Consider the following 56,297-nt stretch of genomic DNA (forward strand, 5'->3'; position numbering starts at 1 on the left):
GCACCGTGTTGGCGACCGCCGGCAAGCAGACCGTCAACGGCGCCACCGCACTGAACTACGTCCGCGCCCGCAAGGTCGAGGCCGAGGGCAACGGCGACTACGGCCGCATCAAGCGCCAGCAGATGTTCCTGTCCTCGTTGCTGCGGTCGGCCCTGTCGAACAAGGTGCTCTTCGACCCGGGCAAGCTCAACGGGTTCATCAACGCCTTCACCCGGGACACCTTCGTCCAGAACGTCGACACGAAGTCGCTGGTGACCCTCGGTCGCTCGCTGCAGAAGGTCGACGCGGGGGCCGTCACCTTCCTCACCGTCCCCACCGCAGGCACCAACGAGCTCGGCAACGAGATCCCCCGCCTCGAGGACATCCACTCGATCTTCCAGGCGATCATCGACGACGAGCCGCTGCCCGGCGAGTCCCGCAAGGCCGACGCCGCGAAGGCGTCGACGACGAGCACTCCCCCCACCGCGGTCACACCCGCGCCGGCGCCGAGCCTGCTCGCACTGTCCCCCGCGAGGGTGTCGATACAGGTCTCGAACGCATCCGGAGTGACCGGTGTGGCGGCCCAGGCGGCCAGTTCGCTCGGTGCGCACGGCTTCCAGATCTACAGCGTCGGCAACTACACCGGCATCAGCGGCGCCACCCTGGTTCGCTACGGACCAGGTCAGGAGGCGGAGGCCGCGACCGTGGCCGCCGCGATTCCCGGCGCACTGCTACAGGAGACCTCGGACCTCGGCGCCATCGTCGACGTCGTCCTCGGGTCGGGCTTCTCCGGGAAGGTCAGCACGCCGCCGACGGTCGGCAGTGCGCTGCACCCGACCGTCGCGCCGAAGTCCACGGTCGTCTCGGGCACCACGATCGAGGAGCTCCCGCCGGACCTGTCGTTCACGAACGCGGCCGACGATTCTTGCGCATAGCGCCCTGACGTGCAGTGTCATTCATTCGATGTTCACCTCGTGATCGTGACTTGGTTCCTGGCAGGAACTAGGCTGTGACCTCATGCGCGTGGCTTACAACGAACAGATGACCGAACTCGCCGACATGCTCGGCGAGATGGCGGGCCTCGCGGGAACGGCAATGGAGCGGGCGACCCAGTCGCTGCTGCAGGCAGACCTCCCGCTGGCCGAGCAGGTCATCAGCGATCACGACCAGATCACCGAACTCAGCGTCTCCTGCGAGGAGCGGGCCTTCGCCCTGCTCGCGCTGCAGGCCCCTGTCGCCGGTGACCTGCGGTCGGTGGTCAGCGGCATCCAGATCGTCTCCGACATCGACCGGATGGGCGCCCTGGCGCTGCACGTCGCCAAGATTGCGCGCCGGCGACATCCGAACCACGTACTGCCGGAGGAGGTCAACGGTTACTTCGCGGAGATGGGACGGCTGGCGGTCGCGCTCGGCGCCGGCGCCAAGGAGGTGCTCGAGACCCGCGACCCCGAGCGCGCCGCCAAGCTCCGCGAAGAAGACGACGCGATGGACGACCTGCACCGTCACCTGTTCACGGTGCTGATGGACCGCGAGTGGAAGCACGGCGTCGCCGCGGCCGTCGACGTGACGTTGCTGGGACGGTTCTACGAGCGCTTCGCCGACCACGCCGTCGAGGTGGCCCGCCGGGTCATCTTCCTGGTCACCGGCAAGATGCCGGTCGATCCGGACGAGACCACCGAACCGCAGGCCTGACCCTTCCGACCAGCGACGCCCCGACCGGAATCCGGTCGGGGCGTCTTCGTCACCGGGGCGCTTCCGCGACGTCGAACGGGCGGTTGCCGGAGCATCGCCCGAGAGCGAGACCCGACAACCGCCCGTTCGGCGATGTCAGCGTTGCGGGGTTACCCGAAGCGGCCGGAGATGTAGTCCTCGGTGGCCTTCTGCGTCGGGTTGGAGAAGATCTTCTCGGTGTCGTCGATCTCGACGAGCCGGCCCGGCTTGCCGGTGGCCTCGAGGTTGAAGAAGGCGGTCTGGTCGCTCACGCGGGCCGCCTGCTGCATGTTGTGGGTGACGATCACGATGGTGAAGTCCTTCTTCAGCTCCGTGATCAGGTCCTCGATCGCCAGCGTGGAGATCGGGTCCAGGGCCGAGCACGGCTCGTCCATCAGCAGCACGTCGGGCGAGACCGCGATCGCGCGGGCGATGCACAGTCGCTGCTGCTGGCCGCCGGACAGTCCGCCGCCGGGCTTGTCGAGACGGTCCTTGACCTCGTTCCACAGGTTCGCGCCGCGCAACGACCGCTCGGCGATCTCGTCGAGCTCCTTCTTGTTGCGCACCCCCTGCAACTTCAGGCCGGCCACGACGTTGTCGCGAATGGACATGGTGGGGAACGGGTTCGGGCGCTGGAAAACCATGCCGATGGTGCGGCGCACGCCGACCGGGTCCACCTGCGAGCCGTAGATGTCCTCGCCGTCGAGCAGGATCGCGCCCTCGACGCGGGCACCGGGGGTCACCTCGTGCATGCGATTGAGTGAGCGCAGCACCGTGGACTTGCCGCAACCGGACGGGCCGATGAAGGCGGTCACGTTGCGAGGGGGAACGGACAGGCCGACGTCCGCGACGGCGTGGAACTTGCCGTAGAAGATGTTGACGTCCTTGAGGTCAAGACGCTTGGCCATGGTGGCTCCCTCGAGATTGGGTGAAAACTGACACGGTCATCGGGTCACTTGCTCCGGACCCGGGACAGGTGGCCGATAGCCTTCGCGGCGATGTTGAGCACCGCGATCAACAGGATCAGGGTCAGCGCCGCGCCCCAGATCCGGTCGGTGCCGGCCTGGGTGGGGTTGTTCATCTCGGCGACCATCACGCCGGGCAGAGAACCCATCTCCCCGCCGAACATGTCGAAGTTGATGAACGACGCGTAGCCGACCAGGATCAGCAGCGGCGCGGTCTCGCCGAGCACGCGGGCCAGCGCCAGCATGACTCCGGTGATGATGCCGGGCAGCGCAGTGGGGACCACGATCCGCATGATCGTCTTCCACTTCGGCACGCCCAGCGCGTACGACGCCTCGCGCAGGTCCTGCGGCACGATCCGCAGCATCTCCTCGGTGCTGCGGATGACGACCGGCACCATCAGCAGCACGAGCGCCAACGACACCGCGAACGCGGACTTCGGGAACCCGAACGTCGCGATCCAGAGCGCGTAGATGAACAGCGCCGCCACGATCGACGGGACGCCGCTGAGGATGTCGACCATGAAGGTGGTCAGCTTGCCGAGCCGCGAGCCCTGCGCGTACTCGACCAGGTACACCGCGACGAAAAGGCCGAGCGGGATGGACAGGGCGGCGCACACCAGTCCCTGGAGCAGGGTGCCGATCAACGCGTGATAGATGCCGCCGCCGGACGCGGACGCCGACAGCCCGTTCATCGAGTTGGTGAACCAGGTCGGGCTGGTCAGTGCGGGAAGACCCTTGCGGATCACCGTGAAGAGCACCCACACCAGCGGGATCAGTGCAATGACCACCGACGCGGTGACGAGCACCCGGGCGACGATGTCGCTGACCCGGCGTCGGCCGCTCACCGACTGGAAGGTGGGCTTCTTGACCGGGCGGTCGAGAGTCGCCGTCATGTCAGTCCTTCTTTCCGGCGATGGCGGCGCGAGCGCCGGCGTTGACCACGAAGGTCAGCACGAACAGCACCAGTCCGGCCGCGATGTAGGCGCCGGCCTGAATGTCGTTGTTGAACTCGGCGTAACCCAGGGCAATCTTCGAGGCGAGGGTGGAGCCGGTGTCGAACAGCGATCCCGAGAAGTCCTTCGTCGTGGTGCGCAGGATCATGTACAGGGCCATCGTCTCGCCGAGCGCGCGGCCGAGGCCGAGCATCGAGCCGCTGACGTAGCCGGACTTGCCGAACGGGATGACGGTGGTCTTCACGACCTCCCACTTGGTGGCGCCGAGCGCCAGCGCCGCCTCGATGTGCGCGGTCGGGGTCTGGGTGAACACCTCGCGGGTCACCGCGGTGATCACCGGAAGGATCATCACCGCGAGCACGATGCCCGCGGTGAAGATGGTGCCGCCGCCCCGCACCGAGCCGGAACCCGTCGCGAACAGCGGAATCCAGGCCAGGTTCTCGTTGAGCCACACGGCCAGCGGCCGAATCGCGGGAGCAAAGATCAGCATCCCCCACAGGCCGTAGACGATGGACGGCACCGCGGCGAGCAGGTCGATCACGTAGGCCAGCGGTTTGGCGAGCCGCTTCGGCGAGTACTGGGTGAGGAAGATCGCGATGCCCAGCGCCACCGGCATGGCCAGCACCAGCGCGAACACCGACACCATCACGGTCACCAGGAACAGGTCCAGGACGCCGAACGCCATGTGGTTGATGTCGGTGGTGACCCACTTGGTACTGGTGAGGAAGTTGACCTCATTGCGTGAGAGCGCAGGGACGGCCCGCCAGATCAGGAAGGCCCCGATCGCCCCGATCAGCACCGTGACGAACACCGCGGACCCGGTCGTCAGCGTCGTGAAGATCCGGTCGGCCGGTCGGGTGACCGTCCTCGCGGGGGCTGCGGGTGAGGAAGTGATCGGTGCCTCCGGTGCTCCGAGCGGCCCGCCCGCCCCGACCCCGGGGTCACCGGGGCCGGGTGCGGGAGGCGCCGATTGGGTGGGCGCGTCGCTCATCTGCGCTCGCAATCTTGTAGGTCTGAATATAGAGCGGTTGGTTCGAGCGGGGACACTCAGCCGATCGCGGAGATCGACGCGTTCAGCTTGTCCTTGACGGTGCCGGGCAGCGGGACGTAGCCCTGCGCGGCGAGATCGGCCTGTCCCTCGTTGGCAGCACTGGTCAGGAACGACTTCACGGCCGCCGTGGTGTCGGCGTCGTAGCCCTTCGAGCAGACGATCTCGTAGGTGGCCAGGACCAGCGGGTACGCGCCGGCCTCGGTGCTCCCGAAGATCGAGTTGAGGTCCAGCGCCAGATCGCCCGAGTTCTCGTTCTTGAACTTGGCGCCCGCGATCGCCTTGCTCGCCGCGTCGCCGGTCAGCGCGACCGCACCGGAACCGTTGTCGATCTTCGCGGCCTTGAGCTTGTTCTGGTCCGCGAACGACTTCTCCACGTAAGTGATCGACCCGGGTGCGCCGGCGACGGCCTGCGAGACACCGGCCGAACCCTTGGCACCCTCACCGACGCCGCCGACGAAGTCGGAGCCCGCGCCCTGGGTCCACGCGCCCTTCGAGGCGGTGGTCAGGTACTGCTGGAAGTTGTCGGTGGTGCCCGAGGAGTCCGAGCGCACGATCGGGACGATGGCCTCGTCTGGCAGGCTGACGCCGCTGTTCAGCGCGGCGATGGCCGGGTCGTTCCACTTCTTGATGCCGCCGTTGAAGATCTTCGCGAGGGTCTCGCCGCCCAGCGTCAGGTTGTCGACGCCGTCGAGGTTGTACGCGATCGCGATCGGCCCGAAGACGAGCGGCAGGTTCCACGCGTCGTTTCCGGCGCAGCGCGCCTTGGCGGCCGCGGCCTGGTCGCCCTTGATGGCGGAGTCCGAGCCGGCGAAGTCGATCTGCTTGGCGATGAACTGGGTGCGACCGTCACCCGAACCGCTGGGGTTGTAGGCGAGCTTGACGCTGTGGCCCTTGTCCTTGCAGACCGCGATGTACGTGGACGTGAAGGCGTCCATCGCGTTCTTCTGTGCGGAGGAACCAGCGGCCGACAGCGCTTCCTTGCCCTCGCAGGTGGCGGTGGATGCCGCACTGTTGACGGTGGTGCCGCCGGACGCCGAGTTGTTGTCGCTACCACACGCTGCCAGGGTCATGGCACCGATGGCCACCACACCGAGCACCGCAGCATTGCGCTTGAAGTTCACGCTGTTTCCTCCGGGAGGCTCAACTTATCCAGGCAGCACCGCGCCGCCCTGCCGTGAAAGGTAAGCGGGAGGGGTAGCCAGACGGTCCCAGGAGGGTGAACGGAGAATGAACACCTGCACAGATGAGCCGCAGATCACGCGGCTCCGCCGCCCGTGCGCGCGGTTCACCCCTACCGGGGTGCGCAGCGCGCACAGTTCCCGACCTCAGCCTGCCTTGGTTTCGGGGATCCGGAAGTCGGCAGCGGCGACCACGGTCGCGGCCTGCGGGTTCTTCAGCGAGGCCGCGTAGGTGTCGACGTACTCCTGGCCGGTCATCCGCATCAGCTCGTACATGATCTCGTCGGTGACCGCCCGTTCGACCCAACGGTTGCCACCCATGCCCTCGAACCGGGAGAAGTCGATCGGCTCGCCGAACTTGACCTGCACCCGCCGGCGGCGCCACCGGAACGGTCCGGGCGGGCAGACCTCGTCGGTGCCGATCACCGCGACCGGGATCACCGGCAGCCCGGTGGCCAGGGCCAGCCGGGCGATGCCGGTCTTGCCCTTGAACAGCCGGCCGTCGGGCGAGCGGGTGCCCTCCGGGAACAGGCCCACCAGCTTGCCCTGGTCGAGCAGTCGGCGGGCGGTCTCCAGCGCGGCACTCGCGGCGTCCGCGCCGCTGCGGTCGATCGGCACCTGGCCGGCGCCGGCGTAGAACGCCTTCTGCAGCGCACCCTTGAACCCGGGCGTGGTGAAGTACTCGCTCTTGGCGAGATAGGTGATGCGGCGCGGCGACGACAGGGGCGCGAAGAGCCAGTCCGCGATGGACAGGTGATTGCCGGCCAGGATCGCCGGACCGTCGGCCGGGATGTTCTCGAGTCCCTCGACCTTCGGGCGGTTGTAGAAACGGATGAAGGGTCCGACGAACACGAACTTCAACAGCCAGTAGAACATGACTACCCTTGTGCCCCTTCGTATGCGACGTCGACGTGATACCGCTCGAAGGCGAGCCGGTCGTATGTGTGCAGTGCCGCGACGTTGTCCGCCTCGGTGTAGAGGAGCACCGCGTCGAGTCCCCGATCCCGCAGGTATCGCAGGCCCGCGACAGTGAGAAGTCTACCCAGTCCACGACCCTGCGCCTCGGGTGCGATCGCGACCACGTACACCTCCCCGATCGCCGGGGAATCCGCGGTCGCGGCGTGCACCTTGGTCCAGTGGAAGCCGAGCATCGCGCCGGTCGCCGTATCGGTCGCGACGAACAAACCCTGCGGATCGAACCAGGATTCGGCCACCCGCTCGTCGATCTCGCGCTGCGTCCACGCCCCCTGCTCGGGGTGCCAGTCGAAAGCCGCGGCGTTGACCCGCAACAACTCCGCGTCGTCGGACGGACCGGCGTAGGTCCGCAGCGTCACGCCGCCCGGAACGGCGACCTCGGGCAGTGCTGGCTCCGCCAGCGGCCTTCGCAGTTGGAGCAACTCGCGGGCCGCGTGCAGACCCAGGTGGCCGGCGACCGCGCGGGCGGCAGGCAGGTCACCGTGTGCCCAGACGCGGGTGCCCGGACCGCCACGCTGCAGCGCCTCGCGAATCAGCACTCGCCCGATGCCACGACCGCGACGTGCGGGCTCCACGACCGCCTCGGCCATTGCGGGGTGCTCGCCCTGTGCCTGCTCGACGCCGGCGTAGCCGACGATCGTGTCGTCGAGGGTCCACAGCAGGTGCTCGGCACCCGACTGCCCGGTCAGCCGGTGTACGGCCTGCTCCGAGATCGGCGCGACGCCGTCGGTCGCAGCGGCGCGCTCGACCAGCCCACGGATCTGCTGCTCCTGTTCGGCGTCGAGCAGGAAGAACCAGCTCATCCCGGGCTCGGTCATCTACAGGGCCGTGCCGTTCGCGGCGGTGAGCGCCGACCCGTCCGACTCGCCCTCGTCGCGGGCAGTCGCGTCCAGTTCGTCGTTGTCGGGGGCCTCCGCCACCGGTCCCGCCTTGCGGCTGGGCCGCACGGCCTTGTAGCCGACGTTGCGAACGGTACCGATCAGCGCCTCGTACTCGGGTCCGAGCTTGGCGCGCAGTCGTCGGACGTGCACGTCGACTGTGCGGGTGCCGCCGAAGAAGTCGTAGCCCCAGACCTCCTGCAGCAGCTGAGCCCGGGTGAACACCCGCCCGGCGTGCTGCGCGAGGTACTTGAGCAGCTCGAACTCCTTGTAGGTGAGGTCGAGCGGGCGTCCACGCAGCCGCGCGGTGTAGGTGCCCTCGTCGATCACCAACTCCCCCAGGGTGATCTTGCCCGCGTTCTCCGGGGTGGCGGTACCGCCGCTGCGTCCGACCAGGAGGCGCAACCGGGCGTCCAGCTCGGCGGGCCCGGTGCCGGGCAGCAGGATGTCGTCGAGACCCCAGTCCGAATTGACCGCGACCAGCCCACCCTCGGTCAGGACCGCGACGACGGGGATGGCGGATCCGGTGCTCCCGAGCAGTCGGCACAGCCCGCGCGCAGCGGCGAGGTCGGTTCGCGCGTCGACCAGGGCGAGGTCCGCGGAGCCCGCCTCGAGCAGCGACGAGACCTCGGTCGGCGCCGGGCGCACCGTGTGCGCCAGCAGCGACAGGGAGGGCAGTACGGAGTCCGGATTCGGGTCAGAGGTCAGCAGGAGTAGCTCCACGCAGCCTTCCCCTCTCGTCGTTCATGTGCCTGAGCACGTCGATGTGCCTGAGCACGCGGCGACGGTGACGCGATACTTCGAGAACAGACTAGCGTGCCCCTGCTGGCAGCCAGTCAACCCTCGTGCGATTCGCGTCCGTCACAATGGAGACCGTGCGGAAACTGATACTCGCCCTGGCCTGCCTGTTGGCACTCGTCGTGGTCGTCGACTTCGGCGCGGCCGCCTACTCCGAGTACCGCGTTTCCCGGAGCCTGCGCGAGGGCGGCGCACTCACCTCGGACCCGGAGGTCACCGTCACGGGGTTCCCGTTCCTCACTCAGGCCGCCGCGGGCACCTACAAGCACGTCGAGATCCGCGCCCGCGGGGTGGACAGCACCGTCGTCGGCGACGTGACGGTCGAGGCCAACCTGCACGGGGCGCACGTGCCCGCCTCCGAACTCGTCAACGGCAGCGTCCGCACAATCCCCGTCGACCATCTCGACGGCCGGGTCCTGATCGAGGCCACCAACCTGGGCAAGTTCCTCGGCATTCCGGACCTGGAGGTTTCTGCTCCCCCGGCCGACAAGTCCGACGGGACCGGCGGCTCCGGCGGCTCCGGAATGACCACCGCGGGCGGCATCGTGCTCACCGGGACGGTGCCGGTGGGGCCGCTCAAGGCGACCGTCAGCGTGCAGGCAAACCTGGTGCTCGACGGCGACAACGTCAAGATCGTGGCCACCAACCTCTACTTCGGCCCCGAGGGGCATGCGGACTTCACCGTCCCCGCGGTACTCGAGCCGACCGTGCTCGGACTGTTCACCAAGAACATCGACGCCCAGCAGTTGCCGTTCGGACTGCGCCCGACCAAGGTGTACGCGCAGGGCTCACAGGTCGTCATCGAGGGCTCGGGCGACAACGTGGTGATCAACCTCGACGAAATGGTGCGGTCGTGACCGCGCTGATCGTGCTCGCCGCGGTCCTGGTGGCCGCGGCGGCAGTCGGCCTGTTCCTGCGGTCACGGGCGGGGAAGGTCCGCGCGACCGAACCCGAGGCACAGACCACCGACGTCCGGCTGCGCCTGCTCACGGAGGCCGGAGTTGCCGGCGCCGGACCGACGGTCCTGCACTTTTCCGCCGACTGGTGCGGCCCCTGCGCAGCCGTGCGCCGAGTGGTCGGGCAGACGCTGGAGAACCTGGATGCCCGCCTCGGCGTCGACGCTGTGCACGCGGTCGAGGTGGAGGTCGACATCGACGAGAACCCCGCGCTGGCACGCGAACTCGGCGTGCTGTCGCTGCCGACGACCTTCATCTTCGACGCCGCCCAGCAGCAGCGCTATCGCGTGTCGGGGGTTCCGTCGGCCGCGGACCTCGAGGCCGCCCTGGTCCCGCTGTGCGGACCCGAGGGTTCGAATCCCCCGAAAAACGGGTAGGCTCGCCCCGTGCAAACCAGCCAAGAGCTCCTGCTCACCCGACGCCGCGCAGTCGATCTGTGCCGCCTCGGCGGTTGTTGCTGTACCTGCTTCTGATCCTCACGGCCGCGCTTCGGCGCCCGCGCCCCGGCACCGAGTGCCCGAGCCCCACGCCGTGACCGATCCGGACACCGCGCCCTGTCTTTCGCATCTCACGGCATCCGTTCACACGCAGGAGCACACTCCAATGCCTACCACCGTCCCCACCACCGCGGCCCCGCACACCGCCGCCGCGGATCAGGTCGACGTTCGCGGACCCCGGTTCGCGGCGTGGATCACCACCGCAGTACTCGTCGTCGTGCTCGCGGTGTCCACCTTCTCCCCCATCGCGGCGGGCCTGCTGCTCGCCGTCCAGGCCGTCGTGTTCGCCGTCGGTGCCGCCCTCGGCCCGCGTCGCAGCCCCTACGGCCGGCTGTTCGCCCAGTTCGTGGCCCCTCGGGTGGGCCCGGCCAGCGAGCGCGAGCCGGTCGCACCGCTGAAGTTCGCCCAGCTCGTCGGCGGCGTGTTCGCCGTTGTGGGCGTCGTCGGGTTCCTGACCGGGCTGGCCCTTCTCGGTACGATCGCGACCGGCTTCGCGCTCTTCGCGGCCCTCCTCAACGCGGCATTCGGCATCTGCCTCGGATGCCAGATCTACCCGCTCGTGGCCCGCGTCCGCAGGTCGACTCCGATCCCCGCGGCGTAGCCGCACAACCCCACCGGCCTCGGCCGCACCACCACCGAAGTACCGACACAAGTCACGTACCGAAAGGACAACCATGGCTCGCTCCGACGTCCTGGTCTCAGCCGACTGGGCCGAGCAGAACCTCAACGCACCGAAGACGGTGTTCGTCGAGGTCGACGAAGACACCTCGGCCTACGAAGGCGGCCACATCGAGGGTGCAGTCCGGCTGGACTGGCGCAAGGACCTGCAGGACGGCGTCCGTCGTGACTTCCTGAACCGCGAGCAGTTCTCCGCACTGCTGTCCGCCAAGGGCATCGCGAACGACGACACCGTCGTTCTGTACGGCGGCAACAACAACTGGTTCGCGGCGTACGCGTACTGGTACTTCAAGCTGTACGGGCACCAGGACATCAAGCTGATCGACGGCGGCCGCAAGAAGTGGGAGCTCGACGGGCGTCCGCTGTCCACCGCCGAGGTCACCCGCCCGGCCACCGAGTACACGGCCGCCGAGCCGGACACCTCGATCCGCGCCTTCCGCGACGAGGTCATCAACGCGATCGGCAACAAGAACCTGGTCGACGTCCGCTCGCCCGACGAGTTCTCCGGCAAGATCCTCGCGCCGGCGCACCTGCCGCAGGAGCAGGCGCAGCAGCGTGGACACGTCCCCGGCGCCATCAACATCCCGTGGAGCACCACGGCCAACGAGGACGGCACCTTCAAGTCGGACGACGACCTGACCGCGCTGTACGCGGCCAAGGGCTTCGACGACAGCAAGGAGACCATCGCCTACTGCCGCATCGGTGAGCGCTCGAGCCACACCTGGTTCGTGCTGCAGGAGATCCTCGGCAAGTCCAACGTCAAGAACTACGACGGCAGCTGGGTCGAGTACGGCTCTCTCGTCGGCGCCCCGATCGAGCTGGAGGTTCGATAACCATGTGTGGAGCACCTGTTCAGGGTCAGACCCTGCCCGCCGGCGTTGACGTCGAGAAGGAGACCGTGATCACCGGTCGCGTGCTGGCCGCCGACGGCCAGCCGGTCGGCGGCGCGTTCGTGCGTCTGCTCGACGGCACCGGCGAGTTCACCGCCGAGGTCGTGGCCTCCGGCACCGGCGACTTCCGGTTCTTCGCCGCACCCGGCACGTGGACCGTGCGAGCGCTGTCCAGCACCGGCAACGGCGATTCCACGATCAGCCCGGAGGCCAACGGCCTCCACAGCGTGGACATCACCGTCAGCAAGTAGCGCCTCCGGCGCCTGTGCGCGCAGTGCACCCCGACCGGGGTGAACCGCGCGCACAGTTGAGGCCCCGCACCGTCACCGGTGTGGGGCCTTTCTGCGTCCCGGCCCGGCTCGGCGCACCCCGGGCGCGACCGCCCCGGACCCCGGTTTAGACTGTCCCCGTGGTCATCTTCTTCGAGGTGCTGCTGGTTCTCGCAGCGATCCTGATTACTTGGTTCTCGCTCTACGTCGTGTACCGCTTGGTCACCGACAAGCCGTGAGCCAGTCCGGCGACGGGGACACCGTCGGCTCCAAGGACGACGCGTCCGCGACCGCGGGTGACGCCGGCGTTTCCGCCGAGCAGTCCGTCCGTCGCGGCAGCGGCGACCAGGCGGTAGCCGACGCGGTCGAGCGTGCCAAGGACACCGCCGCACGCAACATTCCCGTGCTGCCGGACCTGCCGCTACCCGAGGAAACCGCGAACCTGCGACTCGGACCGGACCTGAACCCCGGAATGCTCGCCCTGCTGCCGCTGGTCGGCGTCTGGCGCGGCGAGGGTGAGGCCAGTCATCCCGAGTCCGGCGACTACCGCTTCGGCCAGCAGATCGTGGTCTCGCACGACGGCGGCAACTTCCTCGCGTGGGAATCCCGGTCGTGGCGACTGGACACCGACGGCGAGTACGTCGGCCCGGACCTGCGCGAGAGCGGCTTCTGGCGGGTCGCCGGCGACGGCATCCCCGGCAGCGTCGACGAGGAGGTCGTCGAGTTGCTGCTCACGCACAGCTCCGGCGTCGTCGAGCTGTACTACGGGCAGGCACTGACCCAGTCGAGCTGGGAACTGGCCACCGACGTCGTCATCCGCAGCAAGCAGGGTGCGCTGGTCGGCGGCGCCAAGCGTCTGTACGGCATCGTCGAGGGCGGCGACCTCGCGTACGTCGAGGAACGCATCCTCGCCGACGGCCCACTGAAGCCGCACCTGTCCGCGCGCCTGTCCCGCTACATCGGATAGCAGCGCCTCCGGCGCCCGTGCGCGCGGTTCACCCCGACTGGGGTACTCCGCGCGCACAGTTCATGGATATCCACAGCCTTCGATTCATCCACAGGGGCCGTCTCCCGCGTCCCGCCGGGCACGCATCGTGTCGGTCGTGGCCGTCATCGTCCCGACATGACCACACCCGACCTCCAGCAGTTGCTCGACACCCAGCACGGACTGATTTCCGCGCCCCAGGCCGCGGCGCACGGCTACACCCGCAAACACGTGCAGTACCTCCTCGAGTCCGGGCAGTGGCAGAGGCCGCTGTTCGCCGTCTACGCCGCGACCACCGGACCGTTGACCCGGCCGATGATTCTGCGTGCCGCACTGCTCTACGGCGGAGGCGCCGCAGTCCTGAGCCACGACACCGCTGCCGAGGAATGGGGCATGGTTCCCGTCGCCCCTGACGCACCCGTCCACCTCACGGTGCCGTACGGTCGCTCGGCGCACAGCCAGCCTCCGACGACCATCCGAGTCCCGATCCGTCCGCACGAGCCAGTCCCTCGGATCGGCGAGGTACTGCATCCAGGCGTCGTGATACACCGGTCGCGCGCCTTCGACCACATCGCCGTCCCCACCGATCCGCCACGAACATCGCTCGCCGACACCGCCCTCGACCTCGCCGTCGCGATGCCCAGCGCGCGGCAGGCCTACGGGTCGATCGTCGCGAGCGTGACGAATGGGCGAATCGGCCTGTCCCAGATGCGAACCCGCATCGAGAAGCGCAAGCCGCGACGCTACAACAGGGCGATCGAGGATGCCTGTTCGATGGTCGCCGGCGGCATCCAGTCGGTGCTCGAACTCCACTACGCACTGGACGTCGAGCAGGCCCACGGACTTCCCGCGGGCGATCGACAGGGGCCGGTGAACGTCGACGGGGCGACCCTCTACGAGGACGTCCGGTACGCCGTGCTCGGCGCCGACCTCATCGTCCGACTCGACGGCCACAGGTGGCATTCGTCGCGAAAGGTGAAGCGGCGCGACCGTCGACGCACGAACGCGGCAACCCTGGTCGGTGTCGACCAGTTCGTGTACGGCTGGGAAGAGGTTCACGACGAGGCCTGCATGGTGGCCGGCGAAGTGCGGACCATCCTCGAACGCGGCGGGTGGCGTGGCCTCAACCCGTGCCCGAACTGTGCGCGCGAAATACCCCGGGTGGGGTGAACGGCGCGCACAGGCGCGGAGCGCCGAACGACCCCCGAGCCATACCGCGCGACGGACGCTTGTCGTCGTGCGGTCCCGGTCGGAATTACCGGGGGCTCGGGGGCCGGGTGACTGCCTGAGATTCGCCAGCCGCAGACGCGCACGGAGCACCCTTCTGCTCCGCAGGCTCCGCTCTCGCGAATTCCACTCAGCGGTAGCGGCTAGCGGACAGCCACCTCACGCGTCCTGTAGTTCTTCAACTTCAGACCACCTCCTTCCTCGTGTACCGACGAAAGTACGCCCGCCGTCGGCACCGCGCAATCGATTAAATTCGGCGCCCTGCCAGCGGGGATACGCTTCTACACCGGTGCGGAACCTGCTTCGCCGAAGGTGTGCCAGTAGTCCGCGAACCGGCTGCGCACGGTGGGGTCGCTGACGGTCCCGCCCGGCCCGACCGCCTCCCGGGGCACCGGCAACTCGATACACGCACGTTCACGAAGGTCGACGTCGACGTAACCGAGCACCGTGCGGAGCGCGTCGGCGGCCCCTCGTCCGCGACCGGTCGCGGCGACGTTGATCCACGCCGCGGGCCTGCCCGTCATCTCGGTGCCCCCGACCGTCCAGTCGAGCAGGTTCTTGAGACTGCCTGGCAGGGTGCCCGCGTACTCCGGGGTGCAGAAGACGACGCCGTCCGTCGACGCGATGGCCCGGCGGAGGTCCGCCACCGCGGGCGGGAGCGGATCGGTGTCGTCGTCGGGGTTGAACATCGGCAGCGTCGCCAGGCCCTCGTACACCACGGCGCTCGACCCTGCCGGCGCCTCCTCGCGCAGCGTCGCGAGGGCGGCACCGTTAGTGGATCCCGCCCGGGTACTGCCCGAGATCAACAACAGTCGCATCGGCGTCCTCCGAATCGGCGCCCGCGCACCGGGTCACGAGGGTCGACGTTACCGCCCGACCGACGGGCCACCGGAACCGGAATGAACTGTGCGCGTTCGGTACCCCGACCGGGGTGAACGGCGCGCACGGGCGGCGGAGCCGCGATCAGCAGGTGGACGGGGCGGGATCGCCGCGGAAGCGGCCCTCCATCCAATCGATGGCCTGCGGCAGACCGAGGACCGCCGCGGACAGGTGATCCGGAGTCGGCGTGAGCAGCGACTGCACTGGTGTCCCCGCAGCGCAGTAGCGGTGCAGGGTGTTGTCGATGGCGTCGACCGGGATCAGGCCGTCGATCGGGCTGTGCCACTCGAAGATCGGCGCTTTCGGGATGCCCGGGTACAGCTCGAGGCTGTTCTCGTCCATCACTTTCCACGCCGCCGGATCGTCCATGAAGTTCTGCTTGTCGGTCATCTGCGCCGCGCTGCGGCCGATGCCCCAGAACATGATCTCGTTGGTGCAGCCGTTGCCGATCCGCTCCTGGAGCTCACGACCCTGGTCGTTGAGCAGGGCCGTGACGTTCATCCGGTCGGGGTACTCGCGCTCGAGGCCCAGCGCGGCCGCCATCGCGAGACCGAACGCCGGGTGCGGATTGGTGCCCAGCGCCGAGGCCATCTTCCCCAGGTTCATCGGCACACCGCCCTCGGCCGCACCGACGATGTTCAGTTCGGGTGCGTAGGTCGGCGCCAGCGCGGCCGCCCACGCGGTCGCCATTCCGCCGCCGGAGTATCCGCCGAGGCCGACCTTGCTGTGCGTCACCTGCAGTTCCGGCACCCGCTGTACCGCGCGGATGCCGTCGAGGGTGATCTGGCCGCCGAGCTTGGCTGCGCCGTAGGCCATCCGCGGGCCGAGGTGGTCCGGAAGCGCGACCGCCCAGCCACGGGCCAGTGCGATGTTCAGGCCGGGTGCCTCCCGGATCTGGGTGAACCAGTCCGTCGTGTAGAGCTCGGTGGCGATCTTGCACTTGTTGCCGAGCGCATTGATGATGTGCTGGTACGACATCAGCGGAGCGTCGGGAACGTGGTTCGGGGGCATCAGGAAGGTCGTGTTCGCCGCCATCGGCCTGCCCTCGGAATCCGTTGTCCGGAACAGCAGTTCCCACACCGCACTGCCGGGGAAGTACAGATTCGGAGGCATCTGCCGGATCTTGAGTACATCGCCGGGGGCGTGCGCGGCGAGATCGGGCGGTGCACTGAAGAACGGGTCCGGGTCCGCGACCGGATAGATCGGCAGAGCGGCAGCGCTGCCCACCCCCACCGTCGCGACTGCCAGCGTCGACGCCAATCCGACCACGATGCCGCCGACCAGCCTGCGAATCAACGTTCCCATGGACCACTCCCCAGTCATCAGGACGTTCGATCGAGCATGTCGCGAGAACTATGCCAGGGCGCCCGGACCGCTCACCGGTTTTTCTGTCACTGCTTGGTCTCGACGACGCCAGGTTCGGTCTCGATTCGGTCACGCCCGCCGGGCGTCGCCGACCCGCCGACGCCGACCTCGAACACCCGGTCGGCGCCGCTCTCGCTCGGCAACTGATGGGTCACCACGACCACCGACCGGCCCGGGCCGACGAGAGTCCCGCCGCGATCGAGCAGGGCCCGCAGGATCGCGTCGCCGTCCTCCGCGTCGAGGTGCTCGGTCGGCTCGTCCAGCAGCAGCACGCTCGCCGGCGAGACCAGCGCCCGCGCCAGCAGCAGTCGTCGGCGCTGGCCACCCGACACCGATCGTCCGCCCGCGGCCAGCGTGGTGTGCACGCCGTCGGGCAGCTCTTCGACCCACGTACCGAGCCCGACCGCCGTCAGCGCGGCGAGTGCCGCGGCTTCGTCCAGGTCGCCGCGCGCCACCCGCAGGTTCTCGAGCAGGGACGTGTCGAACAGGTGCGCGTCCTCCGCGAAGAACCCGACCTCCCGCCGCAGCGACACCGGGTCGATCCGGCCGACGGCGTCCCCGTTGACCGTCACGGTGCCACCGCGCGGGGCGAGCAGTCCCGCCAGCGTCATCAGCAGCGTGGTCTTGCCCGCCCCGCTGGGCCCGACGATCGCGACGCGCGCGCCGGGCGGCAGGTCCAGGTCCAGCGGCGCGGTCTCCGATCCGCGCATCCGTTCGGCCGTGGGCCAGCCGCACCGCACCGACTCCGCACGCAGGTGGACCGGCGCGCTCAGCTCGACACCGCCTGCGGGACCGGCATTTTCGCCCGACCGGTCGAGCAGGTCCAGTATCCGCACCGCGGCCAGGCGGGCCCGCGTCAATGCGACCGCCGCCGCGGGCAACGCGGAGGTCGCCTCGAATGAGGCGAGCGGGACGAGGACCAGGATCGCCAGCGACATCGGCGTCATCGCGCCCGGCGAACCACCCTCCGTTCCGTACAGGGTGATGCCGATCAGCAGCGAACCGAGCACACTGGCCCCGATCGCGAGCGGGGTCGCGGCCCCGGCGAACGCGGACGGTGTCGCCGCCCGGTCGGTGGCCCGGACCACCTCGCCGTCCCAGCCGCGGGCCCGCAGGACGGTCTCGTCCAGCCGGCCCGCCACCCGTAGTTCCGCGGCGTGGTCGAGGGCGAGGACCGCGGTCTCGGCGAACCGCGCCGACGCCAGCGCGCCGTCCGCCTCGGCCATCCGGGCGGCCCGCGCGGACAGCATCGGCGCCAGCACGCCGGACACGGCGAGCGCGATCGCGAGCACCAGGGCGGCCGCGGGTGAGATCAGCGCCAGCCCGACGACGGCCGCGACCGCCAGCACGACCGACACCGCCATCGGGATCAGCGCCCGCACCACCACGTCACCGAGCGCGTCGACGTCCGCACCGGTGCGCGCGAGCAGGTCACCGCGGCGAAGCCCGGCGACCGCGGCCGGGTCCCCGGCGGCGAGCCTGCGGTAGATCCCCGCCCGGGCCGCGACGGTGCCGCGCAGCGCGGCGTCGTGGGTGGCGAGGCGTTCGAGGTACCGGAACAGGCCGCGCGAGATGCCGAGCGCACGCACTGCCACCACCGCGACCGACAGGTCGAGCACCGGCGGCATCTGCCATGCCCGGGTGATCAGCCACGCGGACAGTGCGGCCAGTGCGAGGGCGCTGCCCAGGGTCGCCACGCCCGCCGCGACGGCAGCCAGGACGCGTCGTGGGTTCAGCTCGAGCAGCCGCAGGGCGCGCAACAACGGGTCGCGGGTCATGCGGGCACTCCCGAGTCGGAGGCGACGGTCACCACGGTGTCGCCCGCGGCGAGGACGGTCGGGCGGTGCCCGACCATCACCACGGTGGCCCCGCGAGCCGCCAGTGCGCGCACCGAGGCGAGCACCCGCGCCTCCGTCTCCGGATCGAGGTGGGCGGTCGGTTCGTCGAGCAGCACCAGGCGTGAGTCGGAGAGCAACAGCCGGGTCAGCGCCAGGCGCTGCCGCTGACCGAGCGACAGGCCGAGTCCGCCCACACCGACGCGGGTGTCCCAACCGTCGGGCAGCTCTGCCAGCACCTGATCGAACCCCGTTGCCGCGCACGCCTTGTCCACCAGTTCGGGGTGCGCGTCGAGCGGTCCGGTGAGGTCGAGGTTCTCGCGCAGGGTCCCGGGGATCAGCACCGGATGCTGCGGCAGCCAGGTCAGTTCGCGCCACCACCTCACACGGTCGAGATCGCGCACCGGGGTTCCGCCGACCGTCACCTCACCCTCGTCGGGTTCGGCCAGTCCGAGGATCAGTTGCAGCGCGGTGGATTTCCCGGCCCCGTTCGCGCCGGTGAATACGGTGACCCGAGCGGCCTCGAGCGTCGCGTCGAGACCGCGCGGCGCCGAACCCGCACGGGTACGGACGCCGACCCCGCGCAGCACGACCGGCCCGGCCGGTACCGCCGACATCGCGGCGCGACCGGATTCGCTGTGCTCGTCGAGGACCCCGAACGCCTTGTCCGCCGCGGCCATTCCGTCGTCGGCGGCGTGGAACTGGGCACCGACCATCCGCAGCGGCAGGTACACCTCGGGCGCGAGGACCAGTGCGATCACACCGGCACGCAGGCCCATGTCACCGAACACCAGCCGCAGCCCGATGCTCACCGCCACGAGCGCGACCGACAGGGTCGCGAGCAGTTCGAGCACCATCGAGGACAGGAAGGCCACCCGCAGCGAGGCCATCGTCGTACGCCGATGTGCGTCGCCGAGTTCGCGCACGCGCCTCTCGGGACCCCGCTCGCGTCCCAGTGCCCGCAGCGTCGGCAGCCCGGCCAGCAGGTCCAGCAGCTGCGCCGACAGCGCCGTCATCGTCTTCAGCGAGGCCGCGGCCCGGCCCTTGGTGAGCAGTCCGACGAGGATCATGAAGATCGGGATCAACGGCAGTGTGATCACGACGACGACCGCGGACGTGGTGTCCACGAACAGGATCACCAGCAGTGTCAGCGGGGTGACGGTGACCGCGAGCAGCAGCGCGGGCAGGTACCCGGTGAGGTAGGCGCGCAGCCCCTCGATGCCACGGGTCAGGACGGTGGCAACTTCGTCGCGCCGCGGGTCGAGTTCGCGTGAAGGCAGCGCGGTCGCCGCGGTGAGCACCTCGGCGCGCAGTTCGCCGATCACCCTCGACGCCGACCGGTGCGCGTACCGGGTGTGTGCCCACGTCGCCACCGTCCGCACCGCGATCGCGCAGGCCAGCACGATCAGTTCTGCGCTCCAGGCGCCGACCGAACGTGCGGTCGGGTCGGTGATCACACCGGCCAGCACGGTCCCGATCATCAACGCCGAGACCACGACGGTGGCCGTGACGACCAGCGAGAGAACGACGGTGAGAACGAGGTACCCGCGAGCCGAACGCGAGTACTGCCACAACCGGGGGTCCACCGGGCCGCGCCTGCGGGTCTGCGGTGCGGGCGCGGCCGGTGCGTCGAGCGACATCTAGCGCGACTTCAGGGGCAGACCGATCGACGGCGGGATGTGCGCGGTCGAAATACGCTGGCGGAACACCCAGTACGTCCAGCCCTGGTAGATGATCACCACGGGCGTCATGAACGCGGCGGCCCAGGTCATCACCTTCAGCGTGTACGGGCTCGACGAGGCGTTGTAGATGGTCAGGCTGTAGGCGTCGTCGGTGGTCGAGGGCATCAGGTACGGGTACAGCGAACCGAACAGCAGTGCCACCGCGGCGATCACCGCGACGGTGGTGAGCGCGAACGCCCAGCCCTCGCGCGCCTTCGCGGTGAGCGCGACCACCCCGACCAGTGCGGCCGCCGCGACGGCGACCAGGATCCAGGTCCAGCCCTTGCCGTGCGCGAGCTGCGTCCACAGCGCGAACGCACCGGCCACCACGACTGCCGGGATGGACAGTCGCGCAGCAACTTTCACCGCGTCCTCACGCACCTCCCCGGATGTCTTCAGGGCGAGGAACACCGCCCCGTGCAGCGCGAACACGATGGCCGTGGTCGCCCCGCCGAGCAGAGCGTACGGATTGAGCAGCTCGAAGAACGAGGACGTGACCTTCTTGTTCTCGTCGATTCCCACGCCCCGGACGATGTTCGCGAACGCCACGCCCCACAGGACGGCAGGCACCCAGGAGCCGATCATGATGCCGAGGTCGGCGCGGGCCCGCCACGTCGGGTCGTCGATCTTGCCGCGCCACTCGATCGCGCAGATCCGCAGGATCAGCGCCACCAGGATCAGCAGCAGCGGTAGGTAGAAGCCGGAGAACAGCGTCGCGTACCACTCCGGGAACGCCGCGAACAGTGCGCCGCCCGCGGTGATCAGCCACACCTCGTTGCCGTCCCACACCGGACCGATCGTGTTGAGCAGCACCCGCCGTCGGGTGTCGGTCCGCCCGAGCACCGGGAACAACATGCCGACACCGAAGTCGAAGCCCTCCAGCACGAAGTAGCCGATGAAGAGCACCGCGATGGCAATGAACCAGAATTCCTGCAGTCCCATGGCCGGCTCCTAGTAGGCGAACGAGAGTTGCTTGGGGGTGCCCGAGTCGTCGGGTTCGGGTGGGCCCTCGCCCGGCGGGTGCGCATCGTGCGGCAGTGGGCCCTCGATGGCGTAGCGGCGGATCAGCCAGAACCAGACCACGCCCAGCGCCGCGTACAGGACGGTGAACACGATCAGCGAGGTCCAGACCAGCGCGGTCGGGTGGTCGGACACGCCCTGGTTCACCATCAGCCGGATCTGGTCCACGCCGGTGGGATTCGGCGCCACCACCCAGGGCTGGCGACCCATCTCGGTGAACACCCAGCCGGCGCTGTTGCCGAGGAACGGCGTCGGGATCATCAGGATCGACAGCCAGCCGAACCACTTCTTGTCGGGTACGCGGCCACCGCGGGTCATCCACAGCCCGACCACCGCGAGCAGCGCCGAGCCGGCCGCCCAGCCGATCATCGCGCGGAAGGTCCAGTAGGTGACGAACAGGTTGGGCTTGTAGTTACCCGGGCCGTACTGCGCTTCCATCCGGGCCTGGATCTCGGTGACGCCCTCGACGGTGGCGTTGAAGTCGTTCTTCGCCAGGAAGGAGGTCAGACCGGGGACCGTGATGAGGTGGGTGATGTTGTCGCAGTTGTTGTGAGTGCCGACGGTGAGGATCGAGAATCCGGCGCCGGTCTCGGTGTGGCACAGCGACTCCGCGGAGGCCATCTTCATCGGCTGCTGCTCGAACATGAGCTTGCCCTGGATGTCGCCGGTGATCGCGAGGGCGACTCCCGAGGCGACCATCACCCACAGCGCGAAGATCGTGACGGGCCGGAACATGGTGCGCGCGGCGGACTCCCGCTCGGCGGCGACCGCGGTGTCCGTGGTCTCCTTCGCCTTTCGCATGTTGCGCACCATCCACCATCCACCGATGCCCGCGACGAAGGTGCCCGCGGTCAGGAACGCTCCGGCCACGACGTGCGGGAAGGCCGCCAGCGCAGTGTTGTTGGTCAGCAGGGTCCAGATACTCGTGAGCTCCGCGCGCCCCTTCTCCGGGTTGTAGACCGCCCCGACCGGGTGCTGCATGAACGAGTTGGCCGCGATGATGAAGAATGCCGACGCGTTGACGCCGATCGCGACGAGCCAAATGGTCGCCAGGTGAACGAGTTTCGGAAGCCGGCCCCAGCCGAAGATCCAGAGCCCGATGAAGGTGGACTCGAGGAAGAACGCGACCAGACCCTCGAGCGCGAGGGGCGCGCCGAACACGTCGCCGACGAACCGGGAGTATTCGCTCCAGTTCATCCCGAACTGGAACTCCTGCACGATCCCGGTGGCGACGCCGAGCGCGAAGTTGATGAGGAACAGCTTGCCGAAGAACTTGGTCAGTCGGTACCAGTGGTCCTTCTTGGTGACCACCCACATCGTCTGCATGACGGCGATCAGCGGCGCGAGACCGATGGTCAGGGGCACCAGAATGAAGTGGTAGACCGTCGTGATTCCGAACTGCCAGCGTGAGACATCCAGTGCGTCCATGGCTACTCCCAGACAGGGCCCGTTGGACAGGCTTGCCGGCACTGAGTCGTGGGCTGACGCCTCAGTCCCGTTTCACAAGGTAACGCCCGCGGCGCGGTGCCGCAGAGCTTTATCTACTACGTAATGTAGTAGTCATGTCAACTCGAGAAGGAGGCCACGCGGAGGGCGTCAGGCGGCGTCCTGCTCGGCGCCCACGGTCTCCGCGGCCAGGTCAACGAGGGTGGACAACTCCTCGGCGATCTCCGGAGCAGGCAACGACAACCCGTTGAGCGTGTGCACCCGTGCGGCGAGAGTCACACTCGACAGCAGCCAGAGTCCGTCCGCGAGAATGAGATCCGCGGGCCGCAACGGCTCCACCCGACAGCTGAACCGGTGCGCGCTCGCGGTCTCGTAGAGCGCCTGCTGCGTGGTCCCGGGCAGGATTCCGTGTTCGACGGGCGGGGTGATCAGGGTGCGTCCACGCGAAATCAGCACGGTCGACCTCGGCCCCTCGAGGACGAGACCCTCGCTGCTGGTGAAGATCACGTCGTCCACCCCGAGCGAATGGGCGTGTCGCAGCGCCGCCATGTTCGTCGCGTAGGACAACGTCTTGGCGCCCAGCAACTGCCACGGCGCCGTCGCCGCGACGTCCACCGAGTAGCCGCGGGCCAGGGTGCACACCGAGATTCCGTCCCGTCGGGCGCCGGCGACCCGCTCGGCGACCGGGCCGACGGTGAGATAGCCGGTCGGACCGCCGCCGCTCTCGCGGCCGCGACTGAGCACCAGGCGCATGACGCCCTCGCGGTCGCTGCCCCATTCCTCGAGCGCCAACCCGACCGCGATCCGCCAGTCGTCGAGGTCCGGCACCGGCAGGTCCAACGCCGCCGCCGACGTACGCAGCCGCGCCAGGTGGAGTTCGATCGTGCACGGGGAGCCGTCGCGAACCAGGACGGTCTCGAAGACCCCGTCGCCGCGCACCGCGGCCAGGTCGTCTGCGTACAGCAGTGGGACGTCGGGGTCGTGCACGGTGCCGTCCAGGGTCACCAGAACCTGATCAACCATGACTCCAGCCTATCGACGCCCGGCTTCGGGGAGTGCGTCGCCGCGCGGGCGCCCCGGCGCGGCCCCCTCCTACTATGGGAGTGTGTCCGATTCGCCGAGCCTCACCCCGAGTCCACTGCTCACCCTCCCCGGCGCCGTCCCCGCCCCGGACGACTCCCCCGACGCGGGCGTCGCCTGGCATTACGGCGACCCGCTCCGCGAACAACGCAGCGCCCAGACCACCGCGGCCGTCGTCGACCGCTCGCACCGCTTCGTGCTGTCCATCTCCGGTCCGGAGCGGCTGACCTGGCTGCACACCATCTCCAGTCAGCACGTCGCCGACCTCCCCGACCGCGCCTCCGCCGAGAACCTCAGCCTCGACGTCAACGGCCGCATCGAACACCACTTCGTGCTCACCGACCTCGACGGCGTCACCTGGATCGACACCGAGGCGAGCTACGGACCGGGGCTGCTCGGCTTCCTGCAGAAGATGGTGTTCTGGGCGAAGGCCGAACCGAAGCCCGCCCCCGACATGGCCGTCCTCAGCCTGCTCGGACCCGACATGCGGCGCCCGAAACTGCTTGCCGCACTTGGCCTGAGCGGACTGCCCGATGTCTACGGCGCGGTCCCGCTCGACGGCGGCGGATTCCTGCGCACCATGCCCTGGCCGGACGGCGACGCCTGGGACCTGGTGGTGCCGCGGGACCGGCTCACCCACTGGTTCACCGCGCTCACCGACGCCGGCGCCGCACCGGCGGGCAGTTGGGCATTCGAGGCGCTGCGCGTCGCGGCCCTGCGCCCACGCATCGGCATCGACACCGACGAGCGCACCATCCCGCACGAGGTGCACTGGATCGGCGGGGTCGCCGAACACGGGGCCGTGCACCTGGACAAGGGCTGCTACCGCGGCCAGGAGACCGTCGCCCGGGTGCACAACCTCGGCAAGCCACCCCGGCACCTGGTATTGCTGCACCTGGACGGTTCGGCCGACACCCGACCCGAGCCGGGCGACCCCGTCACCGCCGACGGTCGGGCGGTCGGGCACCTGGGTACCGTCGTGGATCACCACGAGCTCGGCCCGATCGCGCTCGCCCTGGTCAAACGCACGGTGCCGACCGACACCGCACTGGTGGTCGGCGGCGCGGCCGCGGCCATCGACCCGGACTCGGTGCCGAGCTACGACGCGGTCCAGCCGGGCCGCGCCGCCGTCGACCGGCTGCGCGGGCGGTGACCGCCATCGGGCGGGTCGACGCGGTGTGTGTCGTGCACGCCGAACGCGACAGCGGGACTCGGCGTGTGCGCCGCACCGCCATCGACAAGCGCCCCGCCGACGGACCGGTTCGGGTCGGACCGCTCGGCCTCGCCGGCGACCACGTGTGCGACACCGAGCACCACGGCGGCCCGTTCAAGGCCGTGTACGCGTACCAGCAGGACGAGGCGGAGCGCTGGGCGGCCGATCTCGGCCGCGAACTGCCCGCCGGCTGGTTCGGCGAGAACCTGAGGATCAGTGGGATCGCGGCGACCGACGCGGTGATCGGCGAACGGTGGCTCCTCGGCGACGGCGAGACGGCCACCGAACTCGAGGTGACCGGCCCGCGCACCCCCTGCGGCACCTTCGGCGTGTGGTCCGGGGAGCCGGGCTGGGTCAAGCGATTCGCCGAACGCGGCGACACCGGCGCCTACCTGCGGGTGGTGCGGCCCGGACAGGTCGCGGCAGGCGACCCGATCCGGCGCGTGCACGTGCCGGATCACGGCGTGACGGTCCGGGCCCTGTTCACCGGCCGCGATCCGGAGGCGCTGGTCGCGTTGCTCGCGCAGCAACCCGACCTGTCGCCTACAGTCGCGGACAAGGCACGCCGACGGATCGCCGGGCTGAAGGTGCAGGTGGAGTATTGAGCGTCGAACTGGTCGAGGTTGTTCGCTCCGGGTTCCGCGAGTGCGTGCACCGCGGCTCGCTGGTGGTCCTCGACCCCGGCGGTGAGCCCCGGATCGCGCTCGGCGAGGTGCACACCCCCATCTACCCGCGGTCGTCGAGCAAGCCGCTGCAGGCGGTCGCTGTGCTGCGCAACGGATTCGTCCCCGACGGCAGTCGTGAGATCGCCATCGCGACCGCCTCGCACGAGGGCGAACCCGGACACGTCGCCGTGGTCGAGGCACTGCTGCGCCGAAACGGGTTGAGCGAGAACGACCTGTTGAGTCCGCCCGCGTTGCCCGCCAACGAGGTCGCCCGGGCCCGACTCCTCGCCTCCGGAGCCCTCCCCCGTCGCATCTTCATGAACTGCTCCGGCAAGCACTCCGCCATGCTGGCCGCCTGCGCGGCGAACGGATGGCCCCGCGAGAACTACCTCGACCCGGCACATCCGCTGCAGCGCGCGGTCCTCGAGACGATCGCCGAACTGTCCGGCGAGGCGGAGTACGAACTCGGCATCGACGGCTGCGGGCTGCCGATCGTCCCGCTGTCGCTGACGGCGCTGGCGCGGGCGTTCTCGGCCCTCGTGACCGCCAGGCCCGGCACCGCGGAGCGTTCGGTCGCCGACGCGATCCGCGAACACCCCTGGCTCGTGTCCGGCACCGGCCGGGACGACGTCCGGCTGATGTCCGCGGTTCCCGGGTTGGTGTGCAAGGTCGGCGCCGACGGCGTGCACGCGGGCGCGCTCCCCGACGGCACTGCGTTCGCGCTGAAGGTCGACGACGGCGCCGAGCGCGCCCGACTGCCGCTGACGGCGGCGTTGCTGCACCGGATCGGGGTCGACTGGACCGAGGATCTTGCCGAGTTGGCCTCGCCCGCGGTGCTCGGCGGAGACGTCCGAGTGGGCACGATTCGGGCAATTCCGGGCGTGCTGAGATAAATCAGACACCCGACGCGGGCAGGGGAGGGAGCGCTCGTCTCGTTCTCACGCTAGAGTGTGTGTCAGGAAGAAATACACACTCAAACGGGGCCGCCAAAAATTCCCAGGCCGCCCCGCGGAAGCGCGAGGGGGTTGGCCATGGGCCGCGGCCGGGCTAAGGCAAAGCAGACCAAGGTTGCACGCGAGCTCAAGTACAGCTCGCCGTCCACGAACTTCGACAGCCTGCAAAAGGAACTGTCCGGAGGTTCGTCCAGCTCCCACCGGAACGGGGTACTCGCCGACCAGCGTTCCGACGACACCGCGTCGCGCTGGGACGACGACGAGAACGACGACTGGCGCCGCTGACGCCGGCACTGCACGACGAATGAGGGGGAGCCCACCGGCTCCTCCTCATTTTCGCGTGCGCGCACGCGGTGCGCTGCGCCCTCCCCCGGCGCCGCGCACACTCCACAACTGATCCCGCATCTCGGGCGAAGCCACTGACGAGAACGGACCGCCCAGCGCCGTTGAGGCGCTGAACGGTCCGTCCAGGTGGTCCGAAGGTGCCGGGCCCCGATGGGGCCGGCGGCTCAGAAGCGCGGGTGGTCTCCCACGAGCCGCACGAGGTCCGACCCGTCCTGCTTGTCGGAGGCCTTCGCGACGGTGCCGAGCGTCCAGCAGTCGATGTGCCGGGCGGTCAACACGGCCAGCGCGCGGTCCACGTCCTCGGGCGCGACGATCGCGACCATGCCGACGCCCATGTTGAACGTCTGCTCCATCTCGAGGCGCTCCACGCGGCCACGCTGCGCGATCATCGCGAACACCGGTGCCGGGCTCCAGGTGCCGCGGTCGAGCTCGGCCACCAGACCCTTGGGCATGACCCGAGCGAGGTTGTTCGCCAGTCCGCCGCCGGTGACGTGGCAGAAGGTCCGCACGTCGGTCTCCGCGATCAGCGCAAGGCAGTCCTTGGCGTAGATCTTGGTGGGCTCGAGCAACTCCTCGCCGAGGGTCCGGCCGAACTCCTCGACGTGCCCGGTCAGCGACATCCGGTCGATCTCGAGCAAGACCTTGCGGGCCAGCGAGTAACCGTTCGAGTGCAGGCCCGAGGACCCCATCGCGATCACCACGTCGCCCGGCCGAACCCGGTCGGGACCGAGCACGGCGTCCGCCTCGACCACGCCGACGCCGGTGGCGGACAGGTCGTAGTCACCGTCGGCCATCAGGCCCGGATGTTCGGCGGTCTCGCCGCCGAGCAGCGCGCAGCCCGCGATGATGCAGCCGTCGGCGATGCCCTTGACCAGCTCCGCGACCCGCTCGGGGACGACGCGTCCGACCGCGATGTAGTCCTGCAGGAACAGCGGCTCGGCACCGCACACGACGAGGTCGTCGACGACCATCGCGACCAGGTCCAGGCCCAGGGTGTCGTGCTTGTCCATCGCCTGCGCGACGGCGATCTTCGTGCCGACGCCGTCGGTGGAGGCGGCGAGCAGCGGCTCCTTGTATCCGCCCTTGAGCGCGAACAGTCCGGCGAAGCCGCCGAGCCCACCCATCACCTCGGGTCGACTGGCCTTCTTCGCGAGCGGCGCGAACAGCTCGACCGCCCGGTCACCCGCGGCGATGTCCACCCCCGCCGCAGCGTAGGAGGCGCCGGTGGGGCGGGGGTTCTGGTCCTCGGTCATCGGGTTTCAAGCTCCAGCTTGTTCTCGCCAGTGCCGTCGAGCACTGTCTGGTTGGTCTAGATCGTGTGACACACAGGTACGACCCGCAAGTATGCTGCCTCGCGGCCCGGCCGGCTGCCCAATGGGCGACCGAGGCCTACGGCCGGCTGAGCGCACTCGCGTTGTCGTTGTCCTTCGGCGCGGCCACACCGGCCGTGCTGTCGAGCATTCCCTCGAGCACGTTCTTGCCGATCGAGGTCTCGCTGGGCAGTGCGATCGGGTAGTTGCCGTCGAAACACGCCGAGCACAGACGCGACGCGGGCTGCTCGGTCGCCGCGATCATGCCGTCGATGGAGACGTAGCCGAGCGTGTCCGCGCCGATCGACCGGCGCACCCCCTCGAGCATCTCGTCCATGCTGTGGCCGGTCACGCCGCCGGGCTCGCTCGCCCCGGCACCGTTGGCGATCAGCTCCGCGGGCGACGCGAAGTCGATGCCGTAAAAGCAGGGCCACTTGACCGGCGGGGAGGCGATCCGCACGTGGATCTCGAGCGCCCCCGCCTCGCGGAGCATCCGGATCAGCGCGCGCTGGGTGTTGCCGCGGACGATGGAGTCGTCCACGACGATCAGCCGCTTGCCGCGGATGACCTCCTTGAGCGGATTCAGCTTGAGCCGGATACCGAGCTGTCGGATGGTCTGCGACGGCTGGATGAAGGTACGGCCGACGTAAGCGTTCTTCATCAGGCCCTGGCCGTACGGGATGCCCGAGCCCTGCGCGTAGCCGACTGCGGCCGGAGTGCCAGACTCCGGGACCGGGATCACCAGGTCGCCGTCGACAGGATGCTCCTTGGCCAGCCGTCGACCGATCTCCACGCGTGTGGCGTGCACCGAACGACCGCTGATCGTCGAGTCGGGGCGGGCGAGGTAGACGTACTCGAAGACGCAGCCCTTGGGGGTCGGCGCGGCGAAGCGCGAGGACCGCACACCGTCCGCGTCGATGGCGAGCAGTTCACCGGGCTCGATCTCGCGGACGAACGAGGCGCCCACGATGTCGAGTGCGGCGGTCTCGCTGGCGACCACCCAGCCGCGGTCGAGCCGGCCGAGGCACAGCGGGCGGACGCCGTGCGGGTCGCGCGCCGCGTACAGGGTGTGCTCGTCCATGAAGGTGAGGCAGAAGGCGCCGCGCAGCGTCGGCAGCAGATCCATCGCGGCCTGCTCGACGGTCCGGTCGGCGGCCGCGTGCGCGAGCAGGGCACCAACGATGTCGGAGTCGGAGGTGGCGCCGCCGGGCCGCTTGTCGTTGATCAGGCCGTACTCGCGAGCCCGCGCGGCGAGTTCCGCGGTGTTCACCAGGTTGCCGTTGTGGCCGAGGGCGATGCCCGTGCCCGCCGCCGTCGTGCGGAAGATCGGTTGCGCGTTCTCCCACGTCGTGGAACCGGTGGTGGAGTAGCGGCAGTGCCCGACGGCGACGTGACCCGGCATCGCGCCGAGAGTCTGCTCGTCGAACACCTGACTGACCAGGCCCAGATCCTTGAACACGAGCACCTGCGAGCCGTCGGCGACGGCGATGCCGGCCGCCTCCTGACCGCGGTGCTGCAACGCATACAGGCCGTAGTACGTGAGTTTGGCCACATCCTCGCCGGGAGCCCAGACGCCGAAGACGCCACACTCCTCGCGGGGCGGCTGCTCGTCCTGGTCGGACAGGCCCGTGGCGGGCGGCGCAGCGAGGAGATTTGGACTGTTGACCGACAATTCGGCTGGAGTCACCGGGGTTGCTCCCTTGGGGATGGGTGTGGGGGGCAAGCCCAGTCTACGGCCCCTCGCGGGATGCTCCGACCACCGGTGTCCGCGGCAGTCCGCACTGTCACGCGGGTCACAGGCGCAGCAGCGGCAACCAGTGCTCGATCTCCGACGCCCTCGTCCCGGACACGGTGAGCGCCCCCGACGCACCGGCCTCGGCGAAGGTGCGGACCCCGGTCGCCAGCAGCAGCCAGGTGCGCGGGTCGGTCTCGACGACGTTCGGCGGGGTGCCGCGGGTGTGCCGGGGCCCGGCCACGCACTGCACCGCGACGAACGGCGGGACGCGGACCTCCACCGACGAACCCGGTGCAATGTTCTCCAGGGTCCGCGCGCTGAGCCGGACCGCCGCGGCCAACTCGGCCCGGGCGGGTTGGGGGGCGTTCTCGTCGACGAGCCAGTCCCGGACCGCGAGTAGCGCCGACCGTAACTCGGCGGGATCGATCTTGCGTCGCGACGTCACCGGGCCAACCTACCGGCCGCCAGGTCCGCGGCTGCCGCCCCGCCCACATTGACCGAAAGATGCAGCAGCGCAGGGGCGATCACGCTGCCGCTACGCGCCCGCAGGAAGTCGAACAGCAGAGAACTCAGCGCCGTGAACGCGACCGTGCCGAGCACCGAGTCGCCCGCGTCGCGGGCCGGCCGGACATGCCAGAGCCCGAACGCGACCGCCCCGAGCGCAGCCGCCCCGCGCGGGAAGGCCCGGCGGGCCAGTGCGTACAGCACCGACCGGAACGCCAGTTCCTCCGCGAACACGGTGCCGAACGGGATGTGCACGAACACCCACTCGGTCAGGTCGGCGCGGCGCGCCCCCGCGCCCATCCGGGCCCTGGCCGCGGGCACCATGAGCGCGGCCGGGTACGCCGCGGCGGGGACGCTCGCGGCCACCGCCCCCACGCGCAGCCCCGAACCCACCGACACCCACCCGAGTTCGGCGGCGGACACCCCGCCCGCCACTGCGGCGACGCTCAGCCCGACCGCCATTGCCCCGTTCGCCCCCGCCCGCCCGCGCGGCCCGAGTCCGAGCCGCGGCAGGATTGCGTTGTTCCAGCCGACCAGCGCCGCCGCGGATCCGAGCGCGAGCGCCGCCCGGTTCATCTCATTTCTCCGGACCCTCGCTGCCGGCGATCGCCTCGAGCGTCCCGCGGACCCGCTCGGTGTCGGCCTGCGTCCAGCCGTCGGGCGCGGCGATGGCGAGCCAGCCGTCGAGGACGCTGGTGCCGTAGTTGTGGCCGTGACCGTCGGGAACCCCGGCGGCGTTGGCCAGGTCCGCCGACACCTGCCAGAACGTGACGAACGGGAACCACCGCATCTGCGGCAGTCGGTCCTCGCCGGGCTTCTCGGACAGCCAGTCCGGGCGCTTCAGAATCAGGTCCGTGGACCACCAGACCACCGGGTCGGAGGCGTGCTGGAGGTAGAGCACGCGCGGCGGCCACCAGGGACCCGGCGGCTGCGCAATGTCCGCGACCTCGTCAGCGAACCGCACCACCAGGCCGTCCGAGTACACCGGCTCGACCTCGGTGCTGCCCGGGTCGCGCCGCGAAACCAGTTGGTGCCAGAGCACGTTCGAGTTCGGTGGGCCCACCCACAGAACACCGTCGACCGTGTTGCGGATGTCGGCGAGGCCGTCGAAGGCCCCCTCCCCCGCCTGCGTGCCGAGGCTCTCGCCGTAGACGTAGAGCTTGGGCCGAGTCTGCGGCGGCTTGGTCAACCAGCGCTCGTGCACCTTGTCGATCAGCCGTTTGCCCGCCTCGGCCGCTTTCTCCCGGTCGGCGAGAAAGGAGATCCAACTGGGCAGGTACGAGTACTGAGTGGCGACGAGCGCCGAGTCGCCGTTGTGCACGAGCTCGATCGCCTGCGCCGCGGTCGGGTTCACCCAGCCGGTGCCGGTGGTCGGGATGATCACCAGCACCTTCCGCTCGAACGCACCGGTCCGTTCGAGCTCGTCGACCAGCAGGTCCAGTCGCTGGTCGGCGGTCGGCGCACTCTCGAGTCCGGCGTAGACCCGGATCGGCTCCTTGGCCGGGGCGCCGTTGGCCCGGCTCAGCTCTTGCGCATCGAGACCGCGGGAGACGAAGTTGCGGCCCTCGAAGCCGAGACTGTCCCAAGGCACCAACGAGTCCGGGCTGCCCGACTTCTCGGGCGCCACGGGCGCCACCACCCCGGCACGGGTGGTGTCGTTCTGCAGGCTGAACGCGGAGTTCGCGAGGGCGTAGACCTCCTTGACCAGCACGCCGGTGACCAGCGCGTACGTCAGGACGGCCACCAGCGCGAAGCCGAGCGGTAGTGCCGCCTGGCGGGGCACCCGCAGCCAGCGGTTGAGGTAGCGGGCGACCAGTCGACCCAGGTCGCGCAGCACCCGCCACACCGAGATGATCGCGGCCGCGACGAGCATGCTCAGACCGCCGGTACGGATGTAGCCGGTGGTCGTGGTGCCCTCGGCGTTCATCAGCGCCGACAGTTCGCGCTGCCAGCCCGCTGCGTAGACCAGCATCACCATCGCGGCCAGGATCGCGATGGCGACGACCCCGACCTTCAGCACCTGCATGTACCTGGGCGGCAGCGGCCACCAGGGTCGTTTCGCGAGGTAGAACCGGTAGACCGCCCAGCCGATCGCCGTGCCGACGCCGTAGCCGATCGCCGCGCTGATGCCACCGATCAGCCCCTGGAACAACCAGTCGCGCGGCAACAGCGAGGGTGTCAACGACCAGCAGAAGAACAGCGCCGCGAACGCGATACCGGTGAAGTCGAGGCTGAGAAGCCCCCACGCCCAGATGACGAAGGGGTGCTTGCCCGCCAGCCAGCCGGTGCGACGGTCGGCGGTCCGACCCGACGACACGGGAACCCCGGGCTGCGCGGCATCCGCCTGCGCCGTCCCGGGGTCCTGTGTCTCGTCGGTATCGGTCAATGGCTACCCGAACAGGGCCGGGAGTGTGCCTTCGTGGGTGGCGCGCAACTCCGCAAGGGTGACCGAGAACTGGTCCTGGACCTCGACGGAGTCGGAGCCCTCGTCGACGACGCCGATCCGCGTCCACGGCAGGCCGCGGGCGCTGCACATGCCGGTGAAGCGGGTCTCCTCGGTGCGCGGCACCGCGACCAGCACGCGGCCCGACGACTCGGAGAACAGCGTGACGAACGGGTCCGCACCCTCGGGGAGCAGGATCCGGCAGCCGGTCTCGCCGGCGAGCGCCGCCTCGACGACTGCCTGCGCCAGGCCACCCTCGGACAGGTCGTGCGCGGCGGAGACCAGGCCGTCGCGGGATCCGGCGAGCAGGATGTCGGCGAGCAACTGCTCGCGGTCGAGGTCGACCTTCGGGGGCACGCCACCGAGGTGGTCGTGTTCGACCTGCGCCCAGATCGAACCGTCGAACTCGTCGTGAGTCTCGCCGAGCAGGATCAGCGTCTCGCCGGGTTCGAGGCCGAGGCCGGTCGGGATGCGGCGGTGCACGTCGTCGATGACGCCGAGCACGGCGACGACCGGGGTCGGCAGGATCGCGGTGGCACCGGTCTGGTTGTAGAAGCTGACGTTGCCGCCGGTGACCGGGATCCCGAGCTTCGCGCAGCCGTCCGCGAGGCCGCGCACGGCCTGCTGGAACTGCCACATCACGCCCGGGTCCTCGGGGGAACCGAAGTTGAGGCAGTTGGACACGGCCTTCGGGGTGGCGCCGGTGACCGCGACGTTGCGGAACGCCTCGGCCAGCGCGAGCTGCGCGCCGGCGTACGGGTCCAGCGCGGTGTAGCGGCCGGAGGCGTCGGTGGCCAGCGCGATGCCGCGGCCGGTCTGCTCGTCGATGCGGATGACGCCGGAGTCGGCCTGCTCGGCGAGCACGGTGTTGCCACGCACGTAGCGGTCGTACTGCTCGGTGATCCACTTGCGGCTGCACAGCTGCGGCGAGCCGATCATCTTCAGCAGCGTGGCGCGCAGTTCGTCGGCGGTCACGGGGCGCTTCAGGTTCGCGCTGGTGTTCGCGATCAGCGCGTCCTGGGTGCCGGGGCGCTGCACGGGGCGCTCGTACACCGGGCCCTCGTGGGCGATGGTGCGCGCCGGCGCGTCGACGACGGTCTCTCCGTGCCAGTCGATGACGAGGTGCTCGCCGTCGGTGACCTCACCGATGACGGTAGCCAGGACGTCCCACTTCTTGCAGACGGCCATGAACGCATCGACGTTCTCCGGCGTCACCACTGCGCACATGCGCTCCTGGGACTCGCTCGAGAGAACCTCCGCGGCGGTCATGCCGGTCGCGCGGGTCGGGACCTTCTCGAGCTGGATGTGCATGCCGCCGTCACCTGCCGCGGCGAGCTCCGACGTCGCGCAGGACAGCCCGGCACCGCCGAGGTCCTGGATGCCGACGACCAGCTTGGCCTTGTACAGGTCGAGGCAGCACTCGATGAGCACCTTCTCGGTGAACGGGTCGCCCACCTGCACCGCGGGAAGCTTCTTGGGGCGTCCGCCCGAGCTCTCGTCGAAGGTCTCCGATGCGAGCACGGACACGCCGCCGATGCCGTCGAGGCCGGTACGGGCGCCGAACAGGATGATCTTGTTGCCGACGCCGGACGCGAACGCCAGGTGCAGGTCCTCGACGCGCATCGCGCCCGCGCACAGCGCGTTGACGAGCGGGTTGCCCTGGTAGGAGGCGTCGAAGACGGTCTCGCCGCCGACGTTGGGCAGGCCGAGGGAGTTGCCGTAGCCGCCGACACCGCGGACCACGCCGTCGACGACGCGGCGGGTGTCAGGGGCGTCGGCCGCTCCGAAGCGCAGCTGGTCCATGACCGCGATCGGGCGCGCGCCCATCGCCATGATGTCGCGCACGATGCCGCCGACGCCGGTCGCGGCGCCCTGGTACGGCTCGATGTACGACGGGTGGTTGTGCGACTCGACCTTGAAGGTGACCGCCCAGCCGTCGCCGATGTCGACGACACCCGCGTTCTCACCGATACCGGCGAGCATCGACGAACGCATCTCGTCGGTGGTGGTCTCGCCGAAGTACTTCAGGTGGACCTTCGAGGACTTGTAGGAGCAGTGCTCGCTCCACATGACCGAGTACATGGCCAGCTCGGCGTCGGTGGGGCGGCGACCGAGGATCTCCCGGATGCGGGCGTACTCGTCGTCCTTGAGACCCAGTTCCTTGAAGGGCTGGGCGACGTCCGGGGTCGCTGCGGCGTTGGTGACGGTATCGACCTGCGAGGACACTGGAAGTTGGGTCCCTTCCCTGGGGAGTCTGATCGGCAGACCGGCGGGGCGCTGCCAGCGCAAAGTCTAGCCGGGTGGGCCGACAGCGGCCGCACTGGTGGCAACGCACGCGGCCGGGTGCCGCACCTCGCGACACCCGGCTGCGCCGGTGAAGCTGCCTGTCCAGGTCACTGACCCTGCGGCGCTTGCAGTATCGGCGTCGCCTCGGAGGGGCGGTCGACTCCGAGCAACTTGGCCTCGCCAGTGGTAGCCGGGTCCGGACGATCCGCCTGGTCCGCCGCCTTCATCTGCAGACCATTCAGGTCGGTGCGGAAGTAGATGACGTTGTAGCGGTCCCAGGTGGTGCCGACGAACTCGAGGTACTGGCCCTTCGACCACGGGTGCATGAAACCGCCGTAGAGCGACGGGACCAGCAGCCCGCTGAGGATTGTCTGCGTGCCGCTCCACGGCCCCTCGAGGCGGTCGGCCTGGCGGATCACGATCGAGTTCGTCGCGTCGGTGTACATCGCGACGTACTTGTGCAGATAGTCGTTCCACTGCACCTGCAGCTCGCTGACCGGCGCCTCGATCACCGGCTTCGCCTGACCGATGTCCGCACCCCAGCCGGTGCCGTTCCAGTACTGGTAGGCGTTCAGGTTCAGGATCTGCGCGTACGCGACCCGTCCGAGCCGCGCCCCGCCGTTGCGACCCGACGGCGTGCCGTACTCGTAGACGAAACCGTCCTTCCCGTCCACGAACGCGCTCATCTGGAAGTTGTCGTTGCCCGGTGTCACCGCGGCGATGCCGGGAATGTCGATGCCGGCGACGTTCGCGCGGACCGTCGTCGGGTCCGCGGTCCAGGTCTCGCCGTTGTCCGTCGAGACCGCGATCGCAGAGTAGAGGGTGGTCCACTTGCCGGGCGAGTCCCAGGACTTCACCGACATGAACCGGGCGTACTGGGTGGTGCCGACGGAGATGCCCGCGGTCGGGATGACCGTGTACTCACCCGGGATGCCGAAGCCCTTGATGACCTGCCGCGAGTGATTCGGGCGGTCCAGCGGCGAACTGTCGATCCGCATCCCGTCGGCGAGGTTCGTGTCCGAGCTGCGGAACAGGACGTTGCTGCGCCAGTCGTCGCCGGGGCTGTCGCAGTCGCCGACGGTGTCGCCGAACGCCATCAGCACATCGTGCTGTCCCCCGGCGTTCCCGTTGTCCCACATGATGCCGAGGTCGGTGCCGGAGACGTTGAAGCGCGCGATCGTGTCGTTCGGGCTGCCCGGGCCGGTGACCATCTCGATCGCCTTGGTCTTGCCGGACAGGCGCGGCAGGGCGCCGTCGGGCGCCCCAGTGATCCATGGCAGGGCCTTGTCGAGCGACCCGGTGGCGCTGCCGGAACTGCCCGAACTCCCCAGACTGCCCGAGCCGGAGCCACCCTGGCCGCAGGGTCCGCCCGTCGCCGCCGAGGCGGGTGTGGCCATGGTCGCGGACACCGCGACAGCCACCACCGTCGCCGACAGAGCGGCAGACCACGATCGCTTCACTGTGAGCACAAGCAGGTTCCTTTCCGGAGGCCAACGCCTTGCGAGAACACCCCGGTATTCAGCGGGCGCTCTTCGTGCCACAGCCAACCACGCGAAACGCGTTGCTGCTGCGGCTGATGCGACAATTGTTATCAATGAGAACAATCCCGAGACGATGGTGCCGCTCCCCGCACGTCGGCGCAATCCGCCGCACGACCGACAGCCGGCCCTAGTCGGTGGGGGTGAGGAACGCCGCGAGCGCGTCGGCGTAAGCCGGGACGTCCGCAGCACCCATCAGCTCCCGCGACGAGTGCATCGCCAGCTGCGGGGCACCGACGTCGACGGTGGACAACCCGGTCCGCGACGCGGTGATCGGCCCGATGGTGGACCCGCACGGCAGGTCGGCGCGGTGCACGTACCGCTGCAACGGCACCCCCGCCCGGTCACAAGCGAGTGCAAAGGCACCGGCGCCCGCCGCGTCGGTGGCGTAGCGCAGGTTCTGGTTGACCTTGAGCACCGGACCGCCGTTGATCTCGATCCGGTGCGACGGCTCGTGCCGGTCCGGGTAGTTCGGGTGCGTGGCGTGCGCCATGTCCCCGGAGGCGCACACCGATCCCGCCATCGCCCGCAGGAAGTCCTCGCGACCGCCGCCACGCGCCAACACGATTCGCTCGAGCACCGAGTTCAGCAGGTCCGAGAAGGCGCCCCGGTCGGACATCGACCCGACCTCCTCGTGATCGAACAGCGCGAGGACCGGGATCGCGTCGCCAGGTTCCTCGGCGGCCGCGAGCAATGCGCGCGAGCCGGCGTAGCAGGTGCCCTGGTTGTCGAGTCGGGGCGCACTGACCAGTTCGCCCCGCAGCCCGACCACCGCGCTCGGCGCGAGGTCGTGCGTCATCAACTCCCACCCGAGCACCGCGTCCGCCTCGACGCCGGCCTCGTCGGCGAGGAACGCGAGGAAGCTGCGCGGCGAAGTGCCGACCCCCCAGATCGCATTGACGTGCCGCTGCGGGTCGAGCTGCACCCCCTTGCGGTCTTCGGACAAGTGGATCGCCAGCTGGGGCACCCGCAGGATCGGGCGGTCGACCCGGACCAGCTTCTCCTGCAAGCCGTTTCCGTCCCGCACACTGAGTCGGCCGGAGATGCCGAGGTCGCGGTCGAGCCACGAGTTCAGCCAGGCACCCCCGTACGGCTCGAGGCCGACCAGTTGCCAGCCCGCGGACTCGAGGTCGGGATGCTGCTTGACCCGCAGGTTCGGACTGTCGGTGTGGCCGCCGACAATCCGGAACGGCGCCGCCTCGCGGCCGCTCGCCTCGGTGCTCCACGCGACCAGTGACCCGCCGCGCACCAGGAAGTACCGGCTGGGCGCTGCCGGCCAGCCCTGGGTCTCGTGCAGCCGCACGAATCCTGCCGCGGTCAACTCCGCCGCGACCGTCTCGCACACGTGAAACGGCGACGGCGAGGCGTCGACGAAGGAGCAGAGCCCGGTTGCGGTGGCGTCGGTCAGGGAAGGCATGCAGCGATCTTATGACCGACGCCGGACCGCGGACCCTCAGTGCGCGCCGGACGACACACAGAACCGGTTGCCGTCCGGGTCGGTCAGGGTGACCCAACGGAACCCGTCCATGTCGTGGCGTTCGTACTCGCTCGCACCGGCCGCGACCAACCGCGCGACCTCGGCGTCGAGGTCCGGGGCGGAGAGGTCGAGATGGACGCGATTCTTGCCGGGGGTCGGGTCCGGAACCTTCTGGAAGGCAAGTTTGTACGGCGCGCCCGGCACACCGACGAGAAAGAACCAGCCCTCGTTCTCCTGCTCGATTCGCCCGCCGGTCTGCTCCGCCCACCAGGTGGCGAGCGGTCCCGGATCAGCACTGTCGAAGGTAATCATGCCCAGGGTGAGTGTCATGCCGGCACGCTACAACCGCCCTCCGACATGTTCCGGTCGCCGGCGCCGCCTCGAGCGCGGGCGTCGGCCCCGTCGGCTAGCGTTCTCCGGAGAGAAGATCACCAACGCCGATGCCGACGAAACGGACTTCGCATGACCGAATCCGCCCGACCAGCAACGACTCCCGAGTCCCAGACGGTTACCAGCCCCCTCTCCCCCGCGGCGATCTTCCTCGTCGCGACCGTCGACGAGGGCGGCGAGGCGGTCGCCCGGTCGCTGCTCGCGGACGCCGCGGGACTGCGCCGAGCGGTCGGATTGCGGGTGCCGGGCGCGGGTCTGGAACTGATCGTGAGCATCGGCTCGACCGCCTGGGACCGGCTGTTCTCCGGCCCGCGTCCGGCGCAACTGCACCCGTTCCCCGTGCTGCGCGGCGCCCGGCACCAGGCCCCGTCCACCCCCGGCGACCTTCTCTTCCACATCCGCGCGATGAGCCAGGACGCGTGTTTCGAACTGGCGCACCAGATCACCAAGCGACTCACAGGGGCGGCCACCGTGGTGGACGAGGTGCACGGTTTCCAGTACTTCGAGAACCGCGACCTGATCGGATTCGTGGACGGCACCGAGAATCCTTCCGGCGCAAAGGCCGCCACCGCGGTGACGGTGGGCGCCGAAGATCCCGACTTCGCGGGCGGCTCCTACGTGCACGTACAGAAGTACGTGCACAACATGACCGACTGGGAGGCGCTGCCGGTCCCCGAGCAGGAACGGGTCATCGGGCGCACCAAGCTCGAGGACATCGAGATGACCGACGACGTCAAGCCCGCCAACTCGCACGTCGCCCTCAACGCCGTCAAGGACGCGGACGGAAGGTCACTGGAGATCCTGCGGGCGAACATGCCGTTCGGCCGGGTCGGCGACGGCGAGATGGGCACCTACTTCATCGGCTACTGCCGCACTCCGGACATCACCGAACGCATGCTGGAGAACATGTTCCTCGGCAGTCCGCGCGGCAATTACGACCGCCTGCTGGACTTTTCGACCGCGGTCACCGGTTCGGCATTCTTCACCCCGAGTGCCGACTTCTTCGAGGTGCTGCCCGCGCCGCCGACGAACTGACGACGCGGGCCGCCGACTTCAGTGTCCGGGTAGCACGCAGACGCTGTCGAGGCCGAGCACGTGATTGAGCCGGCCGAAGGCCAGCCACGAGCCGATGCTCATCGACAGCTCCACCACCTCGGCCTGGCTGTAGTGCTCGAACATCCGCGTCCAGAACTCGTCGTCGAGGCCGTGGTGGTCGAGCGCGTACCGCTCCGCGTACTCGGCGGCCAGCCGGGTGCGCTCGTCGAAAATGTCGGTGGTGCGCCAGTTCTCGACGGCGTCGTCGAAACCGGCCTCGACCTTCTGCCCGTCCCGTTCGGTACGCCAGTCCTGGCAGAAGATGCAGCCGTTGATCTGTGCGATCCGCAACCGTGCGGCCTCGAACGCGCGCAGGTCGATGGTCGAGTGTTCGTACACGGACAGCGAGAACTGGGAGGCCGCGATCCCGATACCGGGGACCATCTCGCCCCACACGTACCCGATCGGGTCCTTGTCTTCGGGAATGTCGATGAGCATGGCTCGTCCTTTCGTGACTACCGTTTTCCGAGTTTGCCGACTGCGGGGCCCAATTTGCCGACGGCAGGACGCAGCGGGACGTCGAGTGCGTCGTAGAGTCCGGGTTCCGCCGCCACCAGCCAGTCGATGGCGCTCACCAGTCGCCCCACCGCGGTGGCGTTTCCGCCCGCCGACCGGCTGCCGTCCTCGTCGGTGCACTCGACGGACACCTCGATGTGCGGCCGGCCCTCGATGATCACCCGGTGAGCGCCGTCGCCGTCCGGCGGCATCGGCCAGTCGGTGGCGCAGGTCGGGTGGATGCGGGTGACGTGTTCGATGACGATGCGGGGTTCGCCGTCGACGATGCCCTGCACCTCGAACCGCACCGCGCCCTGGGTGCCCGCCTCGAAGTCGCCCATCGTCTTGGTGCTGACGGTCTCGTCGAGCGCGCGCCGGTCGAGGGTTTCGCGAATCTCGTCGAGTTCGACGCCGAGGGCCCGCGCCATCATCCGGACCTGTCCGCCCCACACCATGGTCGGGATCGTCGGCGCGATCATCGGCGGCAGGTAGTCCATCGGCTGTCCCATGCCGACCAGGTACCGGACCGAGTCGGGCTGGTCGTAGGTGGAGTAGTCGAAGATCTCCTGGCAGCGGATCACGTCGACGGTGCTGCCGAGCCCGCTGAGCAGCAGCGGCAGCACGTCGTTACCCCAGCCGGGGTCGACGCCGGAGGCGAACAGGGAGCCACCGCCCTCGGCGATCGCGGCGAGCACCGGGTCCCGCAGTTCGGCGGGAGCGTTGGTGGGGTCGTACAGCGGGTACAGCGCGGGGCTGACGACCACCGCGCCGGCGCGGATCGCCCGGCAGATGTCGGCGAGGGCGTCGTCGGGCCGGATGTCCCCGGACGCCGCGTACACCACGGCGCCGGGGCTCGCGGCCAGCACCGCGTCGATGTCGTCGGTGGCCGCGACCCCCAGTTCGAAGTCGAGCCCGGCGAGTTCGCCGGCGTCGCGACCCACCTTGTCGGGGTTGTGCACGAGAACGGCCGAGAGCTTCAGTGCCGGGTGCGCATCGACAGCTCGGATGGACGCTCGGCCCACGTTGCCGGTACCCCAGACGACGGTGGAGATCATGGCTGGGGACGCTACCGACTTGGAACAGGTTCTCGTGGTCGAATCGGGCGATTCAGGCAGTGACGGCGTCCGCCCGAATCGTGGCGGACGGGCGCAGCGGGACGTCGAGCGCGTCGTACAGTCCCGGCCCCCTCTCGACGAGCCAGGCGATGGCGTCGACGAGCCTGCCGACCGTCGTCTCCTCGCCGCAGCGGCCCGCCGCCCGGACCGTCATGTCGATTCGGGGCTCGCCGTCGACGAGCACCCGATGGGTGCCCGCGGCGTCGCCGGGCAGTGTCGGCCAGTCCGGGGCGCAGGTCGGGTCGATACGGTTGACGTGCTCGATCACGATGCGTGGTTGCCCGCCGACGATGCCCTGCACCTCGAACCGCAGCGCGCCCTGTCCGCCCGCCTCGAACTTGCCCATGGTGTCGGTCTCGACGGTGACCTCCAGCGCGCGCCGCGAGATCGTCTCGCGGATCTCGTCGAGTTCGACGCCGAGCGCCCGGGCCAGCAGCCGTACCTGACCGCCCCACACGGTGGTCGGCATTCGCGGAGCCAGCATCGGCGGCAGGTAGTCGAGGGGCTCGCCCATGCCGACGAGGTAGCGCACCGACCCCGGCTCGTCGTAGTCGGAATAGTCCACGATCTCCTGACAGCGGATCCGGTCCACCCTGGTGCCGAGTCCGCCGAGCAGCAGCGGCAGGACGCCGGTCGCCCAGTCCGCGTCGACGGAGGTCACGAACAAGGATCCGCCGCCCGATTCGATTGCCTCGCGGATCGGTTCGCGCACCTGGTGCCGGTCGTCGCGGCTGTCGTACAGCGGGTAGATCGACTCGGTGACCACGACGGCGCCCGCGCGCAGCGCCGCGCAGATGTCGGCGACCGCGTCGGCCGAGCGGGTGTTGCCGGACGCCGCGTACACCACCGCGCGGGGCCCGCCGGCGAGCACCGCGGCGGCGTCGTCGGTGGCGGCCACCCCGAGCGTGCGGCCCAGACCGCCGAGTTCACCCGCATCGCGACCGACCTTCGCGCGCTCGTGCACCAGCACGGCCGCCAGTTCCAGGCCCGGGTGCGCGTCGACGGCACGGATCGCCGCCCGTGCGATGTTCCCCGCACCCCACACGATCGTCGAGATCATGGGGCGGACCGTAGCAAAAGGGCGGACCGGAAAACCCGGTCCGCCCTCGTCGCGGTTCACCGTTTCGCTCAGGCGGTGAGGACTGCGTCCAGCGCGGAGTAGAACATGCCGAGCCCGTCGTCGCTGGGCCCGGTCAGCGACTCGGTCGCGTGCTCGGGGTGCGGCATCAGGCCGACGACACGACCGTTCGCGGACGCGATGCCGGCGATGCCACGCTGCGAGCCGTTCGGGTTGTCGCCGGCGTAGCGGAACACCACGCGACCCTCACCCTCGAGCTCGTCGAGCACCTGCTCGGAGGCCTGGTAGCGGCCCTCGCCCGACTTGAGCGGGATCAGGATCTCGGCGCCCGACTCGTAGCGCGCGGTCCACGCCGTCGAGGTGGACTCGACCTTCAGCCACTGGTCGCGGCAGATGAAGTGCAGGCCCTCGTTTCGGGTCAGCGCGCCGGGCAGCAGCCCCGCCTCGCAGAGCACCTGGAAGCCGTTGCAGATGCCGAGCACCGGCATGCCGCCCTTGGCGGCCTCGACGACCTTCCCCATCACCGGAGCGAACCGGGCGATGGCGCCGCAGCGCAGGTAGTCGCCGTAGGAGAAGCCGCCGGGGACGATGACGCCGTCGACGCCCTTGAGGTCGGCGTCGCCGTGCCAGAGGCTGACGGCCTCGCCGCCGGCGAGGGTCACCGCACGGGCGGCGTCGACGTCGTCGAGGGTGCCGGGGAAGGTGATGACTCCGATGCGCGCGCTCATGCGTCGACGCGCCTCACGGTCCAGTCCTCGATCACGGTGTTCGCGAGCAGGCCCTCGGCGATCTTCTCCAGCTCGGCGTCCTCGACGCTGCCGTCGATCTCGAGCTCGAAACGCTTCCCCTGGCGGACATCGGACACGCCGGCGAAGCCCAGTCGGGACAGCGCTCCGACGATGGCCTGCCCCTGGGGGTCGAGAATCTCGGCCTTGGGCATGACTTCGACTACGACACGGGCCACGTGCTGCTCCTCGCTTGGTGCTCCGGTACCGCCCGGGAGAATCACGCCGGGCAACTGGCAGTTTACCGGTCCGCCCGACCACCGTCCGCACCGACCAACTCCCGATCGAGTGAACGGTGCCGCGGGATGTGAACCAGCGCATACTCGGAGGCATGCAGCTCACCCACTTCGGTCACTCCTGCCTGCTCGTCGAGCACCTCGGCGCGAAGATCCTCTTCGACCCCGGCACCTTCTCGCACGGCTTCGAGGGCATCACCGACCTGGACGCAATCGCGGTCACCCACCAGCACCCGGACCACGCGGACCCGGCGCGGCTGCCCGCGCTCGCCGAGGCGAACCCGGGCGCCGCCCTGTACGCCGACCCTCAGACTGCCGCCCAGCTCGGCGGTCGCTGGGCCGCGGTGCGGCCGGGCGACGCCTTCGACGTAGGCCGAGTACACGTGCGCGGCACCGGCGGACGGCACGCAGTGATCCACCCGGATCTGGCCGTCATCGACAACACCGCGTTCCTGCTCGGCGACGACGAGAACCCGGCGTTGCTGCTGCACCCGGGCGACTCGCTGTACATCCCGCACGAGAAGGTCGACGTCCTGGCGCTGCCCGCGGCGGCGCCGTGGCTGAAGATCTCCGAGGCGATCGACTACCTGCGGGCCGTCGCGCCGCGCGTCGCAGTCCCGATCCACCAGGCGATCCTCGCGAACGAGGCCACCGGCATCTTCTACGGCCGCTACTCCGAGATGGCGCCGGACGGTACCGAGTTCCGCGTGCTGGGCGAGGAGTCGAGCGCCGAGGTGTCCTGAGTTCGGCCGGCTCACACCCACTGCACGAGTTGCCACACGATGCCGTTGGGGTCGGCGAACTGGCAGAAGCGCTCACCCCAGGGCTCGGTCTCGGGTTCGGTGACGACCGTGGCCCCCTCTGCGGCGATGCGGGCGAACTCGGTGTCGATGTCGTCGACGACGAACGCGATCAGCAACCCCTGGCCGGCGGGTCCGGCGATCGAGGCCGGCTTGAACGTGCCGAGGCCGGTCCGCAGGAAGATCACGTTGACGCCGGCATCCGGGTGGGCGAGCGAGACGAAGCCGTCGTCGGCCATCGCCTCGGTGAAGCCGAAATGGGTCTTGGCGAACTCCGCCGAGGCGGTGGTGTCGGCGACGTTCAGGGACAGGGCGGTGCCGGTGATCTTCATGTGACCTCCACGAGACGAGAAAACCTTATGCAATGTATAAAGTATAGCGGGCGCCGGCGTATTCCCACCCGTGGAGGTACCCGATGGCTCGGGAACTGATCGACCTGTTGTGGCGCGGGCATCCCGACGCGCCGAGGGGCGGCGCGCGCGGACCGCGATCGAAGGTCACCACGTCGCAGGCCGTCGACGCCGCGATCACCCTTGCCGACGGCGAAGGCCTCGACGCGGTCACGGTTCGTCGACTCGCCGCCGACCTCGGCATCTCCGCGATGGCGCTCTACACCCACGTCGGATCGCGCGACGACCTGCTCGTGCTCATGGTCGACGCCGTCCGTGCCGGTCAGGACCGGGCACCGTACCCGAGCGACGACTGGCGCGACCGGGTACGGCTGGTCGCCGAGGAGGAGTTGGCGCTGCACACCACGCACCAGTGGTTGTTTGACGTCACCGATCAGCGCACGTCGTTCGGCCCCGGCACGATCGCGCAGTACGACCACCAACTGCACGCGTTCGACGCGACGAATCTGGACGACGTGGCACGGGACGCCGCCCTCACGTTCGTCGTGGACTTCGCCCGGTCCGCGGCGCGCTCACGCCGCCCCGACCCACGGGCCGCCGACATCGCGGCCGTCTGGTCCAGCTGGAACGAGCGCCTCGGCGCGTACCTCGGTGACGACTTCCCGCTCGCACGACGTGTCGGCGCCGCGGCAGGAGCAGCGATGAACACGTCGTACAGTCCCGCCGCCGCCTGGAGGTTCGGCCTCGACCGGGTCCTGGACGCGGTGCAGTCCCTGGTCGACGCCGGCTAGGACCTCACGCCACCGCGGCGATCCCGCCCCGAAGCGGCCAGCGGTAGACCCCGGGGGTCGCCGCATGGTGCAGCGCGAGGTCGACGGCGTCGAGCGCGGCCTGTCGGGGCCCGGGCTGCGCGAGCTGCTTGGCGGAGATCGCGAGACGCACCGTTCCCCCGCGGCGGGCGGCCCGACCCGCGCCGAGCACCAGGGCTCGACACCACCACGGTTCGGTCCGGTGACCCTCGCCGATCCCGAGCACCCGGGCCCGGGTGACGGTGCCCCGTTCGAGGTCGTGGATTCCGGTCGCGCCGGCGAGCAACCGGAAGCCGGCGCGCGGCAGTGCGGACACCGCACCGGGCGAGGCCTGCCACCGCGGCGCGGCGAACAGTCGGGTCCGCAGTCCGGTCTCCTCCATCACCCGGTCGGCCGCGAGCAGTCGCAGCGTCGCCTCGTGCGCGGGCAATGCGGCGAATTCGGCCCGACGCTTCTTGGTGGCGGCCTGGTCGTAACCGTGCAGCACCACGGCGTCACCGCGGGCCTGGCGGCCACGCAGCCACTCCTGGGTCGGCTCGTCCCGGACCAGGCGGTACTTGTCCTTGAGTCTGGGCGCGACCAGCAGCGAGAGCGGTACGCCGCGACCGTCCATCTCGGCGGCGAACTCCTCGACCAGCTCCCTGGTCTCGTCCCTGATTCCAGACACCGACACGATCAGCTCTGCGGCCATGGCCTCAGCGTGCCACCCCAAGGTGAACAGGCGCTGACGCGCCCGTGAGTCTTTCTGGTCCGCCAGGGGGCCGGAAGGACTCACGGGCGGCGGAGCCGCCCTACGGCAGGACGGCCTCGATGGCCGAGACGAGCTCGGGTGCGTCGGGTTCGGTGCGCGGACGGAATCGGCCGGCGACGGTGCCGTCGGGCGCGATGAGGAACTTCTCGAAGTTCCACTGGATGTCCCCCGCGGCGCCCTCGGCGTCGGCGCTCTTGGTCAGCTCCGCGTACAGCGGGTGCCGGCCTTCGCCGTTGACCTCGATCTTCTCCAGCAGCGGGAAGGTGACCCCGTAGGTGGTCGAGCAGAACGTCGCGATCTCCTCGGGGGTGCCCGGCTCCTGACCCATGAACTGGTTGCACGGCACCCCGACCACCGTCAGCCCGCGATCGGCGTACTCGGTGGCGAGCTTCTCGAGGCCTGCGTACTGCGGGGTCAGCCCACACTTGGAGGCCACGTTGACCAGCAACACCGCGCGGCCGTCGAAATCGGCCAGCGAGGTGGGCGCCCCACCGAGGGTGTTGATCGAGATGTCTTGCAGCTGAGGGTTCGTCATGGCGACCACCGTACTCACCCGGTCAGGCGGTCGCCGTCGTGAACGTACGGACTCATCCGCAGCATCGCCCGCTTGGCGAGGGGCCTGGCCAGCGGCGCCAGGTATCGGCGCCACCCCAGGGTGGCCGCGATGTCGGCGACGATGTCGTCGACGTCGCGTGACTGGTAGGCCAGCAGCCGTTGACTCTCCGCGGTGTCCAGCCAGTCGGTCGCATACGGCCTGCCGCTGAACGCGTTGTCCGGCAACATGTCCAGGCTCATCGCGCCCAGCATCGTGGTCAGGTAGTCGCGATAGGTGAGCTGGCAGCTCGGTCCCCCGCCGAGGAACAGGACACGGCCCCACACCTGCGGCGTCTCGAGTGCGTTCGCGAGCGCGACGGCCGCGTCGGCGGGATGCAGCACCTCGATCCGGTTGTCGAGGCCGATCTCGAACATGATCGGCTCCGCGGGACGGATGCCGATGATCGGGACGTCCGCGAAACGCGGAATGAACCACTCCAGGCCGGACCCCCGCACCAGCTCCTCGCCCGCGATCTTGTGTGCGGTGTAGGCATCGGTCGGGACCAGCGGATCGTCGACCCGACGCGGAGGGTCGCGGTGCAGGGTGTGGCCGTGCACGTCGAAGGTGGACGCGAACAACAACTTCGGCGGCCGCGCCTGCGCAGTACAGGCCCGGACCACGACGCGGGTGCCGTCGACGTTGACCTGCCGCGCGTACTCCGGGTCGTCCTCGCTCGCCGGCGGGATCACCGCCGCCAGGTGCAGCACCGCCTCGGCCCCTTCGACCGCCGCCGCTACGGTCGCCGGGTCCCGGACATCGCCCCACATCACGTCGACGCCGCCGACGCCGCGGGCCCGGCGCCTGTCCTCCGGAGTACCGAGGGACAGGCACCGGACTCGATGTCCGCGCCGCTGCAGTTCGGCGAGCACGTGCGAGCCGATGTTGCCGAACCCGCCGGTCAGCAGCAGCTTCATGACCGGATGGTGCCCCGGCCGGGAATCAGCGGAAGGTCGAGCGCGGACAGCAGGCCGGGCTTGGCATCGCCGAGGTACGGGATCGCGTTGATCGCCCGCATTCCGGTGGCCAGGCAGCCGCCGGTGATCGGGTCGTCGTCGCGTTCGCCGCGGAAAGCGGTCTCCTGGGTGATGTTCGGGCTGCCCTTGATGATCACGCGGTACACGTCGTTGTCCACCGAGGTGGCGCGCGGCCAGTGGGTGGCCGCGGCGTTGGTGATCCGGTTGACGTGCTCGATGACGATCTTCGCCTCGTCGCCCACCCAGCCGCGGATCTCGAACCGCACCGCGGCGCACTGGCCCGGTTCGATGACTCCGAAGGGGTACTCGATCGGCTCGGTGGCCGCCCACTTCTCGTAGACGGTGTCGATCCGGTCCAGCTTCACGCCGACCGCGTCCGCGATCATCGGAATGGTGTGGCCCCACGCGAAGACCAGCACCTCCGGGATCTCCAGCACCGCGGGCTGCTCGATCGGGGCGCCGATGCCCATGGTCGGTCCGTAGTCGCCGGCATAGTTGGCGTAGTCCAGCAGTTCCTGCACCCGGACGCTGTCGACCCGACCACAGACACCCATCAGCGTCATCGGGAACAGATCGTTGGCGAATCCGGGGTCGATTCCCGTTGTGAAACAGGACTTTCCGCTCTCCCGGCAGGCCTCTTCGAGCGCGACCTTCATCTCCGGCGGGCACGGCTCGGGATAGACCAACGGCGTCATCGACGTCGACACGACGTGCTTGCCGGACCGCAGCGCGGCGGTCATGTTGTCGATGTTCTGCACTGCGTACTCGGCGGTCGGGCCGAAGTAGGCGACCGCGTCCGCGTCGGCACGTAGCGCCGCCTCCCAGTCCGTGGTGGCGGCGAGCCCGACCGGTTCGGCGCCGATCAGGGTGCCGACGTCGACGCCGTCCTTGGCCGGATCGTGCACGATGACGCCGGCGAGTTCGAACGCCGGGTGGTCGATGAGCTCACCGATGACGAGCTTGCCGACGACGCCGGTCCCCCAGACGATGACCTTGTGCTTCATGTCCTGCTGCCTCTCGAAGTATGATGTGCGACTGCGGTTTTCGACGGTCAGCGGAAGTACTCGCCCGCGTTCACGAAGAGGGTCTGACCGGTGAGCATCCGGGCCCGGTCGGAGGCGAAGAACACCACCGAGTTGGCCACGTCGTCGTCGGCGGGCATCTCGCCGAGCGGCATGTTCTTGGTGATCTCGCCGATCACGGTCTCCTCGGGGACGCCCCGTTCCTTGGCGGACAGCGCGACGTACAGCTCGATCGGCGGGCCCCACATCCAGGTCGGCACGACGGTGTTGACCCGGATCTTGTGCGGGCCGAGTTCCTTTGCCAGCGACCACATCGCGGCGTGCAGCGCCCCCTTCGAGGTCGCGTACGCGGACTGCGGGAGCTGCGGGTGGAACATCGCCTGCGAACCGATCAGCACGACCGAGCCGCCCCGCTTCTTCAACTCCGGCAGCGCGGCCTGAGTGAGGGTGAGGGTACCGATCACGTTGGCGTCGAGCATCGCCTTCCAGGCGTCGAGATCGGCTCCCTCGAGACCGCCGAAGACGTCCTCCTTCGCGGCGACGTTGACCAGCGCGTCCACACCGCCGAAGCGGTCGGCTGCGGTGCGGACCAGTTCGGCGCAGGCGTCCTTGTCGAGGATGTCCGTCACCGCGTACGCCACCCGCTGCCCGGTGGGGTCCACCTCCTCCGCCACCGACTTCAGGTTCGACTCGGTCCGGGCGCCGAGGACGACGTTCGCGCCGTCCCGGCTCGCGGCCAGCGCGATCTCCCGCCCGAGGCCGTTACCGACCCCCGAGACGACGACCGTCTTGCCCTCCAACAACTCCGCCATGTCGACCTTCCTCCGCAGGTATGACGCACACCATTACGTAACTTCGAGTTACGATTCTCGCAAAATAACACCGCGTTAGGCTGACGACAGTGACTTTTGGCGAAGAAGCAGCGGACGAAACGAACGAGCGCAAGCGGGGACGGCCGCGAAACCCGGCGATCGACGGGGCCGCACTGGTCGCCGCCCGGGAACTGCTGGCCGAGGTGGGCTGGGACCAGACCACGATGGTCGCGATCGCCGAGCGCGCCGGCGTCGGGAAGCCCGCCCTCTACCGGCGCTGGCCCTCGAAGACACACCTGGTGTTCGAGGCGATCTTCGGCTGGGTGGACGAGGCCACCCCGGTCGCCGACGCCGCCGACCCGGCGGAGTGGATCCGTCGTTCGTGCGCGTACTCGCTCGAACTGTTCGGCAGGCCCGAGGTCCGGGCAGCGCTACCGGGGCTGCTCGCCGCCTTCCGGGACCGCGAGGACCTGTTGACGGCACTGTGGACCGACTTCGGCGGACCGGGCGTCGGCATGCTCGCCGACACCCTGCGCGGCGGCGGGTCCGACGACAGCGCGGCCGTGGACGCGCAGGCCACCATGCTCTTCATCGTCGGCGGCTCGATGATGCTGCGGATGCTGATCGCCGACGAGGACGCGGCCGGACTGGCCGACCGGATGCCGGGCATCCTGACCGGCGGCGTCGCCAACCGGTAGGAATGCGGCTGCGCCGCAGTGGTGCGCTTACGGAGTCCGGGGACTCCGTTTCCACTCCACTGCGGCTACGCCGCACCGACGGTGTCGAGCACCCAGGCGTACTCGAACGCGACCTCTTTCCACTTCTCGTACCGACCGCTGACGCCGCCGTGCCCGGCGCTCATCTCGGTCTTGAGCAGCAGCGGCGCGTCCCCGGTCTTGGTGGCGCGCAAGGCCGCGACCCACTTGGCGGGCTCGACGTAGAGCACCCGGGTGTCGTTGATGCTGGTGATCGCGAGGATCGCCGGGTAGTCCTGCGCCGTCACGTTCTCGTACGGGCTGTAGGACTTCATGTACTCGTAGACGTCCTTGTCCGCCAATGGGTTTCCCCACTCGTCCCACTCGATGACGGTCAGCGGCAGGGACGGGTCGAGGATCGAGGTCAACGGGTCCACGAACGGCACGTTGGCGAGAATGCCGGCGAACAGTTCCGGCGCCAGGTTCGCGACCGCGCCCATCAGCAGGCCACCCGCACTGCCCCCGTCGGCGACCATCTGCGCGGGCGTGGTGCGACCGGTGTCCACGAGATGCCGTGCGCAGGAGACGAAGTCGGTGAAGGTGTTCTTCTTGGTCAGCATCTTGCCGTTGTCGTACCAGTGCCGGCCCATCTCGCCGCCGCCGCGCACGTGCGCGACCACGAACACCACTCCGCGGTCGAGCAGCGAGAGCCGCGCCACCGAGAAGCCCGGGTCCATGCTGGACTCGTAGGATCCGTAACCGTAGAGCAGCAGCGGCGCCGGACCGCCGGTGCCGCCGTCGGTGCGGCGCTTGACGATCGAGATCGGGATCGCGGTGCCGTCCGCCGCGGTCGCCCAGTCCCGGTGCTGCTCGTAGTCCGCGGGGTCGTAACCACCGAGCACCGGCTGGGCCTTGCGCAGCAGCAGCGCCCCCGTCGCGACCTCGTAGTCGTAGACCCGGTTCGGGGTGATGAACGAGGTGAAGCCCAGTCGCAGTAGCGGTCCCGACCACTCCGGGTTGTTGCCGACGCCCACCGAGTACAGCTCCTCACCGAACTCCAGCTCGTGCAGGTCGCCGTACCCGGCCGCGGTCAGCGGCCACACCGCCACCCGGGTCAGCGCGTCGCGCCGGTAGCTCAGCACCAGGTGGCCGGCGAACGCCTCGGCCTCCTCGAGCCGGACGTCGGCGCGGTGTGCCAGCAGGGTGCGCTGATCGGTCGGGTCCCCGACCGGGGCGTCGACCAGCGTGAAGTTCTCCGCCTTGCCCCCCTCGACGTCGCCGTTGTGCAGGATCAGGAAGCGGTCCTCCCCCGCGACGACCGCGTGCTCGACGGTGTACTCGACGCCGTCCACCCGCGGCAGCACCACCCGGAACTCACCCTCCGGGTTGTCCGACTCGAGGCAGAGGATCTCGGAGGTGATCTTGGAACCGATCCAGATCATCAGGTACTTCTCGCTGCGGGTGGACCCGAAACCCACCCAGAACCGCTCGTCCGGCTCGTGGAAGACCAACACGTCGTCGGCCTGGGCGGTGCCGATGCGGTGCCGCCACACCGTGTCGGGGCGCCAGGCCTCGTCCACGGTCATGTAAAAGACGTGCTGGTTGTCCACCGACCACGTCGCACCGGGCGCGGTACCGGGGATCACGTCGGACAGCTCGGCTCCGGTGGTCAGGTCCTTGAACCGCAGGGTGTACCGCTCGTCACCCGCGGTGTCGACGGAGTACGCGAGCAGCGTGCCGTCGAGGGTGACCGAGAACGCACCGAGCGAGAAGAAGTCGTGCCCCTGCGCGAGCTCGTTGCCGTCGAGCAGCACCTGCTCGCCGTCGATCGCGGTGTCCGCGGACAGCTCGGGCGGGGTCCAGTCGTCCGGGCCCGCGATCGGGCAGCGGCACTGCACTCCGTACTGCTTGCCCTCGAAGCTGCGCGAGTAGTACCACCACTGCCCCATTCGGGACGGCACCGACAGGTCGGTCTCCTGGGTGCGCGACTTGATCTCCTGGAAGATCGTCTCGCGCAGCGGGCCGAGGTGTTCGGTGTGCGCGTCGGTGTACGCGTTCTCCGCCTCCAGGTACGCGACGACCTCCGGGTCGTCCTTGGCGCGCAGCCACTCGTAGTTGTCGACGAACGTGTCGCCGTGGTGGGTGCGCTCGTGCGGGACCTTCTTCGCGACCGGCGCGACCGCCGCGGGGACCGGGGTGACAGGCGAACTCATGCCGACCACCCTATGCGCACGCGGCCGCGACCGGCGGCTACACCCAGTCGGCGAACGACAACCCGGAGATGCGCTCGTAGGCCTCGATGTACCTGCTGCGGGTGGCCTCGACGATCTCCGGCGGCAGCGGAGGCGGAGGCGTGTCCGAGGCTCGGTCCCAGCCCGACTCGGGCCCGGTCAGCCAGTTCCGGACGAACTGCTTGTCGAAGCTCGGCTGGACCCGGCCGGCCTCGTAGCCGTCGGCGGGCCAGTACCGGGACGAGTCGGGGGTGAGCACCTCGTCGGCGAGCACCAGGTTGCCCCCGGCGTCAAGACCGAACTCGAACTTGGTGTCGGCCAGGATGATTCCCCGGTCCGCGGCGAAGCTGGCCGCCCGGAAGTAGATGTCGAGCGTGTCCTCGCGCAGCTTGACCGCCAGGTCCTGGCCGAGCTGGTCCACGACCGTCGCGAAGTCCACGTTCTCGTCGTGGTCGCCGAGCGCGGCCTTGGTCGCGGGGGTGAAGATCGGGTCCGGCAGCTTGCTGGCCTCGACCAGTCCGGCGGGTAGTTCGACGCCGCACACGGCGCCGGTGCGCTGGTAGTCCGACAGCCCCGACCCGGTGAGGTAGCCGCGGGCCACGCACTCGACAGGGACCATGTTCAGCTTGCGCACCACCAGGGCGCGGCCGAGCACCTCCTCGGGGATCCGCTCGTCGTCAGGTGCGCCCGCGAGGTGGTTCAGCCCACCGAGTTCCTCGAAGAAGAAGACGCTCATCGCGGTGAGCACGCGCCCTTTGTCGGGAATCGGGGTGCTCAGGATGTGGTCGTAGGCGGAGATCCGGTCGCTGGCAACGAGCAACAGGTGCTCGTCGTCGATGGTGTAGAGGTCACGGACCTTGCCGCCGGCCAGGTGGGCGTAGTCGGAGAGTGAGGGGCGCACCCGGCAACCCTATCGGGTGCGCGGCGATGCCACCCCCACCCGACGGGAACCGGACAAGTCGGGCGTCCGCTATTCTCCGGTGCGGTGTCACGGTGTACGGGAAGCCGGTGTGAATCCGGCGCGGTACTCGCCACTGTGAGCAGGTACGTCGACCACTAGGGGCCCGACCCCAGCCACTGGATGCATGCGTCCGGGAAGGCGTGACCGACGGCTATCCCTGCCGAGCCAGGAGACCGGCCGTGACACATCCTGCATGTTTTCCACGAGTCATGGAAGGCGGGTCGCTTTGCGTACCCATTATTCGCCGCGAATCGTCGCGGCCACGGCAGCTACCGTCGCCGCTGCCCTCGCCCTGTCCGCCTGCGGCAGTTCGACGTCGTCGGATACCGACGCCGCGTCGATCTCCCTGCAGAACTGCGGCCGCACCGTCGCCCTCGACGGACCTGCCGAGCGTGGTGTCACGCTCAACCAGGGCGCCACCGAGTCCGCACTGTCGATCGGCGCGCAGGACCGGATGGTCGGTACCGCCTACCTCGACGACACCATCGCGCCGCAGTGGCAGGCCGCGTACGGGAAGATTCCCGTACTTGACGAGAAGGCCTTTCCCAGCCGCGAGGCGCTGCTCCAGACCAAGCCGGACCTGGTACTCGCGTCCTACGGAACCGCATTCGACGACAAGGCGGTCGGCACGCGCGAGTCGTTCGACGAGCTCGGCGTCGCCACATACGTCTCACCGTTCGGGTGCACGGACAAGTCGAAGCGTCCGCCGGTCGCCTGGGATTCGATCGCGGCCGAGATCGCCGACTACGGGACGCTGTTCGGCGACCCGGCACAGGCCGACGCGGTGAACGCGCAGATGCGCGAGACGCTCTCCGGGATTGAGGCGGCCGCGGCCGCGAAGGGCAAGAGCATCTTCTGGTACGACAGCGGTACCGGCACCCCGTACGTCGGGGGCAACGCCGGCGGCCCGCAACTGATCATCGACGCGGTCGGTGGCACCAACGTCTTCGCGGACGCCGCCGGAACCTGGCTGGACGGCAGCTGGGAGACCGTGCTGGCCGCGAACCCGGACGTGATCGTCCTGGCCGACGCATCGTGGGACACCGCGGAGGAGAAGAAGAACTACCTGCGGAGCGATCCGGCACTCCGCGACCTGAAGGCCGTGCGTGAGGACAGGTTCGTCGTGGTGCCGTTCTCGACGAGCACCCCCGGACCACGGCTGATCGAGGGCGCGCGTCTGGTCACCGAGCAGTTGGGCGGCGGCGGAGCGTGAGTGCGTCCACCCGGACACGCACCATGACCGGCACCGGCTTGTCGGCGGTCCTGGTGGCGCTGCTCGCGGTGAGCTGCGCGGCCGGGGTCGCGATCGGGGCGGCCGATCTGTCGATCGGCACGGTCGTCGAGTCGATCGGCGGACGCCTCGGCATCGGCCAGGGCACCGATCTGCTCACCACCCACATCGTGGTGGACCTGCGGATGCCCCGGGTGCTGGCCGCCGCGGCGGTGGGCGCGGGGCTCGCCGTGTGCGGGGCGGTACTGCAGTCACTGACCGGCAACCAGTTGGCCGACCCCTACCTGCTCGGCATGTCGGGGGGCGCGTCTCTGGGTGCCGTCCTCGCGCTGACCACCGGGGTGACTGCGGTGGGAGCCTTCGGATTCGGCGCCGTCTCGTCCGCCGCATTTCTCGGCGCTCTCGGCAGCCTGCTGCTGGTGTTCGTCATCGCGACGTCCCGGTCGGGGGCACTGTTGCCCGGCCGACTGGTCCTCGCCGGGATAGCGGTAGGACAGTTGGCTGCGGCGTTGACGTCGGCGCTGGTGCTGGTCGGCGACCGCGACGCCGCCCACCAGGTGTTGAACTGGACCCTCGGCTCGGTGGCCGGTGTGCGCTGGCCGGGTCTGGTCGGCATCCTGATCGTCGTCGCGGCGACGATGACGGTCGTCCTGGCCTTCAGTCGCGTGTTGGACTCGTTCGCGTTCGGTGAGCGTGCCGCCACGAGCCTCGGCACCCACGTCGAACGCTCCCGCTGGGTGCTGTACGGGGTGGCGTCGCTGTGCACGGCGGCGTTGGTCGCGCAGGCGGGCGTCATCGGCTTCGTCGGACTCGTGGTGCCGCACGCGGCCCGCATGCTCGTCGGGCCGCTGCACGCGCGTTTGCTCCCGGTGGTGGCGCTGCTGGGCGCACTGCTGCTGGTATGGGCCGACATTGCCGCCCGCAGCGTGATACCCGGACGGGAGCTACCGATCAGCATCGTCACCGCCGTGGTCGGGGTACCGGCGTTCGTGTGGCTGCTCCGACGCCGAGGAGCGCGCGCATGACGCACCACTCCCCCGAGATCCGAGTCGAAGACCTCACGTGGTCCGCTGGAGGCCACCGAATCCTCGACCGAGTGTCGTGCACGGCCCCGGCCGGGCGGGTGACCGGGTTGATCGGCCCGAACGGGTCGGGCAAGACGTCACTACTGTCGACGATCGGCCGGCTCGTGCGGCCCGACAGCGGACGGGTGCTGATCGGCGACGTCCCGGCGACCGCGATGCATCGTCGCGAGTTCGCCCGCACGGTCGCACTGGTGGAACAGCATTCGGCCACCGAACTGGACCTGACGGTGGAACAGATCGTCGAACTCGGCGCCATCCCGCACCGCGGCGGCTGGGCCCGCCCCTCAGCTCTCGGCACCGGCGGCCTCGTCACGGACTGCCTCACGACCGCCGGGATCACCGAACTGCGACACCGGTTGTGGCAGAGCCTGTCCGGCGGCGAGAAGCAGAAGACCCAGCTGGCCCGCGCGTTCGCACAGCGCCCCTGTGTGCTGCTGTTGGACGAGCCGACCAACCACCTCGACGTCTCGGCGTCGCTGGAACTGCTCGAACTGATCCTGGCCCGCGGACTCACCACGGTGGCCGCGATGCACGACCTCAACCTGGCCGCGATGTACTGCGACCACCTGGTGGTGCTCCGGGGCGGCCGGGTGGTCACCGAGGGACCGACCGAGTCGGTCCTCACCACCGAGTTGCTGGCGGACGTCTACGGCCTCGACGCGCTGGTGCAATCCCATCCACGAACGGGACGTCCGATGGTGGTGCTGTGTGGCACCGTCGACGCGACCACCGAAAGGTCCTTCTCATGAACGCGATTCAGCACAGCCGGTGGGTGATCGTCACGGCGCCCACCGACCGCGGCACCGACCCCCGCGACCAGGTGCTCGGGGCGCTGAGCACGCTGCGGGACCGGCACCCGGACACCGTCTTCGTGACGGCAGTGCTCGGCGGATCCGGAACCTCCGTCACCACGGCGCTCGACGAGGCGGCCGCATCCGCCGCGACCGAGGTGGTCGTGGTGAGCGCCCAGACCGTGCTGGACC

The 56,297-nt window shown here is 69.7% G+C and carries 58 protein-coding genes and 1 riboswitch (2 of these 59 cut by a window edge); of the genes, 22 read left to right on the top strand and 36 right to left on the bottom strand.

Annotation, left to right across the window (positions count from 1 at the left end; all coding sequences use genetic code 11):
* Positions 1-914, top strand: partial view of an LCP family protein gene (locus FK531_RS06265; protein ID WP_435531023.1) — the 3' portion only. It extends 811 nt beyond the left edge of the window; only the last 914 of its 1,725 coding nucleotides appear in the window; its start codon lies beyond the left edge, outside the window; its stop codon occupies positions 912-914.
* Positions 915-996: 82 nt separating this feature from the next.
* On the top strand, positions 997-1,671 hold the full coding sequence (gene phoU / locus FK531_RS06270) for a phosphate signaling complex protein PhoU (protein WP_142096370.1): 675 nt from the start codon (positions 997-999) through the stop codon (positions 1,669-1,671).
* Positions 1,672-1,820: 149 nt separating this feature from the next.
* On the opposite strand, the gene pstB is transcribed toward phoU, so the two are convergent.
* From pstB to FK531_RS06305, 7 genes are all read right to left on the bottom strand, one after another.
* A complete protein-coding gene (gene pstB, locus FK531_RS06275; RefSeq protein ID WP_142096373.1) occupies positions 1,821-2,597 on the bottom strand; it encodes a phosphate ABC transporter ATP-binding protein PstB in 777 nt (258 codons plus the stop codon).
* Between the two features lie 44 nt (positions 2,598-2,641).
* Positions 2,642-3,547, bottom strand: a complete 906-nt coding sequence (gene pstA / locus FK531_RS06280; protein ID WP_142096375.1) for a phosphate ABC transporter permease PstA — start codon at positions 3,545-3,547, stop codon at positions 2,642-2,644.
* Between the two features lies 1 nt (position 3,548).
* The gene (gene pstC, locus FK531_RS06285) at positions 3,549-4,598 is read right to left on the bottom strand and encodes a phosphate ABC transporter permease subunit PstC (RefSeq protein ID WP_142096378.1); all 1,050 of its coding nucleotides are present in this window, start codon (positions 4,596-4,598) and stop codon (positions 3,549-3,551) included.
* Between the two features lie 56 nt (positions 4,599-4,654).
* A complete protein-coding gene (pstS, locus tag FK531_RS06290) occupies positions 4,655-5,779 on the bottom strand; it encodes a phosphate ABC transporter substrate-binding protein PstS (protein ID WP_142096381.1) in 1,125 nt (374 codons plus the stop codon).
* 204 nt (positions 5,780-5,983) lie between these two features.
* Complete coding sequence (locus tag FK531_RS06295) at positions 5,984-6,712, bottom strand: lysophospholipid acyltransferase family protein (protein ID WP_142096383.1); 729 nt, start codon at positions 6,710-6,712, stop codon at positions 5,984-5,986.
* Between the two features lie 2 nt (positions 6,713-6,714).
* Positions 6,715-7,629, bottom strand: coding sequence for a mycothiol synthase (mshD, locus tag FK531_RS06300; protein ID WP_435531019.1), 915 nt, complete (start codon positions 7,627-7,629; stop codon positions 6,715-6,717).
* A complete protein-coding gene (locus tag FK531_RS06305; RefSeq protein ID WP_142096386.1) occupies positions 7,630-8,412 on the bottom strand; it encodes a winged helix-turn-helix transcriptional regulator in 783 nt (260 codons plus the stop codon).
* A gap of 152 nt (positions 8,413-8,564) precedes the next feature.
* On the opposite strand from FK531_RS06305, the gene FK531_RS06310 reads away from it, so the two are divergent.
* From FK531_RS06310 to FK531_RS06340, 8 genes are all read left to right on the top strand, one after another.
* Positions 8,565-9,344 (top strand): LmeA family phospholipid-binding protein, encoded by a 780-nt coding sequence (locus FK531_RS06310; protein WP_181762842.1) that lies wholly within the window; start codon positions 8,565-8,567, stop codon positions 9,342-9,344.
* Entirely contained in the window at positions 9,341-9,820 is a 480-nt protein-coding gene (locus FK531_RS06315) for a thioredoxin family protein (RefSeq protein ID WP_142096392.1), read from the top strand. Before FK531_RS06310 ends, FK531_RS06315 begins: the two co-directional genes overlap by 4 nt.
* 9 nt (positions 9,821-9,829) lie before the next feature.
* Positions 9,830-9,916 (top strand): putative leader peptide, encoded by an 87-nt coding sequence (locus FK531_RS22955; protein ID WP_354003506.1) that lies wholly within the window; start codon positions 9,830-9,832, stop codon positions 9,914-9,916.
* A 130-nt stretch (positions 9,917-10,046) separates the two neighbouring features.
* A complete protein-coding gene (locus FK531_RS06320) occupies positions 10,047-10,541 on the top strand; it encodes a DUF4395 domain-containing protein (protein WP_142096394.1) in 495 nt (164 codons plus the stop codon).
* Between the two features lie 73 nt (positions 10,542-10,614).
* Positions 10,615-11,451, top strand: coding sequence for a sulfurtransferase (locus FK531_RS06325; RefSeq protein ID WP_142096397.1), 837 nt, complete (start codon positions 10,615-10,617; stop codon positions 11,449-11,451).
* A 2-nt stretch (positions 11,452-11,453) separates the two neighbouring features.
* Entirely contained in the window at positions 11,454-11,759 is a 306-nt protein-coding gene (locus tag FK531_RS06330; protein ID WP_142096400.1) for a DUF1416 domain-containing protein, read from the top strand.
* 253 nt (positions 11,760-12,012) lie between these two features.
* Positions 12,013-12,744 carry a heme-binding beta-barrel domain-containing protein gene (locus tag FK531_RS06335; RefSeq protein ID WP_142096402.1) on the top strand — a complete coding sequence of 244 codons (732 nt, stop codon included), beginning with the start codon at positions 12,013-12,015 and terminating at the stop codon, positions 12,742-12,744.
* 156 nt (positions 12,745-12,900) lie between these two features.
* Positions 12,901-13,932: a type IV toxin-antitoxin system AbiEi family antitoxin domain-containing protein gene (locus FK531_RS06340; RefSeq protein ID WP_142096405.1), complete on the top strand. Its 1,032-nt coding sequence runs from the start codon at positions 12,901-12,903 to the stop codon at positions 13,930-13,932.
* Positions 13,933-14,270: 338 nt separating this feature from the next.
* On the opposite strand, the gene FK531_RS06345 is transcribed toward FK531_RS06340, so the two are convergent.
* From FK531_RS06345 to FK531_RS06375, 7 genes are all read right to left on the bottom strand, one after another.
* Positions 14,271-14,807: an NADPH-dependent FMN reductase gene (locus FK531_RS06345; RefSeq protein WP_142096408.1), complete on the bottom strand. Its 537-nt coding sequence runs from the start codon at positions 14,805-14,807 to the stop codon at positions 14,271-14,273.
* Between the two features lie 145 nt (positions 14,808-14,952).
* Entirely contained in the window at positions 14,953-16,173 is a 1,221-nt protein-coding gene (locus FK531_RS06350; protein ID WP_142096411.1) for a lipase family protein, read from the bottom strand.
* Between the two features lie 86 nt (positions 16,174-16,259).
* Positions 16,260-18,011 carry a thiol reductant ABC exporter subunit CydC gene (gene cydC, locus FK531_RS06355; protein ID WP_142096414.1) on the bottom strand — a complete coding sequence of 584 codons (1,752 nt, stop codon included), beginning with the start codon at positions 18,009-18,011 and terminating at the stop codon, positions 16,260-16,262.
* A complete protein-coding gene (gene cydD, locus FK531_RS06360) occupies positions 18,008-19,708 on the bottom strand; it encodes a thiol reductant ABC exporter subunit CydD (protein WP_142096417.1) in 1,701 nt (566 codons plus the stop codon). The genes cydC and cydD overlap by 4 nt, the downstream gene beginning before the upstream one ends.
* Positions 19,709-20,731 carry a cytochrome d ubiquinol oxidase subunit II gene (gene cydB, locus FK531_RS06365; RefSeq protein ID WP_142096420.1) on the bottom strand — a complete coding sequence of 341 codons (1,023 nt, stop codon included), beginning with the start codon at positions 20,729-20,731 and terminating at the stop codon, positions 19,709-19,711. It abuts the gene before it with no gap.
* Positions 20,732-20,740: 9 nt separating this feature from the next.
* Positions 20,741-22,237: a cytochrome ubiquinol oxidase subunit I gene (locus FK531_RS06370; RefSeq protein ID WP_142096423.1), complete on the bottom strand. Its 1,497-nt coding sequence runs from the start codon at positions 22,235-22,237 to the stop codon at positions 20,741-20,743.
* Positions 22,238-22,405: 168 nt separating this feature from the next.
* Positions 22,406-23,278 carry an aminodeoxychorismate lyase gene (locus FK531_RS06375; protein ID WP_142096426.1) on the bottom strand — a complete coding sequence of 291 codons (873 nt, stop codon included), beginning with the start codon at positions 23,276-23,278 and terminating at the stop codon, positions 22,406-22,408.
* A gap of 82 nt (positions 23,279-23,360) precedes the next feature.
* Between FK531_RS06375 and ygfZ the strand changes: the two genes are divergently transcribed.
* The 4 genes from ygfZ (at position 23,361) to FK531_RS06395 (ending at position 26,451) form a co-directional block, all read left to right on the top strand.
* Complete coding sequence (gene ygfZ, locus FK531_RS06380) at positions 23,361-24,488, top strand: CAF17-like 4Fe-4S cluster assembly/insertion protein YgfZ (protein ID WP_142096430.1); 1,128 nt, start codon at positions 23,361-23,363, stop codon at positions 24,486-24,488.
* A complete protein-coding gene (locus FK531_RS06385; protein ID WP_142096433.1) occupies positions 24,485-25,153 on the top strand; it encodes an MOSC domain-containing protein in 669 nt (222 codons plus the stop codon). The genes ygfZ and FK531_RS06385 overlap by 4 nt, the downstream gene beginning before the upstream one ends.
* A complete protein-coding gene (locus FK531_RS06390) occupies positions 25,150-26,106 on the top strand; it encodes an asparaginase (RefSeq protein WP_142096435.1) in 957 nt (318 codons plus the stop codon). The genes FK531_RS06385 and FK531_RS06390 overlap by 4 nt, the downstream gene beginning before the upstream one ends.
* Before the next feature lie 138 nt (positions 26,107-26,244).
* Positions 26,245-26,451, top strand: a complete 207-nt coding sequence (locus tag FK531_RS06395) for a DUF3073 domain-containing protein (RefSeq protein WP_077042815.1) — start codon at positions 26,245-26,247, stop codon at positions 26,449-26,451.
* Between the two features lie 224 nt (positions 26,452-26,675).
* On the opposite strand, the gene purM is transcribed toward FK531_RS06395, so the two are convergent.
* The 9 genes from purM to FK531_RS06440 form a co-directional block, all read right to left on the bottom strand.
* Complete coding sequence (gene purM, locus FK531_RS06400) at positions 26,676-27,764, bottom strand: phosphoribosylformylglycinamidine cyclo-ligase (protein WP_142096438.1); 1,089 nt, start codon at positions 27,762-27,764, stop codon at positions 26,676-26,678.
* Positions 27,765-27,900: 136 nt separating this feature from the next.
* Complete coding sequence (gene purF, locus FK531_RS06405) at positions 27,901-29,508, bottom strand: amidophosphoribosyltransferase (protein ID WP_142096441.1); 1,608 nt, start codon at positions 29,506-29,508, stop codon at positions 27,901-27,903.
* 106 nt (positions 29,509-29,614) lie between these two features.
* Positions 29,615-30,001, bottom strand: coding sequence for a sterol carrier family protein (locus FK531_RS06410; RefSeq protein WP_142096443.1), 387 nt, complete (start codon positions 29,999-30,001; stop codon positions 29,615-29,617).
* Positions 29,998-30,636: a CPBP family intramembrane glutamic endopeptidase gene (locus FK531_RS06415; protein WP_142096445.1), complete on the bottom strand. Its 639-nt coding sequence runs from the start codon at positions 30,634-30,636 to the stop codon at positions 29,998-30,000. Before FK531_RS06415 ends, FK531_RS06410 begins: the two co-directional genes overlap by 4 nt.
* Position 30,637: 1 nt before the next feature.
* Positions 30,638-32,338 (bottom strand): alpha/beta hydrolase, encoded by a 1,701-nt coding sequence (locus FK531_RS06420; RefSeq protein WP_246097963.1) that lies wholly within the window; start codon positions 32,336-32,338, stop codon positions 30,638-30,640.
* A gap of 111 nt (positions 32,339-32,449) precedes the next feature.
* Positions 32,450-34,729: a phosphoribosylformylglycinamidine synthase subunit PurL gene (purL, locus tag FK531_RS06425; protein ID WP_142096450.1), complete on the bottom strand. Its 2,280-nt coding sequence runs from the start codon at positions 34,727-34,729 to the stop codon at positions 32,450-32,452.
* Between the two features lie 167 nt (positions 34,730-34,896).
* Positions 34,897-36,186, bottom strand: coding sequence for a glycoside hydrolase family 183 protein (locus FK531_RS06430; protein WP_142096739.1), 1,290 nt, complete (start codon positions 36,184-36,186; stop codon positions 34,897-34,899).
* A gap of 271 nt (positions 36,187-36,457) precedes the next feature.
* Positions 36,458-37,744, bottom strand: coding sequence for a M18 family aminopeptidase (locus tag FK531_RS06435; RefSeq protein WP_142096451.1), 1,287 nt, complete (start codon positions 37,742-37,744; stop codon positions 36,458-36,460).
* 36 nt (positions 37,745-37,780) lie between these two features.
* Entirely contained in the window at positions 37,781-38,134 is a 354-nt protein-coding gene (locus tag FK531_RS06440; protein WP_142096453.1) for a VOC family protein, read from the bottom strand.
* A 132-nt stretch (positions 38,135-38,266) separates the two neighbouring features.
* Between FK531_RS06440 and FK531_RS06445 the strand changes: the two genes are divergently transcribed.
* The gene (locus tag FK531_RS06445) at positions 38,267-39,229 is read left to right on the top strand and encodes a Dyp-type peroxidase (protein WP_142096455.1); all 963 of its coding nucleotides are present in this window, start codon (positions 38,267-38,269) and stop codon (positions 39,227-39,229) included.
* An 18-nt stretch (positions 39,230-39,247) separates the two neighbouring features.
* Here FK531_RS06445 and FK531_RS06450 read toward each other — a convergent pair whose 3' ends face one another.
* The 5 genes from FK531_RS06450 to purS all read right to left on the bottom strand — a co-directional run bounded on the left by FK531_RS06450 (position 39,248) and on the right by purS (position 42,941).
* Positions 39,248-39,727, bottom strand: a complete 480-nt coding sequence (locus FK531_RS06450) for a carboxymuconolactone decarboxylase family protein (RefSeq protein WP_142096457.1) — start codon at positions 39,725-39,727, stop codon at positions 39,248-39,250.
* Between the two features lie 17 nt (positions 39,728-39,744).
* A complete protein-coding gene (locus tag FK531_RS06455; protein ID WP_142096460.1) occupies positions 39,745-40,839 on the bottom strand; it encodes an NAD(P)H-dependent amine dehydrogenase family protein in 1,095 nt (364 codons plus the stop codon).
* A 52-nt stretch (positions 40,840-40,891) separates the two neighbouring features.
* Positions 40,892-41,959: an NAD(P)H-dependent amine dehydrogenase family protein gene (locus tag FK531_RS06460; protein WP_142096464.1), complete on the bottom strand. Its 1,068-nt coding sequence runs from the start codon at positions 41,957-41,959 to the stop codon at positions 40,892-40,894.
* A 68-nt stretch (positions 41,960-42,027) separates the two neighbouring features.
* Positions 42,028-42,705 (bottom strand): phosphoribosylformylglycinamidine synthase subunit PurQ, encoded by a 678-nt coding sequence (purQ, locus tag FK531_RS06465; protein WP_142096467.1) that lies wholly within the window; start codon positions 42,703-42,705, stop codon positions 42,028-42,030.
* The gene (gene purS, locus FK531_RS06470; RefSeq protein ID WP_142096470.1) at positions 42,702-42,941 is read right to left on the bottom strand and encodes a phosphoribosylformylglycinamidine synthase subunit PurS; all 240 of its coding nucleotides are present in this window, start codon (positions 42,939-42,941) and stop codon (positions 42,702-42,704) included. The genes purQ and purS overlap by 4 nt, the downstream gene beginning before the upstream one ends.
* Positions 42,942-43,093: 152 nt before the next feature.
* Between purS and FK531_RS06475 the strand changes: the two genes are divergently transcribed.
* Positions 43,094-43,741, top strand: coding sequence for an MBL fold metallo-hydrolase (locus FK531_RS06475; RefSeq protein ID WP_142096474.1), 648 nt, complete (start codon positions 43,094-43,096; stop codon positions 43,739-43,741).
* An 11-nt stretch (positions 43,742-43,752) separates the two neighbouring features.
* Here FK531_RS06475 and FK531_RS06480 read toward each other — a convergent pair whose 3' ends face one another.
* Positions 43,753-44,130: a VOC family protein gene (locus FK531_RS06480; RefSeq protein WP_142096477.1), complete on the bottom strand. Its 378-nt coding sequence runs from the start codon at positions 44,128-44,130 to the stop codon at positions 43,753-43,755.
* Between the two features lie 83 nt (positions 44,131-44,213).
* Here FK531_RS06480 and FK531_RS06485 point away from each other — a divergent pair, with 83 nt between their 5' ends.
* Positions 44,214-44,939 (top strand): TetR/AcrR family transcriptional regulator, encoded by a 726-nt coding sequence (locus FK531_RS06485; RefSeq protein WP_142096480.1) that lies wholly within the window; start codon positions 44,214-44,216, stop codon positions 44,937-44,939.
* Between the two features lie 4 nt (positions 44,940-44,943).
* Here the strand turns inward: FK531_RS06485 and FK531_RS06490 are convergent, their stop codons facing one another.
* From FK531_RS06490 to FK531_RS06510, 5 genes are all read right to left on the bottom strand, one after another.
* On the bottom strand, positions 44,944-45,648 hold the full coding sequence (locus FK531_RS06490) for a DUF2334 domain-containing protein (protein WP_142096483.1): 705 nt from the start codon (positions 45,646-45,648) through the stop codon (positions 44,944-44,946).
* A 100-nt stretch (positions 45,649-45,748) separates the two neighbouring features.
* Positions 45,749-46,243: a glutathione peroxidase gene (locus FK531_RS06495; protein WP_142096486.1), complete on the bottom strand. Its 495-nt coding sequence runs from the start codon at positions 46,241-46,243 to the stop codon at positions 45,749-45,751.
* Between the two features lie 14 nt (positions 46,244-46,257).
* Complete coding sequence (locus FK531_RS06500; RefSeq protein ID WP_142096489.1) at positions 46,258-47,217, bottom strand: NAD-dependent epimerase/dehydratase family protein; 960 nt, start codon at positions 47,215-47,217, stop codon at positions 46,258-46,260.
* Positions 47,214-48,281, bottom strand: coding sequence for an NAD(P)H-dependent amine dehydrogenase family protein (locus tag FK531_RS06505; protein WP_142096492.1), 1,068 nt, complete (start codon positions 48,279-48,281; stop codon positions 47,214-47,216). Before FK531_RS06505 ends, FK531_RS06500 begins: the two co-directional genes overlap by 4 nt.
* A gap of 47 nt (positions 48,282-48,328) precedes the next feature.
* Positions 48,329-49,111 carry an SDR family oxidoreductase gene (locus tag FK531_RS06510; protein WP_142096495.1) on the bottom strand — a complete coding sequence of 261 codons (783 nt, stop codon included), beginning with the start codon at positions 49,109-49,111 and terminating at the stop codon, positions 48,329-48,331.
* Positions 49,112-49,200: 89 nt separating this feature from the next.
* Between FK531_RS06510 and FK531_RS06515 the strand changes: the two genes are divergently transcribed.
* Positions 49,201-49,809: a TetR/AcrR family transcriptional regulator gene (locus tag FK531_RS06515; protein ID WP_181762844.1), complete on the top strand. Its 609-nt coding sequence runs from the start codon at positions 49,201-49,203 to the stop codon at positions 49,807-49,809.
* A gap of 65 nt (positions 49,810-49,874) precedes the next feature.
* Here the strand turns inward: FK531_RS06515 and FK531_RS06520 are convergent, their stop codons facing one another.
* Together FK531_RS06520 and FK531_RS06525 are read right to left on the bottom strand one after the other, a co-directional pair.
* Positions 49,875-52,019: a S9 family peptidase gene (locus tag FK531_RS06520; protein WP_142096500.1), complete on the bottom strand. Its 2,145-nt coding sequence runs from the start codon at positions 52,017-52,019 to the stop codon at positions 49,875-49,877.
* Between the two features lie 37 nt (positions 52,020-52,056).
* The gene (locus FK531_RS06525; protein ID WP_142096503.1) at positions 52,057-52,938 is read right to left on the bottom strand and encodes a phosphoribosylaminoimidazolesuccinocarboxamide synthase; all 882 of its coding nucleotides are present in this window, start codon (positions 52,936-52,938) and stop codon (positions 52,057-52,059) included.
* A 73-nt stretch (positions 52,939-53,011) separates the two neighbouring features.
* Positions 53,012-53,194, top strand: a riboswitch (cobalamin riboswitch).
* A 30-nt stretch (positions 53,195-53,224) separates the two neighbouring features.
* On the opposite strand from FK531_RS06525, the gene FK531_RS06530 reads away from it, so the two are divergent.
* The 4 genes in view from FK531_RS06530 to FK531_RS06545 are tightly spaced (at most 23 nt apart) and all read left to right on the top strand, a layout consistent with a single transcriptional unit that may run on beyond the window.
* On the top strand, positions 53,225-54,211 hold the full coding sequence (locus FK531_RS06530) for an ABC transporter substrate-binding protein (protein ID WP_246097927.1): 987 nt from the start codon (positions 53,225-53,227) through the stop codon (positions 54,209-54,211).
* 23 nt (positions 54,212-54,234) lie between these two features.
* Complete coding sequence (locus FK531_RS06535; RefSeq protein ID WP_142096509.1) at positions 54,235-55,254, top strand: FecCD family ABC transporter permease; 1,020 nt, start codon at positions 54,235-54,237, stop codon at positions 55,252-55,254.
* Positions 55,251-56,063 carry an ABC transporter ATP-binding protein gene (locus FK531_RS06540; protein WP_142096512.1) on the top strand — a complete coding sequence of 271 codons (813 nt, stop codon included), beginning with the start codon at positions 55,251-55,253 and terminating at the stop codon, positions 56,061-56,063. Before FK531_RS06535 ends, FK531_RS06540 begins: the two co-directional genes overlap by 4 nt.
* On the top strand, positions 56,060-56,297 hold the 5' end (the start) of the coding sequence (locus tag FK531_RS06545) for a (2Fe-2S) ferredoxin domain-containing protein (protein ID WP_142096515.1). Its footprint extends 497 nt past the window's final position; the window shows 238 of its 735 coding nt (coding positions 1-238); its start codon is at positions 56,060-56,062; its stop codon lies off the right edge, out of view. The genes FK531_RS06540 and FK531_RS06545 overlap by 4 nt, the downstream gene beginning before the upstream one ends.

The sequence above is a fragment of the Rhodococcus spelaei genome, assembly GCF_006704125.1.
Taxonomy (GTDB): Bacteria; Actinomycetota; Actinomycetes; order Mycobacteriales; family Mycobacteriaceae; genus Rhodococcus_G; species Rhodococcus_G spelaei.

Excerpts from the sequence above, each read along its gene's own strand:
- purM (WP_142096438.1), bottom strand. The coding sequence starts at position 27,764 with ATGACCGAGGACCAGAACCCCCGCCCCACCGGCGCCTCCTACGCTGCG.
- FK531_RS06505 (WP_142096492.1), bottom strand. The coding sequence starts at position 48,281 with ATGAAGCACAAGGTCATCGTCTGGGGGACCGGCGTCGTCGGCAAGCTC.
- FK531_RS06460 (WP_142096464.1), bottom strand. The coding sequence starts at position 41,959 with ATGATCTCGACGATCGTGTGGGGTGCGGGGAACATCGCACGGGCGGCG.
- FK531_RS06325 (WP_142096397.1), top strand. The coding sequence starts at position 10,615 with ATGGCTCGCTCCGACGTCCTGGTCTCAGCCGACTGGGCCGAGCAGAAC.
- pstC (WP_142096378.1), bottom strand. The coding sequence starts at position 4,598 with ATGAGCGACGCGCCCACCCAATCGGCGCCTCCCGCACCCGGCCCCGGT.
- phoU (WP_142096370.1), top strand. The coding sequence starts at position 997 with ATGCGCGTGGCTTACAACGAACAGATGACCGAACTCGCCGACATGCTC.
- FK531_RS06490 (WP_142096483.1), bottom strand. The coding sequence starts at position 45,648 with ATGGCCGCAGAGCTGATCGTGTCGGTGTCTGGAATCAGGGACGAGACC.
- FK531_RS06415 (WP_142096445.1), bottom strand. The coding sequence starts at position 30,636 with ATGAACCGGGCGGCGCTCGCGCTCGGATCCGCGGCGGCGCTGGTCGGC.
- FK531_RS06350 (WP_142096411.1), bottom strand. The coding sequence starts at position 16,173 with ATGGGAACGTTGATTCGCAGGCTGGTCGGCGGCATCGTGGTCGGATTG.
- FK531_RS06510 (WP_142096495.1), bottom strand. The coding sequence starts at position 49,111 with ATGGCGGAGTTGTTGGAGGGCAAGACGGTCGTCGTCTCGGGGGTCGGT.
- FK531_RS06370 (WP_142096423.1), bottom strand. The coding sequence starts at position 22,237 with ATGGACGCACTGGATGTCTCACGCTGGCAGTTCGGAATCACGACGGTC.
- FK531_RS06520 (WP_142096500.1), bottom strand. The coding sequence starts at position 52,019 with ATGAGTTCGCCTGTCACCCCGGTCCCCGCGGCGGTCGCGCCGGTCGCG.
- cydB (WP_142096420.1), bottom strand. The coding sequence starts at position 20,731 with ATGGGACTGCAGGAATTCTGGTTCATTGCCATCGCGGTGCTCTTCATC.
- FK531_RS06540 (WP_142096512.1), top strand. The coding sequence starts at position 55,251 with ATGACGCACCACTCCCCCGAGATCCGAGTCGAAGACCTCACGTGGTCC.
- FK531_RS06320 (WP_142096394.1), top strand. The coding sequence starts at position 10,047 with ATGCCTACCACCGTCCCCACCACCGCGGCCCCGCACACCGCCGCCGCG.
- FK531_RS06345 (WP_142096408.1), bottom strand. The coding sequence starts at position 14,807 with ATGCGACTGTTGTTGATCTCGGGCAGTACCCGGGCGGGATCCACTAAC.
- FK531_RS06295 (WP_142096383.1), bottom strand. The coding sequence starts at position 6,712 with ATGTTCTACTGGCTGTTGAAGTTCGTGTTCGTCGGACCCTTCATCCGT.
- FK531_RS06475 (WP_142096474.1), top strand. The coding sequence starts at position 43,094 with ATGCAGCTCACCCACTTCGGTCACTCCTGCCTGCTCGTCGAGCACCTC.
- FK531_RS06450 (WP_142096457.1), bottom strand. The coding sequence starts at position 39,727 with ATGCTCATCGACATTCCCGAAGACAAGGACCCGATCGGGTACGTGTGG.
- FK531_RS06375 (WP_142096426.1), bottom strand. The coding sequence starts at position 23,278 with ATGGTTGATCAGGTTCTGGTGACCCTGGACGGCACCGTGCACGACCCC.
- FK531_RS06500 (WP_142096489.1), bottom strand. The coding sequence starts at position 47,217 with ATGAAGCTGCTGCTGACCGGCGGGTTCGGCAACATCGGCTCGCACGTG.
- purQ (WP_142096467.1), bottom strand. The coding sequence starts at position 42,705 with ATGAGCGCGCGCATCGGAGTCATCACCTTCCCCGGCACCCTCGACGAC.
- FK531_RS06395 (WP_077042815.1), top strand. The coding sequence starts at position 26,245 with ATGGGCCGCGGCCGGGCTAAGGCAAAGCAGACCAAGGTTGCACGCGAG.
- cydC (WP_142096414.1), bottom strand. The coding sequence starts at position 18,011 with ATGACCCGCGACCCGTTGTTGCGCGCCCTGCGGCTGCTCGAGCTGAAC.
- FK531_RS06485 (WP_142096480.1), top strand. The coding sequence starts at position 44,214 with ATGGCTCGGGAACTGATCGACCTGTTGTGGCGCGGGCATCCCGACGCG.
- FK531_RS06340 (WP_142096405.1), top strand. The coding sequence starts at position 12,901 with ATGACCACACCCGACCTCCAGCAGTTGCTCGACACCCAGCACGGACTG.
- pstB (WP_142096373.1), bottom strand. The coding sequence starts at position 2,597 with ATGGCCAAGCGTCTTGACCTCAAGGACGTCAACATCTTCTACGGCAAG.
- pstA (WP_142096375.1), bottom strand. The coding sequence starts at position 3,547 with ATGACGGCGACTCTCGACCGCCCGGTCAAGAAGCCCACCTTCCAGTCG.
- FK531_RS06430 (WP_142096739.1), bottom strand. The coding sequence starts at position 36,186 with ATGGCCACACCCGCCTCGGCGGCGACGGGCGGACCCTGCGGCCAGGGT.
- FK531_RS06330 (WP_142096400.1), top strand. The coding sequence starts at position 11,454 with ATGTGTGGAGCACCTGTTCAGGGTCAGACCCTGCCCGCCGGCGTTGAC.
- FK531_RS06480 (WP_142096477.1), bottom strand. The coding sequence starts at position 44,130 with ATGAAGATCACCGGCACCGCCCTGTCCCTGAACGTCGCCGACACCACC.
- FK531_RS06440 (WP_142096453.1), bottom strand. The coding sequence starts at position 38,134 with ATGACACTCACCCTGGGCATGATTACCTTCGACAGTGCTGATCCGGGA.
- FK531_RS06445 (WP_142096455.1), top strand. The coding sequence starts at position 38,267 with ATGACCGAATCCGCCCGACCAGCAACGACTCCCGAGTCCCAGACGGTT.
- FK531_RS06455 (WP_142096460.1), bottom strand. The coding sequence starts at position 40,839 with ATGATCTCCACCGTCGTCTGGGGTACCGGCAACGTGGGCCGAGCGTCC.
- FK531_RS06435 (WP_142096451.1), bottom strand. The coding sequence starts at position 37,744 with ATGCCTTCCCTGACCGACGCCACCGCAACCGGGCTCTGCTCCTTCGTC.
- cydD (WP_142096417.1), bottom strand. The coding sequence starts at position 19,708 with ATGTCGCTCGACGCACCGGCCGCGCCCGCACCGCAGACCCGCAGGCGC.
- FK531_RS06535 (WP_142096509.1), top strand. The coding sequence starts at position 54,235 with ATGACCGGCACCGGCTTGTCGGCGGTCCTGGTGGCGCTGCTCGCGGTG.
- mshD (WP_435531019.1), bottom strand. The coding sequence starts at position 7,629 with ATGACCGAGCCCGGGATGAGCTGGTTCTTCCTGCTCGACGCCGAACAG.
- FK531_RS06495 (WP_142096486.1), bottom strand. The coding sequence starts at position 46,243 with ATGACGAACCCTCAGCTGCAAGACATCTCGATCAACACCCTCGGTGGG.